This is a genomic window from Streptomyces sp. NPDC050704 (assembly GCF_040654355.1).
Lineage (GTDB): Bacteria > Actinomycetota > Actinomycetes > Streptomycetales > Streptomycetaceae > Streptomyces.
Genome location: NZ_JBFAHW010000033.1, coordinates 1 through 57,671, shown reverse-complemented (window position 1 = coordinate 57,671; position 57,671 = coordinate 1). Strand labels below are relative to the sequence as shown.

Here is a 57,671-nt window from a genome sequence, read left to right as displayed (position 1 = left end):
CAGGGCGCGCAGTTGCGCACGGCGATCGCGTCGGTGCACCGGATCTGTCCGGAGTTCGCTCCGGTGCAGGTGTTGCGCCGCAGCGGCCGTTCCGTGCTTCTGGTCGGTACGACAGGGCGCAGCACCGCCGTAGCGAAGTGTTTACTGGACCAGTCCCCTGTGTGGGCCGAGCGGATCCGCCATGAAATAGCGGCGTACCGCTCGTTCGTGCGGCACCGGCCCCCGGTGCGGGTGCCCCGCCTGATCGCGGCGGACCCGGACAACTGCACACTGGTGATCGAGCGGATGCCGGGGCGGGTGGCGGCGTTGCAGCGGCATCCGGCGGAGGCGCCACCGCGCGCGGACATCCGGGCAGCGCTCAGCGCGATCTGTCGGCTCAACGCGTGGCGGCCGCCGGCGGGCACGTTCGACGCTCCGCTGGACTACGCGGCGCGGATCTCCCGGTACCACGAGCTGGGACTGCTCACCGACCGGGACATGGGCGATCTGCAGAAGCTGGTGCACGGCATCGCGCACTCGGCGGGCCGCCAGGGTATGGGCCAGTTCTGCCACGGCGACGCTCTCCTGTCCAACATCCTCCTCTCACCGGCCGGTCCAGTGCTGGTGGACTGGGAGCACGCGGGCTGGTATCTGCCGGGGTACGACCTGGCGACGCTGTGGGCGGTCCTCGGAGACGCACCCGTCGCCCGGCGGCAGATCAGCCAGCTCGCGCAGTCGGCGGGTCCCGCGGCGCGCGATGCCTTCCTGGTGAACCTGATGCTCGTCCTGACCAGGGAGATCCGTACGTATGAAACAGCCGTGCAGCGTTCGATGCACGGCACGACCCCGGCGGCACCGGGACCGGCCCACCCAGGTGCTGCGCCGTCCGGCGAGGAACAGCGGCTGCTGCTGAGGCGGCTGCACGACGACTGCCAGTTGGCCCGACGGGCCGTTCGCGCGGCGGTCGGCACTCGCTGAGGGGGGCGAAGGTCCGCGGTACGCCTGGGACAGTGGCGCACCGCGGACCTTCGTCATGCCCGTACGCCCGCCTGCCCCGTACGGTGAGCCCCTGAGGCTCTGAGTCCGTGTGGCGTTCGCCGGGTGGCCGCGGGGTAGCGCGTCAGGCTCCCTTGGGCGGCTCGAACAGTCCGAAGGCGGAGCCCTGGTCGTCACGGCACAGTGTGAAACGGCCGAACCGGGCGGCTGACTCCTCGCTGTCGCCGTCCTCCTCGGCCAGGCCCTCCACCGTGCCACCCAGGTCGCGCACCTGAGCGGCCGCGGCGTCGAGGTCGTCGACCCGGAAGAAGAGGTAGGGGGAAGTTCCGGCGTCGTCGCCGTGCATGCCGCCCGGCATTCCGTCGGTGGTGATGGCGAAGCCTCCCCCCTCGGACGGGCCGGGTTCGAAGGTCCAGCCGAAGAGGGTTCCGTAGAAGGCGCGGCCCCGCTCGGGGTCCGCCACGCCGATTTCGAAGAAGGCCGGTTCGCCCGTCATCGCGCGACTCCCGTCGTGAGACATGTGCAGTCCGCTTGAGACCACCGTACGCGGGGCGGAACCTGGGCGCCGCCGTACGGTCGTGCGGCGCGGCTCAGCCTGCGCGGCATGCGCGCGGCTCAGTCCTCGATTCGGCGTAGCCGTTCCGCGTCGCAGGTGCGCGGACACGTGCTGCATGCCTCGGCCGGGCGGATCGTGTAATAGAGGCAGCAGCCCGTGCGGGTGCGGGTCGTGTGCTGTCGGCCGTCACTGCCGGTGAGGTCACGGAAGTCGGCACCACCGGGGAACGGCGGGACCGCGGAGGGCAGGAGCGCACCGGCGGCCCGTACGGCGTCGGGCTCCTGACCGAGCACGCGGCCGAGGTACCAGATCCCCGAGACGAGGTCGTCGGCGACCATGCCCCACAGAGCGCGCGGTCCGCGCCGGATGTGCGGGGCGATCGCGGACAGCAGCGGGCCCATGTGGTCGGCGACCGCCACCCTCAACTCCGCGCGCAGAGCCTCCTCGTGGGGGACCGTGAGCACGCCTGGGCGGGTGGCGACCGGGTCGTCGAAGAGACAGGCGAGGTCCGGTCCGGGCGTGATCTCGAATACACCGGAGTCCAGGTCGAGTCGTACGTCCTCGGGCCGGATCCGCGGCACCCTCCCGGTGAGGTGCCAGACGCCGCTCATCAGCAGACCGACCGACCACAGGTAGTCGTGGAGGGCGCGTGAGGCGGCGACGTCCCGGCGTGGAGTGTGGTCGTAGCGATCCTCGATACGGACGGCCTCGGCCTCGACGAAGGCGGCGAGGGCCTCCTGATTCTTCGTCAGTTCCGCACCGCTGACGCCCGTTCGGGTGGTGTCCGATTCCGGTTCGGCGACCCTCACCGTCAACGCGTCGCACACCTCGCCCAGTTGTCGGTACGAGGCGGCGAGCAGGCCGGACACGGACGGGGTGGCGCCGGTCGGCAGGGTCTCCAGGGCCACGGTCATCGGTACTCCTGTGCATGAAGGCGGTGCGAGATGAGAAGGTAAGCCTTACCTTAGTGCAAAGATCGAAGACGGCGGCGCGTGACGGCGCTTCAGAGGCGACGATCAAGGGAGGCACACGTCACAGCGCCTTCCTGGCCGATTGAGACGTAAAGCATGCCTACCCTAAGCTCACGTATCGTGACTGCGATCGAACGGGCCGCACCCGCGGGTGTGCCTCTCCGCACCCTCCGGCACATCCCCCCGCACCTCGGCGCCCAAGCGGCCGAGCAGACGCTCGCCGACGTGGCCGAGGCCACCGGCACGGAGCTCCCGAAACAGTGACTCCCGCCGCAGGGGCAGGCCTCCATCACGGGCAGCCACCCCGTCAACCTCCCACCCGCTAGGGGAAGTTGTCCCATCCCATGCACATGTATCTGCTCGCTCTCAATCCGACCGACTCCGTGACCGAAGGGTTCCTGCCCGCCGCGGCGCGGCTCGGCCTGGAGGTCACGGTCCTCACCGACCAGCCGGACGCCCACCGGCGCACGTATCCGGTTAGCGAGATCCTGGAGTGCGACGTACGCGACTTCCGGGCCGTCGTCACCCGGATCTCCACCCACCGCAGACCCGACGCGGTCTTCACCAACAGCGACCACCTGCAGACCACGGCCGCCCTGGCCGCCGACTACTTCGGCCTGCCGGGCAAGGACTGGTGGGTCGCCCTGCGGACCAAGGACAAGGGCGAGATGCGGCGCCATCTCGCCTCCGCCGGTGCCACCGATGCCGTCGGTGACGGTGCCGGTGCCGTGTGGTCGACGGAGGTCACCGGCCCCGCCGATCTCGCGGACCTGGCCGCCCTTGACGTGCCGTATCCGTGTGTCGTCAAGCCGCGCGAGGGCGTGGCCAGCGAGGACGTCGTGCTGGTCGACGACGCCGGGCAACTGGTGGCGCGCTGCGAGGAGATCATGGACCGTCGCCCCAGTGCCGCCCTGGTCGTCGAGGAGTACCTGCCCGGAGAGCTCTACACCTTGGAGACGCTCGGCGACGGTCGCGTACGCCATGTCCTGGGAGGTTTCCACACCGAAGTGTCGGCGCCGCCGTACTTCGTCGAGGAACGGCTGACGTTCGTCCCGGCCCACCCCGAGCCGGTGGTCGCTCAGATCCTGGCCCAACTCGACACCCTCGGCGTCGGGTTCGGCGCCTGCCACACCGAATTCGTGGTGCACGAGGGCCGGGCACGGATCATCGAGGTCAACTACCGGGCCATCGGCGACCAGTGCGACCTCCTCCTGGCCCGACTGCTGGAGATCCCGCTCTTCGAGCACATCCTCCGTACGCACTTGGGGGAACCCCTGCCTGCGGACCTGGGCGCGCGGCGTGACGGCGCGGCCCGTCTGGAGTACCCGTACGCCGAGCGCGCCGGGACGCTCACCGCGGCCCCCGCCGCCACGGAACTGGCGTTGAACGGTGTGCAGTTGACGTACCGTCCGCTCCGGGACGTCGGTGAGACGCACGAGCTCTATCGCACCAACCGCGACTACCTCGGTGTCCTGCGGGCCATGGGTACCGATCAGGAAGCCGTGGACAAGGCAGTGGGCGAGTTCCTGGCCGGGCAGCGCTGGGAGATCCAGCCGTGACGGCCACGCCCACCACGGACGGTTCCGCCGAGACGATGGACGCCGGCGAGGCCGAACTGGTGACCAGGGTACTCAGCGCGCTGCTGCGCGAGGACGTGGTCGGCCTGCGCACGCGAAGCACGCTTGTGCACCGGCCGGACGGCCTCTGGTTACGACGAGCCGATGGGCCCGGGCAGGCCTTGCTGCTGCCCGTCTCCGAGGACGGGTTCCAGTGCGAGTACGTGGCGCGACTGCCGTTGCTGGTGCGTGAATCCGACGACTCGGCGCAACTCTCGTACGGGACAGGCGAGACGGGTGGGAGGGGTAGGACGGGCGGGACGAGCGAGATCAGCAGCGAGATCAACCCTGCGTCATGCGAGACCTACGAGACATGCGGCGCCGTCCTCGCCGCACTGCGCCCTCTCGCCGAGCCGGCGGACCGGGCCGGATTCGACGCCTTCGACGAAGAGTGCCGTCAGACGCTGGCCACCATGCGCCTGCACGCCTCGGCCCGCGCGGAAGTGACCGATCGCCTGACGGACCGTCATGGTCCCGACCCGGCCGAGTGGACCGGTTTGAGCGGCGGGTCGGCGTACGACACCCTCGCCGCCCACCTCGACCATCCGGTCTACCCGACCGCACGCGGGCGATCCGGGCTAGTGGCGGAGCAACTACGGGCGTACGCACCGGAGTTCCACCCGCGTTTCAGGCTGCGCTGGCTCGCCGTACCCGTGGAGGCGGTCACGGGGACGTTTCCGGACCGCTGGCCCGCGCCCGCCGTGCTCGGTCTGGCGGAGCTCAACCGCACTCATGTCGCGCTGCCGGTACACCCGTTGACCGTCGGTGCCCCGCTGGAGGGAGCGCTGCGTGCCGCCGGTCTTGCGGGCCGTGCCGTGCTTGCCGACCCGGCCTTCCTCGAAGTCGTACCGACCCTGTCGATGCGTACCGTGGCTCTGTCCGCGGACCCGTCCCTGCACATCAAACTGCCCCTGGCCACCGCCACGTTGGGCCTGCGCAACCGGCGCACCATCAAGCCGGGCACGCTCGTCGACGGCGCGGCGGGACAGCGTCTGATCGAGGCGGTGATCGCCCGCGAGCCCCGCTTCCAGGGAACGGTCCTGCACGCCGACGAGACCGTCCACGCACACGCCGGGCACGAGCTGCTCGCCGTGCTGTTCCGGCGTTGCCCCACCGGTCTCGACGACTCGGTCGTCGTCCCCATGGCCGCGCTGCTCGCCGAAGCCCTCGACGGACAGCTGGTCGTCGACCACCTTGCCGACCGCTTCTACGGCGGCGCCCCGCTCGCTCTGCTGGACGCCTGTCTGAGCCTGCTCTTCGACTGGCAGACCACGCTGTTCGGCTACGGGATCGCGCTGGAGTCGCACCAGCAGAACATCTCTCTGGTCCTCGACCGGGAAGCGGACGGCCGTACACGACTGCGGCTGCTGTTGAAGGACAACGACGGGCCGCGCATCAACCTGCCGCGACTGCGTGAGCGGTTGGGCGAGCGGATGGGCGACCGACCGGACGGCGATGTTCCCGGGCCCCGGGACTTCGACGACGCCCGGATCTTCGGCGACAGCGACCAGCCGGTCGTCGACCTCTTCACCACCGTCACCGTCCATCTGTGCGCCGGGGCCTATGCGTTCGGACTGGCCCGGCACGGCCGCGCGCCGCTTCCGGTGCTGCTACGGCTCGTACGCGACCGGCTCGCCGAGGCGGTCGAACGGCTCGGGACCGGAGCTGGCGAGCCCGGTGCCGTACTGCGTGCGCGGGTCCTGGACGCGCCGAGGCTGCCGGTCAAGGCGATGGTCACCGCGGGAACCCTGCTCACCAAGGAGCGTTCGGGCGCGGCGGACATCAACAAGCACTACACCAGCGGCCCCAACTACCTGCTGCGGGACGGAGATCCGGCATGACCGCCGAAGTCCTGCGGATGCCCCCTCCCGTATGCGTGACCGTCCTCCGCTCTCTTTGCACCCGCTGGAGCCACACATGCCCTCGCTGACCGAGACGCTCGGTAGCGTCCCCGCACCCACCGTCCCCGTACGCGCCGCGGTCGCATCCACCGCCGCCGCGCCGGCCCGGCTTCCCTCCCCCGGCGAGGCCGTGGCGCATACGCTGCTCAACTGCCTGCTGCGCGAGGTGTCGGGCCCGGAACGCCAGACCGCCTTCACCGGCGGCCATCTGCTGCTGCGGTTCCCCCGTCGTGGCGTACTGCTCCGCGTCGCCGTGCGCCGTGCCTCGCTGCTCGGCGCGCACCGCTTCACCGGACCGGTGAGCGAGCGGACCGAGAGCGGCTGGCGCGAGATCGGCTGGCGGCGGCTGGCCGAGTACACACAGGACGAGCTGTCCCTCCGTACCGGGGTGCGCAACGAGGAGTTCCTGGCGCAGATCGACTCCAGCCATCGGGCCGTCGCCGCCTCGCTCCCCGTACAGGCCGGGGCCCGTCACCGTCCGCGGACCGTCGACGACCGCGCCACCGCCTACCTCGTCTCGGAGCAGTCGCTGCTGTTCGGGCACCGGTTCCACCCGACGCCCAAGGCGCGCACGGGGGACGCGGACTCGTGGCTGGCGTACGCGCCCGAGGCCGAGGCGTCCTTCCCGCTGCGGTACCTCGCCGTACGCGAGCACCTGATCGCCGAGGAGGCCGCGGAGCCCGGCGCCCTGGACGCGCTCGACCGGCGAGACCGGCCGAACCAGCCGACCCGGGCGGTGCGGCAGGACCAGCCGGGCGGCGAGCGCGGTGACATCCCCGACGGCTATCGGCTGCTGCCGGCGCATCCGTGGCAGTACGCGATGCTCCGCGAGCACCCGGCGCTGCGCGCGGCCCTCGCCCGCGGGGACGTCCTCGATCTCGGCCGGGGCGGCAGGCCCTTCGCCGCCACCGCATCCGTACGGACGCTGTACGACGGCGAGTCGTTCCTGAAGTTCAGCCTGAACGTCCGCATCACCAACTGCCTGCGCAAGAACGCCAGTTACGAACTGTCCGGTGCCGTCGCCCTCACCCGTGTCCTGGGCCCGGCGCTGGCCGACCTGGCCGAGCGCTTCCCCGGCAGTGCGGTGCTCCGCGAGCCCGCGTACCGCAGCCTGGCCCTCCCGGGGCCCGACGGAACACCGGACCGCGAGCTGCTCGAAGGCTTCGGTGTCATCGTCCGCGAGGGCCTGTCCCGGCGGCAGCTGCCCGGCACCACCGCGCTGCTGGCGGCGGCTGTCGCGGACGAGTACCCGACCGGTCCCGCGCACATCTCCCGCCTCCTCGACAGCGCCGGACCACAGGCCGCGCTCGGCTGGTGGGCGGCCTATCTCAGGCTGCTCGTGCCGCCCGTCCTGGCCGCCTACTTCGACCACGGTCTGGTGCTGGAGCCGCATCTGCAGAACGTGCTGATCTGCGTGGACGGCGACGACATGCCCGCTCAGGTCCTCTTCCGTGATCTGGAGGGCACCAAGCTCGTGCCCGAGCACCACGCCGAGAGCCTCGCCGCGCTGCCGCCCGAGGTCGCGGGACCGATGACGTACGACGCGCAGCGCGGCTGGGACCGGGTCGTCTACTGCCTGCTGGTCAACCACGTCGCCGAGTTGCTCGCCGCCCTCGCCGACCTGCACCCGCACACCGAGGCCGCGCTCTGGGCGGAGGTCCGCGCCACCCTCCAGGCGTACGCGGACCGGCACGGCTGCCCGCCACCGCTGGCCGCGCTACTCGCCGGTGTCCCCCTGCCCGCCAAGGCGAACCTCCTCACCCGTTGGGAGCGCAAGGCCGACCGCGAGGCCGGATACATCCGGCTGTCCTCACCGCTCGGCGAGGACATCCTGCGCCACACCACCCGGAGTGCCCGATGACCGCCCCCACCGCTGCCGTACGGGACCGCGCCCGGTCCCTGCCGGCCGCCGAACTCCCCGCCTACATCTACGACTTGGCGGCGTTGCGTGAACACGCCGCGTCCGTACGGGCCGCCCTGCCCGAGCGCGTCGAGGTCTACTACGCGGCCAAGGCCAACCCGGAGCCGGAGATCCTCGCCGCACTCGGCCCGTACGTCGACGGCTACGAGGTCGCGTCCGGCGGCGAACTCGCCCATGTCGCCAAGGCCGTGCCGGGCCGTCCGCTGGCCTTCGGCGGCCCGGGCAAGACACCCGCCGAGATCACCGCCGCGCTGGAGCGGGGCGTGGAGCGCTTCCACGTGGAGAGCGAGCACGAGCTGCACATGCTGGCCGAGCTGGCCCGGCAGGTCGCACCCGGCACCCGGCCGGCCGTCCTGCCGCGCTTCAACCTCCCCATGGCGGCGGGCTCATTGGCGACGAGTTCCCTTGCGATGGGCGGTCGTCCCACCCCCTTCGGCCTCGACCCGTCGCAGGCGGACGCGGTCGTGCGCCTGCTCACCGACGGTACGTATCCGCATCTCGAACTCCGCGGTGTTCACGCCCACTTGGCCAGTGGACTGCGGGCCCCCGAACAGCTCGCGGTGGCCGAGTCCGTCGTGCGCTGGGCCGTGGGCCTGGCCGGGCGGCACGGGGTGCGGCTCGCCGAGGTGAACGTCGGCGGCGGCATGACGGTCGACTACGCCGAGCCCGAGAAACGCTTCGACTGGACCGCGTACGGCGAAGGTCTCGCCCGCCTCACCTCCCAGTATCCCGAGCTGACGCTGCGCATCGAGCCCGGGCGGGCCCTGACGGCGTACTGCGGCTGGTACGCGACCGAGGTGCTGGATGTGAAGCAGAGCCACGGGGAGGAGTTCGCCGTCGTAAGGGGTGGCACGCATCATCTGCGTACGCCGGCGACCAAGGGGCACGATCAGCCCTGTTCGGTACTGGCGGTGGACGCCTGGCCGCACCCCTGGCCACGTCCGGTGGCACGGGGCGAACTGGTCACGCTTGCCGGGCAGTTGTGCACCCCGAAGGACGTCCTGGCCCGGCAGGTCCCGGCAACGGGACTGCGGGCGGGGGACCGTGTGGCGTTCGGGCTCGCGGGGGCCTATGCGTGGAACATCTCCCACCACGACTTCCTGATGCACCCGCGGCCCGGGTTCCACTTCCTGGGTGGCGTGGATCGGGCCGCGAGCCAAGGGGTCACCGGGGCCATCGGGGCCACCGGCCGGGAAGACCTCTAGGAGTCCTGTTCCCAGACGTACCGTCGCCCGGCGATCGCCTTGAACGTGGTCCCGCCGTCCGGCAGCAGGTCGCTGCGGACGGTGAGGCGCCGGGTCCGGGAGGCGGTCAGCGCGATGCGGGTCGCGCCGCCGTCGGCCCAGTCGATGTCGACGGTGGCGCCGCCGCGGGCGCGCAGGCCGTGGACCGAGCCGTCCGGCCAGGCGGCCGGCAGGGCGGGGAGCACCTCGATCGCGTCGTACTGGCTCTGCAGCAGCATCTCGATGATGCCGGAGGTCGCGCCGAAGTTGCCGTCGATCTGGAACGGCGGGTGGGTGTCCCAGAGGTTCGGCAGGGTCGAGGCCCTGAGCTGTTCGCCGAGCATCTTGTGGGCGTGGTCGCCGTCGCGGAGCCTCGCCCAGAAGTTGACCTTCCAGGCCTTGGACCAGCCGGTGCCGCCGTCACCGCGTGCTGTGAGCGAGACCTTCGCGGCTTCGGCCCACTCGCTGCCGGGTTCGACCTGGCGTCCGGGGTGCAGGGCGAAGAGGTGCGAGACATGGCGGTGCTCGTCGTCCGGGTCGTCCAAGTCCGCCTTCCATTCCTGGAGTTGCCCCCAGGATCCGATGCGCAGGCCGGGGTCGAGGTCGGTGAGGGTCTGCTCCAGTTCCCGGCGGAAGGCGGGCGAGTCGCCCAGAACGCGGGCCGCTTCAAGGGTGTTGGTCAGCAGGTCGTGCACGATCTGCTGGGACATGGCGGCGCCGGCGGTGAAGTCGCCGTGCTCGGGCGAGTAACTGGGGGTGACGACGAGCGTGCCGTCGCGCGGATCGGTGCGCAGGTTGTCGAGCCAGAATTCAGCGGCCTCCTTCATCACCGGATACGCGGTGGAGCGCAGATAGGCCACGGAGCCACCGAACCGGTAGTGCTCGTACAGCTGTTGGGTGAGCCACGCGGCTGCTTCGGGGAACCAGAAGGCCGTCGCCCAGTCGTGCACGCCGGTGAAGCCGTACGGATTGGTCTCGTTGTGCACCACCCACCCTCGCGAGCCGAACATCTCCTTCGCCGTGCGGCGGCCGGGTGCGCGCAGCGCCTCGACGAAGCGGTCGTACGGGGTTGTCGTCTCGGCGAGGTTGGCGGCCTCGGCGAGCCAGTAGTTCATCTGCAGGTTGATGTTGACGTGGTAGTCGGCCGACCACGGTGGGGTGGTGCTGTTGTTCCAGACGCCCTGGAGGTTGGCGGGCAGCGAGCCGGGGCGCGAGGAGGCGATGAGGAGGTAGCGGCCGTACTGGAAGAAGAGGGCCTCCAGGGCACGGTCCGTGGCGGTGGTCCCGCCTGTGTAGCTCGCGAGCAGCTCGTCCGTGGGGACGTCGGGGACCTGTGCGTGGATGTCGAGCGTCACGCGGTCGAACAGGGCGCGATGGTCCCGGACGTGACGGGCGATCAGTGACTCGTAGCGCTCGCCGGCCTTGTCGATGGTGCGGGTGACGGCGGCGTGCGGGTCCTCGCCGCGGTAGTCGGGGTACGTGTCGGCGTAGTCCGTGCCGGCGGCCAGGACGAACCAGGCGCTGTCGGCGCCGGTCACGGTGATCGTGCCGTCGGGGTTCGAGGTGACGGTGCCGCCCTTGCTCCGGACCCGGACCTGCGCCTCGAAGCGCAGCCCGTTGTCCGCCAGCGTGCCGCGTACCGTGAGCCTCCCGTCGGCCGCGGTGGCGGTGAAGTCGTCACGGGGCGAGGTGTGGCGGAGGGTGAAGGTGACGCTGCCGGGGCGGTCCGCGCTCAACCGTCCCGCGATCACCCCGTCGGGGTACGAGGCGAAGAAGTCCCTTTGGTGGCGCACCTGTTGGTGGGTGTAGACGACCGTCGCGATGGCGTTGGCGATGTCGAGTTCACGGCGGTACGTGTCCGGGGGCGTCGCCGGTGCGTCCGGAATGTCGAGGTGGAGGTCGCCGAACGTCTGGTGGGCGCCGTATCCGACGCGCGGCTGGCCCAGTTTCGCGGCGACGGATTCGGGGTCGAGGCGGGTTTCGGCGTCGAGCTCGTCCTGTACGGCGGTGACCGCCCCCGGTCGGGCCTCGCGCCAGTTGCCGAAGTCGTAGCCCTGGACGGATCCGGGGCCGCCGGTCCACAGGGTCTTCTCGTTGAACTGGAGCCGCTCGGAGGCGAGCGTGCCGAACACCATGGCGCCGAGTGCGCCGTTGCCGATGGGGAGGGCTTCACGCTCCCAGTCGGCGGCCGGGGTGGCGTACCAGAGCGTTGAAGGGGCCCTCGACGGGTCCTGCAGGTCTTGCAGGTCCTGCGATACATCGGAGGAATCGGCCGCCGCGCTGCCAGAGAAGGCGAGGGCTCCCCCGCCCGACGAGAGGGCGACCGCTCCGCCAACTGCCGTTCTCAGTGTGGTTCTTCGGGATATCTCAGGTGACTCGTGCGGCTCATGCGACATGACCCCTGACGCTAAGGGTCCGATCACCCGAGCGGCAAGGGTCATGACACAGTGTGCGGAAAACGGGGATTCAGCCCTGCTGGAAGAGCTCCGCGGGCAGGGGCTTCAGGAGCGCGTACAGATCGTCGGTGATGGGTCGGTCCCAGGCGGCGATCGTCACCAGGACGTTGTCACTGCGGTCGAACTGCACGCAGGAGATACGCGACTCGGAGAGCTTGAGGCGGCGCACGATGAGGAGGTTGTCGCCCTGCATCACCGGCATGTCCTCGGAACCGACGACCGTGACCTCCTCCTCGTTCTCCAGCGCCATCAGCAGATGGGCCACCTCGAACGGAACCTCTCCCTCGGCGACCTCCCGGGCCGGCGACCCCTCCGGCAGATTGCCGATGATCATCGCGGGGCCGCGGCCGCCGAAGAGGTCGTAGCGCAGGAACACCCCCTGACAGCTGCCGTCGGGTGCGGGCAGCAGGCCCGCGCCGAGATTGCCAGGCCAGTCGCCCGGGTCCATGGCCAGAACGTCGAATTCGGGCCCGGCGGGTGTGGCGCTGCGGCGGCGGAGGAAGGACATGCCGCAATGGTACGTGCCCCAGCGGGTGCACGGGCCTGGGGTCGACGGCTGTTGGCCTTCGAGCGGCGGCCGCGGGACGTCTCCGTCACCGACGGTTCGCCGACGTTCGTCGCTTCCCGTCGGGCATACGCCACCCGACAGATTGCCAACACCTGTTGGCCCACGGCCGTTGACCTACACCTGTTGACCTACGTTTGTGGGCCTACACGTGTTGGCCTTCGTCCGTCAGGCCCACGCCCATCAGCCCACGCCCGTCGGCTAAGCTCCCGGCCCCGCTCCCTCCCCCAGTGCCGCCCCCAGACCGGCCCGGTCCGTCCCCACCTTTCGGTACACCGCCGACAGGAGGCGCACCACCGTCACCTCGTCGGTGCGCAGTTCCTCGGCGATCTCCAGCGTGGTGCGGCCGCGCACGGAAAGTGCCGCGACCGTGCGTTCGCGGGCGGTGAGCGTATCCGTCTCGGTGCTGTGGAGGCGGCGCGGCCGCAGCCCGGCGGCGGCCAGTTCGTCGCGGGCGGCCTCGACCAGGCCGTCGGCACCGCACTGCACCGCCGCGTCGAGCCCCCGGTAGAGGTGCTCGGCGGCTTCCTGCGGGCGGCCGGTGCGGCGCAGCTCGGCGCCGAGAGCGACCAGGGCGCACGCGAGTTCGCTTGCGGCCGGAGAGCGTTCCAGATGACCGACGGACTCTTCCAGGAGTTTGAGGCGGGTCGAACCGGAGGAGACGTCGGCCGCGGCACGCAGTGCCTGGCCGATCGCCGACGGCGCGCCGAACTGCCGGGCCCGGCTCACGGCTTCGAGCGCCGTGCCGACGGCCCGCTCCGGGGCGTCATGGCTCTCGGCGCGAGCGAGATGGAGTTGCCACGGACACCAGGAGGGGTTGCGCATGCCCCGCGGGTCGAGGCGGCGTCCGGCGGCGGCGAGCTCGGCCGCCGCGTCCTTCGCCAGCCCCTTGGCCAGCAGCAACTCGCCGTGCACGGTCTGGGCGTCGGGAAAGACGACGGCGGCGGGGAAGGGTTCCCCGAAGGCGTAGTCCTCGGCGGTCTGCGCGGCCTCGGTGAGCCGGCCGCGGGCGAGCAGGACCTCGATGAGGATGCCGACCGCGTACCAGTGGGCGGGCGTGCCCGGTCCGACGCGCTCGGCGAGCCGGAGCCCGGCCCGCACGAAGTCCTCAGCCTCGGCGAGACGGCCACGGCGGAAGCGTACGTACGCGAGGAGGGTGTAGGCGAAGGACAGGTGCGCCCCGTGCCAGCCCTGCCGCTCGAAGTCGGAGATCCCGGCGGCGAACAGCTCTTCCGTGCGTCCGGGCCGGTCCGCGTACATGAAGGTGAGGGCGACCAGGACGGGCACCTCGAAGCCGCGGTCGGCCTCAGCCCAGCAGAGGCCGCCGGCCAGGGCGCGTTCGGCATGCCCGACCACGACGTGGGCGGGTTCCCCGCGCAGGGTAGCGTCCCAGGCGCGCAGGCCGATCACATAGCGTTCGGTGAGGTCGCGGCCGGTGAGCCGGTCGGCGAGCCGGGTCAGGCGGCGTGAGCGGGCCGGCGAGTCGGGTTCGTCGGCCCGGAAGGCGTCCCACATGAACTGCTCGGACTGCATGCGCAGCCGCACGCGCACGTCACCGGTCATCCTGATCTCGCGGGCGAGCGTGTCGGAGGCCTCGCCGAGGCGGTCGGTGTGGGCGAGGACCTGGGAGAGCCGGTACACGATGTTGTGCCGCAACTCGGGGTCGGCGATGGGCTCTTCGAGGGCGGCCCGCAGATGGTTGACGGTGGTCGCCGGTTCCGTGAGCAGGGAGGCGGAGCCGAGTTCGTACAGGACGGCGGCCCGGTCCTCGAAGGGCGGGGGTTCGCGCAGGGCGCGGGCGAGGTAGCGGCGGGCCGCGTCGGGGGCTCCGGCCCTGAGGGTCTCGCGGGCGGCGGCGCGCAGTTGCTGGACGACCCAGGTGTCGCCGTCGGGGTGGGTCTCCAGCAGGTGTCGGGCGGCGGCGGACGGGCCGAGGCCCTCGTTGACGACGCACCAGGCGGCCTGGCCGTGCAGGGCTACGCGTACGCCGCCGGGGATGGCCCGGTAGACGGCGGTGGCGATGAGCGGGTGGACGAATTCCAGGGCGTCGGCGCCGGTGAGGATGCGGGCGCCGCGTAGTTTGTCCGCGGCGTCGACGGCCTCCTCGTGGCCCAGTCCGGCGACGGAGGCGGCGAGCAGCGGTGGGATCTCGGTGCCGAGGACGGCGCAGGCCCAGGCGAAGCGGACGGTGGAGGTGCCCAGGCGTTCGAGGCGGGCGACGAGTCCGCTGCCCTTGACCGCGGCGGCCAGGTCGCGCAGCAGATGCGCGCCGGCCTCGGTCGGGACCAGACCGCGGTCGCGTACCTTCGCGGTGAGTTCGACCGCCTCGAACGGGTTGCCCGCGGTGACGGCCCAGCATTCGCGGCAGAACGCGTCGTCGGCCTGGGTGCCGAGCGATTCGCGCACCAGCCGGGCGACGGCGGTGGCGCTCAACGGCTCCAGGGCGATGGGGCGCCCGCCTGCCCGGCCGGGCAGGCTCCTGAACGACTCGGCGTGGTCCGGGAGTTCGTCGGGACGGTAGGCGACGACGAGCAGCAGCGGCAGTTCCTCGGCGCGGGGTGCGAACGCGGCGAGCCAGCGCAGTGACTCGGGATCGGCCCAGTGCGCGTCGTCGAGGACGAGGACCATCGGGGCGCGCTGCACCGCGAGGTGCGTGAGCACCCAGTCGAGGCCGTCGCGCAGGCCCTGTTGGTCGGGTGGCGCGCCTTCGGCGATGGCGCACAGGCCGAGTGCGGGTCCGACGATGTCGTACCAACTGCCCAGCGTGGTACGGAGTTCGGCCTCGGGGACACCGGCGAGCTGGGGCTGCAGAAGCTGGCGTGCGACATGGAAGGCGACGCCCTGCTCCTGGTCGCCGCCGCGCGCGGACAGGACGGTGCAGCCTTTGGCGGCGGCGCGTCGGCGTATCTCGGCGAGGAGACCGGTCTTGCCGATTCCGGCGTGTCCGGCGAAGGCGAGAAGGGCGCCGCGCGGCCGGTCGGGTGGCCCGGAGCCGTCCTTGCGGAGTCCGGTGACATCGCTCAACGCCTCGTCCGCAGCGGCGAGTTCACTCTCGCGTTCGAAGAGTGTCCGTCGGCTCCGTGCGCTGCCCTGCCTCATGGTGCACCCCCTGCCACGGTGGTGCGGCCGGCGCGGGGAGCGGGTGCGCACCGTGACCTACAGGCAGCTCAGCGTACGCCCGGAGCGAGCGCCGCGGACCCGTCCGACCGCTACTGCCCGGCGCGGTCGGCCAGTTGTTCCAGCACGGCCACGGCCTCGGCGGCCCGTTCGTGCGGCACGAAGAGGTGGTCGTGGTGGAAGCCCGCGACGACGTTGCAGCTCAGGCCTGCTTCGGCGAGCGCCCGTGCGACGGCGGCGGTGAGGCCGACGGCGTCCAGCGCCGAGTGGATGCGCAGGGTGATCCAGCCCGCCACGTAGTCGTACGTCAGGCGTGCGGCGTCGGCGTCCTCCTGCTGCACGACGAGTGTGAGGCCCTCGTCCTCGACGACCGTGACGACCGGTGCGAGTCCGGGCGGCGCCGTGCTGCCGGGGACGGTGACGAAGACGAAGCGGCCGGGGTGCAGGGCCGGTTGCATGCCGTTCAACAGTCGACCGAGGTCGCGTTCCGCGCTTGCGCTCATAGGCGGAGGTTATGCCGTTTTCTTGTGCCGTTCGTGGTGGCGGGCGACACGGGCGCGGTTGCCGCACGAGGGTTTGCACCATTCCTGGCGCGGGTGGTCCTTGAGGAAGTAGCGCACACAGCGCGGCGCGTGGCAGGCGCGCAACCGCTGCCGGTCGGGGCTCGCGAGGAAGGCGATGGCGGCGCGGGCGAGGGTCGCGGTGAGTTCGGCTCCGCCCTGCACGGGTTCCTGGCGTACGACGGGGTCGGCGCCCTCGGCCCACGACAGTACGGGGACGGTCGGGGCCAGCGCCGCCCGGATGTTGAGCCGCTCGACGGCATCCGGTACGGGCATCAGCCCGGCCGCGTCGGCCGGGCTCGGCTCACCGGGGCGCACGGCTCGGGCGAACAGGGCGCGGACGGCGGTACGTACGTCGCGTACCGCGGCCAGCTCGGTGTCGTCGGCCTCGAACCCGTCGGCGCCGGTTACCGGATGCTCGCGCACCCACGCGGTGAGGCCCGCCGGAGTGGTGAGGTCGTCCGCGACTCCGCCGTGGCCGTCGTGGCGGATGGTCAGGGCGAGGTCCAGGGCGAGCCGTGCGTCCGAATCGATCGAGGCGTTCACGAGCTAATGATACGGCCGATCGTATCCATTAATGCAGGAGCATATTGGCGAGCGTGTTCAGGAACGCGTGGACGGAGAGTGTCCGTGGCGGGTCTGAGTCACCTGCCGCGACGGCCGCGCGGGCGCGCCGGTCGGCTCCCCTCACCACTGGGCCCGGCTTTCCCCGTTGTCGACCGTCGCCGAGCGCTGCGAGCTCAGCGTTCCTCGCCGTCGGGCGGCACCACCGCGACGGGGCTCGCCGCGTGCAGCAGTACCGCCTGGGTGACCGAGCCCATCATGCGGGCGGGCGCGAGCAGCCGTCGGCGGTGGCGGCCGACCACGACGAGCTCGGCGCCCTCGGAGGCCGCGACGAGATGACCGGCCGCGTCGCCGGGCAGCACGTACAGCTCGACGCGGGTCCCGGGATGCCGCTCGGTGTGCGGGGCGACAAAGCCGTCGGCCAGCGTTCTGGTCTCGGCCTCGATGGCGTCCTGGTCGACGACCGGGGCCGGGACGAAGTCGCCGGCCTGTACGGGCCAGGGGTATGCCGCGGCGACCTGGACACGCGCGTCGCGCCGGGCGGCCTCGGCGAACGCGAAGGCCAGGGCGTCCTCGTTCGGGCTGTCCGTGTGCAGGCCGACGACCACGCGCGGGCCGGGTCCGACGAGTTCGGAGTCGTGCACCTCGCGTCCGGGCCGGGGCACCACGACGACAGGACACTCCGCGTCGCGTGCGGCGGCCAGTCCGTTCGAGCCGAGCAGCAGGCTCGCGAAACCGCCGCGGCCACGGGATCCGAACACCATCAGCTGAGCGTCGGAGCCGAGACCGGAGAGCACGGCGGTGGGCGCGCCGTCCAGTGCGGCGTACTCCGTCACCGGCAGGTCGGCCCGGCCCTCCAGCCGACCGCACACCTGTGCGAGCACCTGGTCCGGCTCCGGTCGCACCGCGGCGAGGATCTCGGGACGCGCCCAAGCCGCGTACTCCCGCACATGGACCACCCGCAGTGGCGCCTCGCGCCTACGAGCCGCGTCGAGGGCCCACTCCAGGGCGCGCAGGCTGTCGTCCGATCCGTCGACCGCCGAGATGACCGGCAGGGTACTCATGGAATCCTCGCCTCCGGAACGCTGTCTTCTCTTTCCTGGGGCCAGCCTCGCTCAGGCGTGGCCCCAGGAACGGATCGAAGATCGCGTGTCCGGAAAAAGGAAAGGAAAACACCCCTGTTGTCGGCTCAGGGTTCCCCAGGCCCTTTCATGTGAGGTCGAACTCCCCCTCCCGCGCCCCTGACACGAACGCGCCCCACTCCGCGGGCGTGAAGATCAAGGAGGGGCTTTCCGGGCGGCCACTGTTGCGCATCGCGATGAAGCCCTCGACAAAGGCGATCTGGACATCCCCAAGCCCTCGACTGCTGGAGTGCCAGTCGGCAGTGCTGAGGTCAAGCTCCGGTTTGTCCCAGCCCGCGAGCGGGTGCTGCTGGATGGTGCTCTCGGCCACGTCCGTGCTCCTCCCGGTTCGTCGTCCGCGGCCAGCCTAGCTTTCGGTCACTGCCCCGCACAGGCCACGTGAGGGGGACAGCTTCAGGAGGCCGGCGGCACCGCTCCGACCAGCCACATCGAGAAAAACTGGGACCCGCCGCCATAAGCGTGCCCAAGGACCCGGCGGGCGCCGTCGACCTGGTGCTCTCCGGCCTGTCCACGCACCTGAAGTGCGGCTTCGGCGAACCGGATCATGCCGGAGGCCCCGATCGGGTTGGTGGACAGCACCCCGCCCGACATGTTCACCGGAAGATCACCGTCCAGCTCCGTGACCCCGGCCTCGGTGAGTTTCCAGCCCTCGCCCTCGTCGGCGAAGCCCAGGTTCTCCAGCCACATGGGCTCGTACCAGGAGAACGGAACGTACATCTCCACCGCGTCGATCTCGCGGCGCGGATCCGCGATGCCCGCCTGTCGGTACACGTCGGCCGCGCAGTCCTTTCCGGCCTGCGGCGACACGCAGTCCTTGCCCGCGAACATGGTCGGCTCGGAGCGCATCGCGCCGCCGTGCATCCAGGCGGGCGGCCGCGGTGAACGGGCCGCTCCCGCACGGTCGGTGAGGATCATCGCGCACGCGCCGTCCGAGGAGGGGCAGGTCTCCGAGTAGCGGATGGGGTCCCAGAGCATGGGTGACGCCTGGACCTTCTCCAGGGTGATGTCGTGCTCGTGCAGGTGCGCGTACGGGTTCTTGAGCGCGTTGCGGCGGTCCTTGTACGCGACCAGGGAGCCGACCGTGTCGGGGGCGCCGGTGCGCCGCATGTACGCGCGCACATGCGGGGCGAAGAAGCCGCCCGCCCCGGCCAGCAGGGGCTGCTGGAAGGGGATCGGCAGGGACAGGCCCCACATGGCGTTCGACTCGGACTGCTTCTCGTACGCGAGGGTCAGGACGGTGCCGTGGACACGGCCCGCGATCAGGTTCGAGGCGACGAGGGCGGTGGAACCGCCGACGGAGCCCGCGGTGTGCACGCGCAGCATCGGTTTGCCGACCGCGCCGAGCGCGTCGGCGAGGTACAGCTCGGGCATCATGACGCCCTCGAAGAAGTCGGGCGCCTTGCCGATGACGACGGCGTCGATGTCCGCCCACGTCAACTCGGCGTCCGCGAGCGCGCGTTGAGCGGCCTCCCGGACGAGTCCCGCGATCGATACGTCCCTTCGCGCCGCGACGTGCTTGGTCTGGCCGATGCCGACGACGGCCACGGGCTCCTTGCTCATCGTGGTACTCATCGCGGGTCTCCCTCCAGTACGGCGACCAGGTTCTGTTGCAGACAGGGACCCGACGTGGCGTGCGCGAGCGCGCGGTCGGACTCGCCGCGCCCGATCCGGGCGGCCGCCTCGCCGATACGGATGAGGCCCGCGGCCATCATGGGATTGGCGGCGAGCGGTCCGCCCGAGGGGTTGACGTCGACCTTGCCGTCCAGCCGCAGGGCCTTGCGCAGAACGACCTCCTGGGAGGTGAACGGGGCGTGCAACTCGGCGGTGTCCACGGGCCGTTCGAAAGCTCCGGCGTTCTCCGCTGCCAGCCGTGTGGACGGCGAGTCGGTCAGGTCCCGCACGCCCAGGCTGTGTGCCTCGATGCGGTGGTCGATGCCCCGGATCCAGGCGGGCCGCTCGCACAGTTCGCGGGCCCGCTCCCCCGCCGCCAGGATCACGGCGGCCGCCCCGTCGCCGATGGGCGGGCAGTCACCGGTACGGAGGGGTTGTACGGCGTAGTCGCCGCGCGGCACCGAACCCCTGAGCTGGGCATGGGAGTTGGCCGTCGCCGACTCACGGCTGCGGGCCGCGACGGCGGCCAGGGCCGGCTCGTCCGTGTCGCCCGCGTCGATCAGCGCCTGCGCCTGAAGAGCGGCCAGGGCTACGGAATCCGGCCACAGGGGCGCCACGTAGTACGGGTCGAGCTGCCGGGTCAGCACGTCACGCAGGGAACCGGGCGAGGACTTGCCGAACCCGTACACGAGCGCGGTGTCGGCCTCGCCGGTCAGCAGCTTCGTCCACGCCTCGTACAGGGCCCACGCCCCGTCCATCTCCACGTGCGACTCGGAGATCGGCGGCCAGGCCCCGACCCCGTCGAGCGCCATCGTGAAGGAGAAGGCGCGGCCCGCGAGATAGTCGGTGGAGCCGGAGCAGGTGAAGCCGATGTCGCTGGTCTTCAGGCCGGTACTCGCCAGGACCTCGTGCAGGACGGGCATGAGCATCTCCACCTCGGAGAGCTCGTCGGTGGTGCGCAGATGGTCGGTCTGCGCGAAGGCGACGACGGCGATGTCCCTCAGCGGCCGCGGCGCGGGCATCTACACCAGCTCCTTGTACGTGTCGTAGTCCGCGTCGGGTTCGCCGGTGGGCCGGTAGTGGTCGGGGTAGCGGCCCCCGTCCGTCCACACCGGCTCCACGCGCAGACCCATCCGCACCTGGTCGTAGGGGATGCCGGCGATGCGGCCGTGCAGGGCGAGGTCGGCGCCGTCCAGGGCGATGTGCCCGTAGACGTAGGGCACTTCGATGTCGAGGTTCTTCGCCTTGATGTTGACGATGCAGTACGTGGTGAGGGTGCCGCGGGGTCCCACCTCGACCTGTTCCGACGTGGCCACACCGCAGGTGGGGCAGGCGCCCCTCGGCGGGACGTACACCTTGCGGCAGGACGGGCAGCGCTCACCGACGGCCCGCCGCTCGGCGAGGGCGTTGATGTATCCGGACGCGGCCCGGCCGGGCGAGTAGGTGTAGTCGAGCCGGGCGGGGGCGACGATGCCCGTCACGGGTTCCTCGAACTGGCCGTCGTGGCCGGTGAGTTCGGGGGCTTCGGGGATACCGCCCTCGTACGGTTCAAAGCAGGCGATGTCCGTGATGGCGCCCGAGCGTTCCCCGGCCCAGCGGATACGGACCCGCATCCCGGTGTGCACGGCGTCGGGCCCGGAGGCGTCGAGAGCGTGCAGGAGTGCGGTGTCGGCACCGTCCAGCTTCACCAGAACCCAGGCGAATGGTGTATCCAAGGGCTGCCCCCGACGGGGTTCGTGATTCCACGCCCAGGTGGTGACAGTCCCGGTGGAGGCGACTTCCACAAGGTCACGAAGATCTTCGGAGGTGACGGGGTCGTACTCGACGGGCGGCACGAGCGTCCGCCCGTCAACGGTCTTGACTCCAAGCACGACACGCTCGCGCAGCCCGGTGAGGAACGCACTCTGCACGGGACCGAGAGAACGAGTGAAGGGAAACTCGACGACTAGGGGTGCTTTGAGGACTTCAGGCACGGGATCTCCTCGCAGGACAGGTGGCCGCGCCCCGAGAGGGCGCGGGACTGTGAAACATGCGGCTGCGACCGGCGCCCCCTAAGGGGCGCGGGGCTGTGACATATGCGGCTCCGCCGCGTGGGCGCGACCAGCCACAACGGACCCGCAGCTACGAACCGGTCCAGCGGAGCTCACTCCCGCCGATACACAGGCGGGCGCTTCTCCGCAAAGGCCCTCGAGCCCTCCTTGGCGTCAGCCGTATCGAAGATCGGCCACCCCCGCTTCAGCTCGGCGGCAAGCCCATCGGCCTCGGTCATCTCAGCGGTCTCGTACACGGACGCCTTGACCGCCTCAACAGCCAGCGGCCCACACGCATTGATCTGCTCGGCGATCGCGAGAGCCTTCTCCAGAGCCGTCCCGTCGGGCACGACATGCCCGACCAGCCCGATACCGGCGGCCTCCCGCGCCGAGTACGGACGCCCGGTGAGCAGCATTTCCAACGCATGCGTACGCGGAATCTGCCGCTGAAGCCGCACCGTCGAACCACCGATCGGAAACAGCCCCCGCTTCACCTCGAAGAGCCCGAACGTGGCGGACTCCCCCGCGACCCGGATATCGGTCCCCTGGAGGATCTCGGTACCGCCGGCCACACAGTGGCCTTCGACCGCGGCGAGCACGGGTTTGCGCGGCCGGTGATGGCGCAACATCGCCTTCCAGTGCAGATCGGGGTCGGCCGTGAGGCGGTCCCGGTACTGCTGGCCCTCCATCCCCTTGCCCGCCAGGGCCTTGAGGTCCATGCCCGCACAGAACGCGCCGCCCGCGCCGGTCAGGACGATCGAGCGGATGGTGTCGTCCTCGTCGGCCTCGACCCAGCCGTCGTACAGACCGACCAGCATCGGCAGCGAGAGCGCGTTCTTGGCCTCGGGCCTGTTGAGCGTGAGCACCAGTGTGGCGCCTTCGCGCTGCACGGTGAGGTGTTCCGTCCCACCCATTGCCGTCCTCCCGTCTCAGGAACGAGAACAGGTTGCAGGAGGCGCGGAAGCAGTTCAAGGGTTTTCTGACAGTCAGTCAGATTTCTTCTGCGCGGACCCTTCACAGTTGTGGCGGGCTTTGCTCTGATGACCGGCGAAGCGATGGACACGCACGTGCCGAAGCGATGGACGCACGTCTCTCTGTCGAGGGTTGCCGGGGTCAGGAGGAGCGGTGGAGTACAACCTTGCCGACCTGTTCGAGTCGGTCGTCGACGTGGTCCCCGACCGCGAGGCACTCGTGTACATCGACCACCCCGGCACGGGCGCGGAACGCCGCCTCACGTACGCGGAACTGGACGCGGCGGCCAACCGCGTCGCCCACCACCTGATCGACAGCGGCATCCGCCCCGGCGAGCATCTCGGGCTGCACCTCTACAACGGCATCGAGTACCTGCAGACCGTGCTGGGGTGCATCAAGGCGCGGATCGTGCCGGTCAACGTCAACTACCGCTATGTGGAAGAGGAGTTGATCTACCTCTACCGGGACGCGGACCTGGTGGCGCTGGTCTTCGACGCGGAGTTCACCGAGCGGGTGGCGGCCGCGCTGCCGCGGGCCTCGGCGCTGCGGCATCTCGTACGCGTGGGGGCGCCGGCACCCGACGCGCCCGCGCTGCCGGTGGTGGCCTTCACTGATGCCGAGGCCTCCGGATCACCCGAGCGTGGTTTTCCGCCGCGCTCGGCCGACGACCAGTTCATCATCTACACCGGCGGCACGACCGGCATGCCCAAGGGCGTGATGTGGCGTCAGGAGGACCTGTTCTTCTCCGGGTTGGGTGGTGGCGCCCCGACCGGTGAGCCGGTGAAGAAGCCGGAGGAGCTCGCCGAGCGGGTCGCGGCGGGCGGCGACGGGATCACCTTCTTCCCCACGCCTCCGCTGATGCACGGCACCTCCACGCTGACCTCGTTCATCGGCTTCAACTTCGGCCAACGCGTCGTGATCCACCGCAAGTTCGTGCCCGAAGAGGTCCTGCGGACGATCGAGAAGGAGAAGGTCACCAGCGTGTCGTTGGTCGGCGACGCGATGCTGCGCCCGCTGATCGACGCGCTCAACGGGCCCATGAAGGACATCGACCGCTCTTCCCTGTTCAGCGTCTCGTCGTCCGGCGCGATCATGTCGGAGACGGTGCGTGAGCAGTTCCAGGCACTCGTGCCGAACGTGATGCTGCTCAACAACTTCGGCTCCTCGGAGTCGGGCTTCAACGGCACGGCGACGGCGGACTCGGGTCCCGGCCGCGGCTTCCGGATCTCCGTCAACTCCCGTACGCAGGTGGTGGACCCCGCGACGTACGAGCCGGTCGCCGTAGGTGAGCCGGGCCGCGTCGCCCAGCGCGGCCACGTGCCGCTGGGCTACTACAACGACCCGAAAAAGACCGCCGAGACCTTCTTCCAGAAGGACGGCGAGCGGTGGGTACTGCTCGGCGACATGGCGACCGTCGACGAGGAGGGCATCGTCACCGTCCTCGGCCGCGGCTCGCAGTGCATCAACACCGGTGGCGAGAAGGTCTATCCGGAAGAGGTCGAGCAGGCGCTGAAGTCCCATCCGGACGTGTACGACGCGCTGGTGGCCGGGGTGCCCGACGAGAAGTGGGGCAACCATGTAGCGGCCGTGGTGCAGCTGCGCGAAGGGGCGGGCCGGCCGTCCCTGGACGACATCCAGACCCACTGCCGCACACATCTCGCCGGGTACAAGATCCCGCGCCAGCTGGTGATCACGGACACCATCCAGCGGTCACCGAGCGGCAAGGCGGACTACCGGTGGGCGCGCTCGGTGGCGGCGGACGCCGCGCGCTAGCTCCGTACTTCGCGGGTGGCTGAGTCGGGTGGAGTCGCTGCCTGGCCGTGTCCGGTCCTGGGCTGGTCGTGTTGACCGGGCGTGACGAAGTCTTCCCGGTCCCCGCGGCTGCGGACGGTGTGCCCGCGCATGGAATGTGTGGTCACCTCCGTGGTGGAAAGCGTCCGGGCGCTCTGCAGTCACCCACCTTTGATGGCCGACTCGGCGCCTGCCGTCTGGATTCGACTTCGCCATCACCGGCGACCGCGGTTGGCCCGCCTACGACGCCCGGCGGGGTGGCGGGGCGTCGTCTCAGGTGGGGAGTGGGCGCGCCTCGACGATCTGTTTCATGACGATGGTGGAGGTCAGTTTCTGTACACCTGGCAGCCTGGTCAGTTGCCCTTCGTAGAGCTTCCGGTAGTCGGCGAGATCGACGGCCACGACGTGCAGAAGGCAATCGGGATCGCCGAAAAGGCGTTGTGCCTGCAGAACGTTGGGAATTGCGGCGACGGCCTCGTCGAAGGCCGCCAGCGTCGACTGATCCTCCCGCTGCAGCGTCACGAAGACCAGCGCTTCGAAGCCGAGTCCCATCGCCTCCGGATCCAGCACTGCCTTGTATCCGCGAATCACGCCTGCGCGCTCGAGCTCGCGCAGCCGCCGCTGGCAACGCGAGATGCTCAGCCGGACCTTCTCCGACAGTTCCGTGATCGTCTGGCGACCGTCCTTCTGCAGCTCCGCAAGAATTTCGCGATCCACCCGGTCAATGGGCAACTCTCTCCCCAATCTGCCTGGCTGCCAGCAAAGATGGCAAAAATATAGCGGCCGATCCCGCCTAACCTCGTCTTAGAGAGTCAGCGCGGTCGACTGCTCCTTCAGGGGCGAAGTGTGCGCCGCGCCGCGACACATTTCTCAGTCCTGAGTGGCGATCCGATGGCTGCGGCCATCGCTCACCCCTGACCGCCCACGCCAATCGGAGGAACCAGTACTGATGTCCGTAGTCAACGAGATCGACGTAAAGGCTCTGCAGGAGACCATCGACGCCGTTCGGGCCACTCCCGAGCTCGGCCAGGTCACCTTCGCTGTCGACGGTACGTGGCAGGGCGGTTTCCGGATCAAGGCACAGACCGGCGCCCTGACGCAGGGCGGTGAGCGCGACGAGCAGCGTGTGGCGAAGTACACGATGACCAGCGACGAGCCGACCGCGCTGCTGGGCACCGACACCGCGGTCTCGCCCGCGGAGTACGTTCTGCAGGCGCTGGCAGGCTGCTACACCGTCACACTCACCGCCAACGCCGCCTCGCGCGGCATCGAGCTCAAGAGCTTCCGGCTGGAGCTCGAAGGCGACATCGACCTGCGCGGGTTCCTCGGTATCGACACCGCGATCCGTCCGGGCGTGCAGCATCTGCGCGCTCGCGTCCACATCGAGGCCCCTGATGCCACCCGCGAGCAGCTCGAAGAGCTGATCTCCCTCGTCGAGAGCCGTTCGCCGATCCGCGACACCCTCGTCAACCCGGTCGACGTCGTCACCACGCTTGTCTGAGCACGCGCCAGCCCGGACGCCCGAACTGTAAAGGACCCCCCGCCTGGATGGGGCCCCCTCCTGGGGCATCGGGGAGCTCGTCAGTGAGACCAAGAGTGGCCGAAGGCGGATCGCATGGGCCGGCCCACCCATCACGTCGTTTTCGAGTCGGCGGGCTCACAGTACGGAGGCCATCCTGCGGACCCCTTCGGTCAGGATTTCCGGGGAGGTGGCCAGGTTCATACGGACAAACCCCGCTCCGCCCGGCCCGAAGGCCGTCCCGGAGTTGAGGGCGATCCGGCCTCGTTCCAGGAAGACGGCCGCCGGGTCGTTGCCAAGGGCCAGTTTCCGGCAGTCCAGCCAGGCCAGGTAGGTGGCCTGGCCTGGGCGGCAGCGCACGGCGGGCAGGTGGGTGGACAGTAGATCGCCGAGCAGATGACGGTTTTCGTCCAGTCCGGCCAGCAGGCTGTCGAGCCAGGCACCGCCCTCCCGTAGGGCCGCGGTGTGGGCGATGACGCCGACGTGGCTGGGGCCGTGACTGACTTCCTCGGGGAGGCGGGCCAGGTCGTCGGCGGCCTCGGGGCCGGCGATGGCGAGGGCGGCTTTGAGACCGGCCAGGTTCCATGCCTTGGAGGCGGACATCACCGACAGGCCGTTCTCCGCGCCCGGCACGCTCAGGTAAGGAACGAAGGAGGTTCCGGCAGCCATGATGGGAGCGTGGATCTCGTCCGCCACGACGCGCACGGCGTACCTGCGCGCAAGCTCGGCAACATCGCTCAGTTCAGTGGCGGTGTGTACGGTGCCGGTCGGATTGTGCGGACTGCACAGCAGATACACCGGCCGCCCGCCGCGACCGGTGGCTTTCTGGAATGCGACCTCCAGGGTGGTCAGGTCGATCCGCCCTTCCTCGGTCAGCGGCGCCTCGACAACCGGCCGGCCGTCGTTGCGGATGAACTGGTAGAAGGGCGGATACACAGGGCAGTTGACCACGACGGGGTCCCCGCGGCCGGAGACCAACTTGAGCATCTCGACGATGCCCAGCATCACGTCGGGGACGATCGCCGTCCGTTCAACAGCCAGGTCGTCCCAGTCCCAACGTCGCACGGCGAAGTCCGCGAACGCCTCGGCATAGGCGGTTCCGGCCGGATACCCGGTATCTCCGCGCTCCACCGCACTGTGGATGGCTCGTGCTACGGGCTCGGCGACCGGCACGTCCATCTCCGCCACCCACAGTGGCAATACGTCGTCCTGGTACGTCGTCCACTTCATACTCGTGCGCTGCCGCAGCTGCTCCAGAGACAGCTGCCGCAGTGGGTTCACGCCGCGAGTTCCGGTGAGGTCCTTCAATGAGTCATCCATGAAGCGAAAATAGACCGCATGTCGCGCGCATTGTTTGCCTATCTTGTGCTATCCGCCTTCGGAGCGGCAAAGAGTCACCGGTGTGGATTGCGAATCAGCAAGAAAGTTGCGCCCGCCGGTTGCGGCTCTCGCTCTGGGTCTCCCGCTCGACGCAGTGATCCTCCCGAGCATGGGCTGTCTCGATGCCGCCGTCCTCCATCGCCCGCTCCCCGGCCCAGCGATCCACCGCGCGGTCAGACGCTTCTCCACCACGGAGGTGACCGCACATTCCCTGCGCGGGCGCACCGTGGGCTGCACGGTGTCCTACGGACTGGGCTTCGAGCCGTACGCGGTCAGGAAGCGGTCGCGGAAGGAGTCCATCCGCCAGACCGGGGCCGTCGGGTCGGGCTTGAGGCCGTCCGTCCAGTTCCAGTCGTCGATCTTGTCCAGTACGGACTTGTCGTGGGCGACGATCGAGACCGGCACGTCCCGGCTGGCGTTGTTGCCGCTGACCTTGGCCATGGGCTGGTGATCGCCGAGGAAGACGAGCACGGTGTCCTTGTTGCCGTACTTCACCAGGTAGTCGATGAGGCTGGTCACCGAGTACTGGATGGACTTTCCGTACTCCTCCTTCGCCTTGTCGGAGTTGTAGAAGACGTCGGAGGGGTCCTTGCCCGCCTTCTCGATGTCCTTGTAGAGCGAGCCGTTGCCGACCTGGTCCCAGGGGACCGTCTCGGGCAGCGGCGCCCAGGGCTGGTGGCTGGAGGTCAGGATGATCTGCGACATCAGCGGCTTGTCCTGCTTCTTGCCGTGCTCCAGCCGCTCGAAGGCCGACAGGGCGTACTGGTCGGGCATGGTGGACCAGCTGAACTTGGGGCCCTGGTAGCCGAGTTCCCGGGAGTCGTAGACCTCGTCGAAGCCGTAGAAATTGCCCTCCGGCCAGTTCTTCTGGACGCCCGGCATGATGCCCACCGTCCGCCAGGCGCCGGTGCGCTTGAAGGCGCCGGGGAGGGTCAGGTGCTCGCCCGCGGTGACGGTGCGGTAGCGGTTCTGGTTGTTGATCCACAGGCCCGACAGGAAGGTGGAGTGGCCGAGCCAGCTGCTGCCGCCGTACGTCGCCGAGGTGAGCCAGCCGCTCTTCGCGGCGAACCCGGCCTTGACCAGCTCCTCGTTCTTGGCCGTGAGCGTCGCGTCGACGCCCGGCGCGATGTCCTCGTCCTCGACCGCGCTGCGCCCGTAACTCTCGATGAAGGTGAAGATGACGTCCTTGCCGCGCAGGTCCGTGAGCAGTTCGTCGCCCGGGGTGTTGCCGAAGGTGTCCTTCTTGGCCTCCTTGGCGAACGCCGCCTCGTCCTTGATCGTGGCCTGCACCCGGTGCAGGCGGTCCTCGACGAGGGCGAACGTGCTCCTGGCCGCGATCGGCGAGCCGGTGCCGAGCTGCAGGCCCAGCGCCGCGCAGGTCACCCAGACGGTCCCGGCCACCAGCGTGACACGGCTCGCCACGTCCCGGTTCCGGACCATGACGTTGCTCACCCGGAGCACCGCCAGGGTCATCAGGGCGAGCACGAGGAGAACGAGGACGACGACCCCGATCACGGCGCCGATCGCGGCGCCGTTGCCCATCGAGTCCTTCATGTACGCCTGGGCGTCGTCGAAGAGGACCCAGTCGAGGACCACGTTGAATCCCCGGCCGAGGAACATGTTGAACCCGATGTCGAGGAGAGTCAGGAGCGTCAGCAGGCCGAGCCCCAGGCCGGCGAGGCACGCCATCACCAACCGCGGTCGGCGCGGCAGGACGAACAGGACAGCGGCGCCGAGCACCGCCTCCACCGGGATGCGTACGAACAGGCCGGGCCGGAACTTCTCGAGCGAGGTCGGCATGAGCAGCGCGAAGCACACGAGCGCGAGGGACAGGGCCGTGACCGCCCACCCCACGTTCCGTACCGCGACCGGGTGCCGGTCCCGCCACTTGCGGGCGGCGGCGGAAGTGTCGGGTTCGTCGAGGGCCGGGGCCGGGGCCTCGGCCGAGCCGTCACTCTCGGAGGCGTTCTTCTCTGACACCACCTCTTCGGAACCGGTGATCTCCTCAGCCGCGGGGCTGCCCTCGGAGGGTGTGCTGCCCTCGCCCGCGAGAGCCTCGGGAGCCTCATCGGACGCGGTGCTGTCCTCGGCCGCAGGAGCCTTCGGCGACCCTGCGTCCGCCTCGGCAGCAGGGCTTTCGTCAGGGGCCGCGCCCGCCTCCACAGCGGGGCTTTCGTCGGACGTGGCCGTCGGAGGGGCCTCCGGCGTCGCGTTCTCCTCCGGGGTTGTCCGGTCCGTGTCCGGCAGGTGGTGAGAGCTCGTGGTGCGCGACAACCCGAAGGTCCTTCCTTGCGAAACCCGGTGGCGACACGGCGGACCGGGCTCGGGACAGACCGAGCCGCCGTTATCTGCCCTCTGTACGGCTCACCGGCGGTTTTCGTTCAATCGCCGGGATTTCCCTCATCGGGGCTTCCTGCATCCGAGCTTCCCTCATCGGGGCCGCCCGCACGAGAACTCTCCCCGAACCGGTCCCTCAGTTCCCGCTTGAGGATCTTCCCACTGGCGTTGCGCGGCAACTCGTCCACGAACAGCACCCGTTTCGGCGCCTTGAAGTGGGCGAGCTTCTCGCGGGCGTGGGCGACGAGCTCGTCCTCGCCGACCTCACCGCGGGGGACGACGACCGCGGTCACCGCCTCGATCCACCGCTCGTCGGGGAGCCCGATCACCGCGACCTCCGCCACCTCGGCATGTGTGTAGAGCGCGTCCTCGACCTGCCGAGAGGCGACCAGCACGCCTCCGGAGTTGATGACGTCCTTCACCCGGTCGACGACGGTGAAGTACCCCTCGGCGTCCCGCACCACGAGATCACCGGAGTGGAACCAGCCGTCCCGGAAGGCGTCGGCCGTCTCCTCCGGCTTGTCCCAGTAGCCCTCGCACAGCTGCGGCGAACGGTAGACGACTTCGCCCGGCGTCCCGTCGGGCACGTCCTTGCCGTCCTCGTCGACCACCCGCGCGTCCACGAACAGCACCGGGCGCCCGCAGGAGTCCAGCCGCTTCTTCCGGTGCTCGCGGGGCGCGAGGACCATGGACAGGGGGCCGATCTCGCTCTGGCCGAAACAGTTGTAGAAGGCCAGCTTCGGGAGCCTTTCGCGCAGCCGCTCCAGCACGGGCACCGGCATGATCGACGCCCCGTAGTACGCCTTGCGCAGCCCGCTCAGGTCACGGGTCGCGAAGTCGGGGCGGTTCGACAGACCGATCCACACGGTGGGCGGCGCGAAGAAGCTGTCCGCCCGGCCGGCCTCGATCAGGTCGAAGAGCTGCTCGGCGTCGGGCGCGTCGAGGATCGTGTTGCGGGCGCCGACCGCGAGATACGGCAGCAGGAAGACGTGCATCTGGGCCGAGTGGTAGAGCGGCAGCGAGTGCACGGGCAGGTCACCCGCGCTCAGGTCCAGGGCGGTGATCGCGCTCAGGTACTCGTGCACCAGCGCGCGGTGCGTCATCATCGCGCCCTTGGGCAGGGCCGTCGTACCCGAGGTGTACAGCAGCTGCACCAGGTCCTCGGTGCGCGGCTCGGGTCCGTCGTACGCGGGCGTCGAGGCCAGCCGCGCGAGCAGCGAGTCGTCGGCGTCCCGCAGCGGCACCACCCGTACGCCGTCGGGGAGCTGACCGGCGAGGTCCGGGTCGGCCAGGACCAGGGTGCTGCCGGACTGGCCGACGATGTACGCGAGGTCGTCGCCGGTCAGGTTCTGGTTGACCGGCACGTGCACGAGTCCGGCCCGGGCGCAGGCCAGGAAGCCGATGAGGTACGCGTCCGAGTTGTGGCCGTAGGCGCCGACTCGGTCACCGGGGGCCAGGCCCGAGGAGCTCAGCACCTGGGCCGCGCGGGACACGGCCTCGTCGAGTTCGGCGTACGTCCAGGAGCGCTCGCGGTAGGTGACCGCGACGCGTGCGGGGGTGCGCCGGGCGCTGCGCCGCAGCACCCCGTCAACCGTGCTGCCGTGTCCAGGCGTCATGACACGTGATCCTCGTTCCGACCCGCGAGCGCGGTCAAGTCGCACGCAGGACGGACGAGGAGGCCAGGACCGAGGCACCGCCATGGTGCATACCGATTGGTACGCTCAACTGCTCCTTCCCTCAATGACGTTGGGAGGCACGATGCGCATCCGCCTGAGACAGCTCGTCGTCACGGCCGTCGCTCTGGCCACCGCCGCGGCCACGCTGCCCGCGGCCGCGGCTCAGGGCCAGCACCGGCAGCAACAGCAGGAACGTCCCTCGCACGGCGGTCTGTCCGCTGTTGTCCGCTATACCGAGTACGGCATTCCGCACATCGTCGCGAAGGGCTACGCGAACCTCGGCTTCGGTACCGGCTGGGCGCAGGCCGCCGACCAGGTGTGCACGCTCGCCGACGGCTTCGTGACCGTACGCGGCGAACGTTCCCGCTTCTTCGGCCCCGACGCGGCGCCCGACTTCTCGCTCTCGTCGGCCGCCAAGAACCTCTCCAGCGACCTGTACTTCCGCGGTGTGCGGGAGGCCGGCACCGTGGAGAAGCTCCTCGCCCAGCCCGCGCCCCAGGGGCCGAGCCGTCAGGCGAAGGAGCTGATGCGCGGCTGGGCGGCCGGCTACAACGCCTGGCTGCGGCAGAAGAAGATCACCGATCCGGCGTGCAAGGGTGCCGCCTGGGTGCGTCCGGTGACCCCGCTCGACGTGGCGGCGCGCGGTTTCGCCCTGGCCGTGCTGGGCGGCCAGGGCCGCGGTGTGGACGGCATCACGGGCGCGCAGCCGCCGACGGGCGCTGCCTCCACGGCCGCTACGGCTTCCACGGCCTCTCCGGCGCCGGACGCCCAGGACACCGCACGGGCCGCACGCGAGCTCCTCGCGTCGAACTCCTCCGACATGGGTTCCAACGCGGTCGCCTTCAACGGCGACACGACGGCCAACGGACGCGGTCTGCTCCTGGGCAACCCGCACTACCCGTGGCAGGGCGGCCGCCGCTTCTGGCAGTCCCAGCAGACGATCCCCGGTGAACTCAACGTCTCCGGCGGCTCGTTGCTCGGTACGGCCACGATATCCATCGGCCACAACGCCCGGGTGGCGTGGAGTCACACCGTCGCCACGGGCGTCCCTCTCAACCTCCACCAGCTGACGCTCGATCCGGCCGACCCCACCACCTACCTGGTGGACGGCAAGCCGGAGCGCATGACGAAGCGGACCGTGACGGTCGCCGTGAAGGACGGCACACCCGTGACCCGGACGCAGTGGTGGACGCGGTACGGCCCGGTCGTCACATCCCTCGGCGCCCAGCTCCCGCTGCCCTGGACCACGACCACGGCGTACGCGCTCAACGACCCCAACTCCCGCAACCTGCGCGCCTCCGACACCGCGCTCGGCTTCAGCAGGGCGCGTGGCACCGGCGACGTCCTCAGGTCCCTGGAGCGGACACAGGGTCTGCCGTGGGTCAACACGGTCGCCGCCGACTCCGGCGGGCACTCGCTGTTCACCCAGTCTCAGGTACTCCCCCGGATCACCGACGAGTTGGCCCAGCGCTGCTCGACGGCGCTCGGCAAGGTCACGCACCCGTCGTCCGGTCTCGCGATCCTGGACGGTTCGAAGGGCTCCTGCGCGCTGGGCAGGGACGACGACGCCCTGCAACCGGGCATCTTCGGCCCGTCGAAGATGCCGACCCTGAAGGACGCGCCGTACGCGGAGAACTCCAACGACAGCGCCTGGCTGGCCAACGCCGACCGGCCGCTGACGGGCTACGAGCGCGTCTTCGGCTCGATCGGCACGCAGCGCTCCCTGCGCACCCGGGGCGCGATCGAGGACGTGGCCGCCATGGCCGAGCGCGGCGATCTGACCGTGCGGGACCTCCAGCGGCAGCAGTTCGCGAACCGGGTGCCGGCCGGCGATCTCGCGGCCGACGACGCGGCCCGCGCCTGTGCCGCGCTCCCGGGAGGCACGGCAACGGGCAGTGACGGCACCGCAGTTGATGTCACCGAGGCCTGCGGTGCGCTCAAGGCCTGGGACCACTCCATGGACACCGACAGCCGGGGCGCGCTGCTCTTCGACCGCTTCTGGCGGAAGCTGATCACCGCGGTGCCGGCGGCCCAGCTGTGGAAGGTGCCGTTCTCGGCGGCGGACCCGGTGCGCACCCCGAACACGCTGAACACGGACGCGCCCGGTTTCGCGAGGGCTCTCGCCGACACCGTCACCGAACTGCGCGCGGCCGGGATCGCCCCGGACGCGAAGCTCGGCGCGAACCAGTTCGTCGTACGCGGCGGTCAGCGCATCCCCGTCTCGGGCGGTACGGAGTCGCTCGGGGTGTGGAACAAGATCGAGCCGGTCTGGAACGCGGCGGCCGGCGGCTACCCGGAGGTCACCACCGGGTCGAGCTACCTCCAGGCCGTCGGCTGGGACGGCAGTCGCTGCCCGGTGGCCCGTACGCTCCTCACGTACTCCCAGTCGTCGAATCCGAACTCGGCCCACTTCGCCGACCAGACGCGGCTGTTCTCGGCCGAGAAGTGGGTGACGTCCCGCTTCTGCGAGAAGGACATCCTCTCCTCACCGGCGCTGAAGGTGGTGCGGGTGCACGAGTGAGCGCGTGAGCGGGCAAGTCCTTGCGGTCCCGCCCCACATAGGGCGGGACCACATTGCCGTGGCTCCGGCGACGAGTGCAGGGGACGGGACACACGCGGGCGCTCTCACACGGGGCGGGTGCGGCCCTCCCAGTACGGGTCCCGCAGCCGCCGCTTGTACAGCTTCCCGTTGGGATCGCGCGGCATCGTCTCGATGAAGTCGACGCTCTTGGGCCGCTTGTAGCCGGCCAGCTGCCGCTCGCAGTGGTCGAGGATCTCGGCGGCCAGGGCCTCGCCCGGTTCGAATCCGGGGGCGGGTTCGACGACGGCCTTGACCGCCTCGCCCCAGTCGTCGTGCGGAATCCCGAAGGCGGCGGCGTCCGCGACGGCGGGGTGGGTGAGCAGCGCGGCCTCGATCTCGGCGGGGTAGATGTTGACCCCGCCCGAGATGATCATGTCGATCTTGCGGTCGCGGAGGAAGAGGTAGCCGTCCTCGTCGAGATACCCCAGGTCACCGACGGTGAAGAAGTCGCCGATGCGGTTCTTCTTCGTCTTGGTCTCATCCTTGTGGTACGAGAATCCGCCCGTGTTCATCTTCATGTAGACGGTGCCCAGCTCACCGGCCGGCAGCTTGTTCCCGTCGTCGTCGAAGACGGCGAGCTCGCTGATGGGCCAGGCCTTGCCGACCGTGCCGGGCTTCTTCAGCCAATCCCCCGCCGTGGCGAAGGCGCCACCGCCCTCGCTGGCCGCGTAGTACTCTTCGACGCTGTCACCCCACCACTCGATCATGGCCCGTTTCACGTGGTCGGGGCAGGGCGCGGCGCCGTGGATGGCGTGCCGCATCGACGACACGTCGTACGCCGCCCTCGTCGCCTCCGGCAGTGCGAGCAGGCGGTGGAACTGGGTCGGGACCATGTGCGTGTGCGTGCACTTGTGGGTGTCGATGAGGCGGAGCATCTCCTCGGGCGTCCACTTGTCCATCAGCACCAGCCGGTGGCCGATGTGCAGGGACGCGCCCGCGAACTGGAGGACCGCCGTGTGGTAGAGCGGCGAGCAGACGAGATGCACGTTGTCGTCGAACGGCTTGATGCCGAAGATGCCGAGGAAGCCGCCGAGGTACGCCTCCTCGGGAGGCTTGCCGGGCAGGGGGCGCCGGATGCCGCGCGGGCGGCCCGTGGTGCCCGAGGTGTAGTTCATGACCCAGCCGAGGGTGCGGTCCTCGGGCGCCGACCCGGGCTGCCCGTCGAGGAGTTCGGCGTACGGCCGGAAGCCCTCGACCGCACCGACCGCGTACCGCCGCTCGCCCGGCAGCTTTGCCTCGTCGGCCGCGTGGCGTGCCGCGTCGGCGAACCGCTCGTGTGCGATGAGCACCTTGGCACCCGAGTCGGAGACGATCCAGGCGATCTCGGGGCCGACCAGGTGATGGTTGACGGGCACGAGGTAGAAGCCGGCCTGTGAGGCGGCGAGGTAGGCGGTGAGGAACTCGACGCTGTTGGGCAGCACGACGGCGAAGGCGTCACCGCGTTCGAGCCCGGCGGCGCGCAGCCCGTGCACCAGCCGGTTGGCCTCGGCGTGCAGCCGGCCGGCGGTCCACTCCTCGCCGTCGGGTGCGATGAGGACCCCGCGCTCGGGGTCGGCGGTGGCCTGGGCCCAGAATCCGATGGGGGGCTGAGTCACTCCTGGCTCCTTCCGGCGATCCGGTTGACGCGGTCGACGGCCTCCTCGAAACCGCGTGTGAGGTCGTCGAAGACCTCCTGGACGCTGCGTTCGCTGTTCATCCGGCCGACGATCTGCCCGACGGGCGTGCCGAGCAGCGGTTCCACCTCGTACTTCTGGATCCGTGAGACCGCCTCGGCGACCAGCAGCCCCTGCAGGGGCATGGGGAGCGTGCCGGGTCCGTTCGGGTCGTCCCAGGCGTCGGTCCATTCGGTACGCAACTGCCGTGCGGGTTTGCCGGTCAGCGCGCGCGAGCGGACCGTGTCGCCGGATTCGGCCGCCAGGAGCTTCCGGGTCAGGGCGCGTGAGTGCATGTCGGCCTCGGTGGTGGTCAGCCAGAGGGAGCCGAGCCAGACGCCTTGGGCGCCGAGGGCGAGCGCGGCGGCGATCTGCCGTCCGCTGCCGATGCCGCCGGCCGCGAGCACCGGCAGCGGGCCGACGGCGTCGACGACTTCGGGCGTGAGCACCATCGAGGCGATCTCACCGGTGTGGCCGCCCGCCTCGTAGCCCTGCGCGACGACGATGTCGATGCCCGCCTCCGCGTGCTTGCGGGCGTGCCGGGCGCTGCCGGCGAGCGCGGCGACGAGCACGTCCTGCTCGTGGGCGCGCTTGATGACGTCGGCGGGCGGTGAGCCGAGCGCGTTGGCGAGCAGCTTGATCGGGTAGTCGAAGGCGACGTCCAGTTGGTTGCGGGCGACCTGCTCCATCCAGCCGGTGATGCGCCAGCCGGAGGCCTCGCCCTCGGCGAGGTCGGGCACGCCGTACTTGGCGAGGGTGTCCGTGACGTACCGGCGGTGCGCCTCCGGGATCATCGCCTCCACGTCCGCCTCGGTCACCCCCTCGACCTTCTTGGCGGGCATCACGACGTCCAGCCCGTACGGCCTGCCGTCGACGTTCGCCTCGATCCAGTCGAGGTCGCGTTTGAGGTCGTCGGGGGCGGTGTAGCGGACCGCACCGAGCACACCGAATCCACCGGCGCGGCTGATGGCAGCGGCCACGGCGGGGAACGGCGTGAAGCCGAAGAGGGCGTGCTCGACTCCCAGTTTCTTGCTCAGTTCCGTCTGCATGGGCGCAGAATGCCGCAGTCCTCCGGACGAGGGAAGACCTTTTCTGATGCTCCGTCAGATTTCTCGGGTGTCGACGCCGAGTCCCGCGCCGCACGCCGGCCACCCCTTGCGCATGCTTGACACACTCAGCGACTGACACGAAAGTTTCACTCCGCACGGTGAAACCGGAAAGATACTTTCAGACGGCGCGGCGGGAGGCTCCTCGGTGAACGAAGACGCAGCGGGCAGAGAGACCGGCGGACTGACCCGCCGTCAAGTGGGCGGCCGTCTGCTGGCCTTGGGCGGCGGCCTCGCCCTCGTCCCCTTCCCCGCGGGACCTGCGGCGGCACAGGGCACCGGCGCGGCGCGCCCCACCCTGCGCCGCGGCTCCGCCGAACGGGCCGGACTGCTCGCCGGGCATCTGCGCCAACTGGTGGCCGACGCCGAGACGTTCCTCGGCCCCTCCCCCAAGTACCCCTGGTACGCGGGTGCCGTGCTGCTCGCCGGACGCGGCGGCACGGTCGCCCTGCACCAGCCGATCGGCAAGGCGGTGCGCTACTCCGCGTACGACGAGAAGACCGACACCGGTGTGGAGTTCGCCGCCGACCAGCAGATCCCGATGGCCGAGGACACGGTCTTCGACCTCGCCTCCGTCTCGAAGCTGTTCACCTCGATCCTCGCCGTGCAGCAGATCGAGCGGGGCGCGCTGGCGCTGGAGGCGAAGGTCTCCTCGTATCTTCCGGACTTCGGCCGCGCGGGCAAGCAGGACATCACGATCCGTCAGCTCCTCACCCACACCTCTGGGTTCCGCGCCTGGATCCCGCTCTACAACGCGCCGACCCACGAGGAGAAGCTCCAACTCATCTGGAACGAGGCGCCGCTCAACCCGCCGGGCACCACGTACCTCTACTCGGACCTCAACCTGATCTCGCTCCAGCTCGTCCTGGAAGAGATCACCGGGCATCCGCTGGACGTCCTGCTCCGGACCGAGATCACCGCGCCCCTCGGTATGCGCCGCACCCGGTTCAACCCGCCCGCCTCCTGGAAGCCGAAGATCGCCGCCACCGAGGACGCCCGCAAGCCCTGGTCCGGGATCGACCGGGGCCTGGTGTGGGGCGAGGTGCACGACGAGAACGCGTACAGCCTGGGCGGCGTCGCGGGGCACGCCGGGGTCTTCTCCACCGCCTGGGACCTCGCGATCCTCGGCCGCACGCTGCTCAACGGCGGTGTGTACGGCAAAGCCCGCATCCTGTCGCCCGAGTCGGTGGAGCTGATGTTCACCGACTTCAACACCGCCTTCCCCGGCGACGAGCACGGTCTCGGCTTCGAGCTCTACCAGCACTGGTACATGGGCGCGATGGCCACGCCGCGCACCGCCGGCCACACCGGCTTCACGGGTACCTCCCTGGTACTCGACCCGACAACCGACTCCTTCCTGATTGTGCTGGGCAACTCCGTTCACCCTGTGCGCAGTTGGCGTTCCGGTTCCGCTCCCCGGGTCGCCGCCGCGAACAACCTCGCGCGGGCCGTGCCGGTCCGGCCCGCGCACGGACGTACGGCCTGGTTCTCCGGCATGGCGAACACCACGACCGCGACACTGACGCTGCCCGCGCTCGGCCTCGGCGCCGGAGGCCGCCTGCGCTGCGCCCTGTGGTGGGACACGGAACCACAGGCGGACGCCCTGTTCCTGGAGTCCTCGGCGGACGGCGGAACGACGTGGCAGCCGGTGCCCTTCACGACCGCGCGCCACGGCGAGGATCCGCGGGAGCACCCGGCCGGCTCGGTCACCGGCTGGTCGGGCCGGTTGTGGCGGCGGCTCACCGCGGACCTTCCGGCGGGCGGACAGCTCACGCTGCGCTGGCGGTACGCGACCGACGGGCGGTACGTGGGCCGCGGTTCGTACGTCGACAGCCTGCGGGTGGAAGCCGGTGACGACGTGCTCTTCGACGCGTCACGGCCGGCGGAGGCCGCTCGGATCGAGGCGGTGGGCTGGGCTCCCTCGGCGGACTGAGCTTGATCCTTAACGTCCGGACTGATCTCGCTCGTGCAGACTGCTGGGGCGTTTGACGGCTTTGCCGACGTCGTGGCGGGTGGCGGGTGCAGGTTCTCGGAGCCGGGTGGGCGTCCGGGGCCGGGGCGGCTGGGTTTGGGCACGCGGGCCGAGCGGGCGACACGAAGCCGCTGATCAGCGGATGGAGGGCTCACTGCTTGCCCTGCCGAGACCGTAGGCCCTGTGCTGATGGCCTCCGCGCGGATTTCACGCACGTCCGGTCGACAGATTTCGAGTTCCGACCCGGCAGCGTGTTGTCACAAGGACTGTCGGCCCCTGTCAGCGGTCAGGCGGTGAGTGCCGTGCGCAGGGTGGTGGCCATCAGATCGATGGCTTCCTTCCCGGCCGGTGCCGGGCCGATGTGGGTGAAGTAGTGGTCGACACCCTCGAAGCAACGGTGGGTGACCGGAACGCCGGCAGCTTCCAGGGCCTTGGCGTACGCATCGCCCTCGTCGCGCAGGCGGTCGTTCTCCGCGGTGATGACCAGGGCGGGCGGCAGCCCGGCGAGGTCGTCGGCCAGTCCGGGCGACACCAGCGGATGGGCGAGGTCAGCGGGATCAGGGACGTAGGCGGCGGTGAAGACCCGCATGAGCTGAGGGGTGAGCAGGGGCTTGACGATGGGTGACTGCTTGGCGGCCGGATCGGCGAGCTGGTCGAGCGGTGCCGAGTCGATGATCTGGAGGCGGGGCATGAAGGTGCCGCGGTCCCGAGCGGTGCGGCAGACCGCGGCGGTCAGGTTGGCCCCGGCGCTGTGTCCGCCCACGGCGAGTCGTGAACCGTCCCAGTTGTTGGCGGTGCCGTTCTCGGCCACCCAGGCGGTGACGTCGTACGCCTGGGTGACGGGTGCGGGGTACGGCCGCTGCGGGGCGACGGCGTAGTCCACGTTGATCACCACACAGCCGGCCGTGGCGGCTATGTAGCGGCAGATGTGGTCGTCCTGCTGAGGGCGGGCGATCACGAACCCGCCGCCGTGGAAGTTGACGTACACGGGGGCAGGGGCCGCGGCGGTGGCCGACGGGCGGTAGACGGTGCACGTCACCGGTCCGGCGCCGGTCTCCACCCGGATGGATTCCGTGTGCTTCGGGATGTCGGTGAAGCGCAGATCCTCGTGCACGCGGCTCATCATTCGGCCGAGCAGCAGCTGAACCCCTCGGGCCTGGATTCTGGGCCTGAATGGCATGACTGGACCTCCCTCGCTACAACATTAAAATAACAGGATTCCTGATGATGGAGGCTCGTCGCTGATCACGCAAGGGGCAACCACGAGCCGACTGCCGAAGGGGGATGGAGGCTCCAGCCGTAGTGCCCCGCCTGTTCGCCTCTCCTGGGTGCGCAGCAGAACGGTGCCAACCATGGCGGCAACCATGGCGCGCAGCTGGACGGACTCTCGATCTTCGGTACCGGCGCGGCTGTGGGGCAGCAGAGAAGGTTGATCGCTCTCGGTGCAGGGAAGCGTGACTCCCTACACACAGCATCTGACAGCAGACGCACCCTCACGGCCTTCGTCTTGGTCCCGTGCACCTTGGTTCGGTGGCCGGCCCGAAGCCGCTGTCAAGTTCGAGCCTCTTGCCGTAGCAGCTGTTCATGTTCTTCTGCAGGGCTCTGACCCCGGCACCGGTGTGCCCGTACTGCAGGTAGCAGTAACTCGTGTGGTTCACGACGTTGATCGGCAACACGACGTGCAGGCCCGACCCGTTCTGTACCGTTACGGATCCGGTGCACACCGGAATACGGGCAAGGGCGGCGGCCGGGACCGCTTCTGGTTTACCGCCGCGGCCTTGTTGAGCTCAACTGCCGCTACCGCGGGGACCACGAGAAGCCGCCCTGCCGCTGGACGCTGACGTTACCGATCTTCTCCGCACTGGGCACCGTGCCCACCCCCTGCCAGGCCGGAGCGCGGCCCGGGAGTGGGGATGGAAGCGACCGTCAGCTTTCGTGGGCACGGTGGCGGGGTTGAAGACTGCTCCTGTGCCGTCTGTGGCGGCGGTGTCGCTGCAGACGGCTTATCCGTGGCGGACGTTCCGCTGGTACAGGGATCAGAAGCACTATTCGGGCAACTACTGGTCGGCCACGGTCCGGGTTCATGTGATCTACGCATCGCGTCTGGAGCTCGCTCGACTACTGTTTGCCGAATTTGGGCCCTCGGTACACAGCATGGTGGCCCAGCCGCTCCTGCTGCCGTACACGCTGCGTCATGACGATTGCGGGGATACCGAGCGCCAGCAGCATCGGGATCGCGGCGACGATCCCGAACCAGAGGAAGAGCGCGAGATAGCCGTAGGCGGCGTTGTCCACGTCCGCGTCCGCCTTCACCAGTAAGACGATGCTGGCCACGAACGCGACCATCATGAGAGCCGCGACGGCGATCGCGAGCCAGAGCAGGACGCCGGCCCGACGCCGGTACCCGGCACCGACCTCATGGAACCGTGGCGGCCCGTAGTACCCGCCGGGCGGACCGGGCAAGGGCCTTGGCGCCGGGCGTTGGGCCGGCCACTGATCAGACATGAGGCCCAGTTCTACGGTGCGCGGCCCCGGAACACCAACTTCCGCCGCCACAGCACGCACCGCGCCGGAGCGTCGTCCCCCGGGTCACTTCTTCACCGAGTCCCATGCGCCGGCGTTGAAGCTGCGCAGGAGGGCGATCAGCGCGGCCCCGAGCCGCCAGTCCACACCGGGGGCGTGTACGTGCAGTTTGTCGCCCTTGGACCTGAACTCCAGCGGGACCTGCCCGTTCGCGCGCCACCGGATGCGCCGGGGTGCGCGTGCGAAGCCGCCCTCGTTGTTAGGGACGCTGTCGAAGACGCTCATCACGAGGACCACCGTCATCAAGGGCAGCAGGAACCACCACATCCACCACCATACGATCCTCCCCTTGAAGCCGACCGCGTCGGAGCCGCCGGGCTGGTGCACGGTCCAGCGGGTGCGCAGGCCCCTGCCGCGGAGCGCCTTCTCGCGCATGAGCGTGCCGATGACCTCGCCGTGCGCGCCGAGCACCTGAAACCTCGCGACGCCGCCGCCGGCCGACAGGGTCACCACGGTGGCCACCCGCTCCCGGCGTTGATCGTCGGCCCACAGGGCGAAGGAACGGGCCCCGCCGCCCCGGGCCGCAAGGTACGCGGACGTGCCTCCCGGCGGCAGTTCGCGCTCCACGTACACGACCGACGACGCCGGCCCCGACCCGTCGGAGAAGCTGACCATGTCCGCCACCTTCGCCTGGCCCTGGCCGTCGACTCGTCTCGGCCCGCCGCCCATGGTCAGTACGTTGCTGCTCATCCGACGTGCTCCAAGTGGTAGTCGCGTGCCAGGCCGACCCAGTCTGTCTCACCCGTCACGCGGCCCCGCACCCGGAGGCCCTTCGGGGCCCATCCGCAGATCAACTGCATGTCCCCCGTAGCCAGTTCGAGGATTCGGACATGACCGTGAGACAGACCGACTACGAAACTGCGTGAGACAGCGCATGGTTTCCGCAGGTCACAGTGGAGCCGTAGGACCCGAACCGCGAGAACCTGCACCGTGGCTGTCATCCATCTCGGTCGAGCGCAGTCGATCGCCTTGGCCAACTGTTCGGCGTGGGTGTCGAGCAGCGGCTTGAGCGCGCGGTAGTAGGGGTGGTCGTCCGCGTTTTTGAGCCAGTGGCAGACGTTGTGCCGCTGTCGGCTCCAGACCTCGCGGAGTTCGGGACCGTGTGCGATGTGCGCCGGGCAGGGCGCGAACTCGAGCTCGCCTTCGGCGACTCGGGTCCAGATGCAGACGCTGACGGCGAGGTGCTTTCGGTCGTCAGCCCGGTGCTCGAGTGATGTAGACCATCGGCTGCTCGTGGCTGAGCAGGAGGCCGATGAGCAAAGCGGCACCGCCGTGGTTGATGTCCACCGCCCACAGGGCGTCCTCGCAGAGCGCGAGTACGTCTGCGATCAGCTCCAGCAGTGCCGGTTCGTCGTTGAAGACCCGGCGCGAAAGAAGGCGCTCGCCGATCTTACGAAGGACCAGCTCAAACCCACGCTTGGAAGGTAGGGCCAGCTCAGTTCAAGAGGGCATGGGACGGCCGAAGAGCAGGTCGTAGCCGGGCGGGAGCTGGAGGAGGATCCGGTCCAGCAGGTCGTCGTCCCCCGCGAGGTCCGCGATGACGCTGAGGAGGGCGCTGACGTCCCAGGTCGCGGTCCGTTCCGTGGCGCCCTCGATCCAGGCCGCCGAGGCCCGGACGAACCGCTCGGGCGAGAGCGGCTCATGCGCGGGGAGCGGGTTGAGCAGGACGAGGGCGCACGTCTCGGGAAGACGGTCGGCCAGCTCGGCCCGCACGTCACCCACCAGATGGGCGCCCAGCAGGGCCAGGACCACGCGGGCGGTTCGTTCGGCTTCTTCGGGTGAGGAGTACTCGCCGCGCTCCTGGATCTCCTTCAGGAACGCTTCCCAGCGCATGCGCATGACGCCTCCTCCGGCCGGCCCACGGCCCCGCGCCCGCGTCCTGGCGTCCTGTCTGCGCAACGGGGCCCGCTTGCTGATTCCCGTCCCCTGTCGGGGTACCCCCTCGGGCCGCGACGCATGCAGCACGGTCGGCGCCTCAGGGCCGACGTCACTCCAGTCCCAGGGCTTTGAGATCTTGGAGCACCGCCATGGCCGCGTTGTGACCGGGCACCCCGCTCACCCCGCCGCCGCGTACCGCGCCCGCACCGCAGAGCAGCACGTTCGGGTGCCGGGTCTCCACGCCCCAGCGGCCGGTGCCCTCCTGTGCGTAGGGGAAGGCGAGGTCGCGGTGGAAGATGTTGCCGCCGGGCAGCCGCAGGTCGCGCTCCAGGTCGAGGGGGGTCTTCGCCTCGATGCAGGGGCGGCCGTCCGCATCGGTGGCGAGGCAGTCGGCGAGCGGTTCGGCGAGGTGTGCGTCCAGCTGACCGAGGGTCGACTTGAGGAGTTCCTCGCGTACGCCGTCGTTGTCCCGGGCGAAGAGCCGCGCGGGGGTGTGCAGGCCGAAGAGCGTGAGTGTGTGGTAGCCCTGCTGCACCAGGTCCGGGCCGAGGATCGTCGAGTCGGTGAGCGAGTGGCAGTAGATCTCGGAGGGCGGGGCCTCGGGCAGCGTCCCGGACGCGGCCTGTGCGTGCGCCGTCGCCAGCTGCTCGTACCCCTCGGCGATGTGGAACGTCCCGGAGAAGGCCTCGCGCGGATCGACGGACGTGTCGCGCAGCCGGGGCAGCCGCCTCAGCAGCATGTTCACCTTGAGCTGGGCGCCCTCGGCGGGTGCGGGCGGCTCGTCGCCGGTGAGCCGGGCGAGCTCCTGCGGGGAGGCGTTGACGAGGACGTGCCGGGCCGCGACGGTGCCTTCCCCGTCCTCGGTCCGGTACGTGATCTCGGCGGCGCGGCCGTCGGTCTCCACCCGGACCGCCTCGTGCCCGGTCGCGATGACCGCGCCCGCGCCGCGCGCCGCCCCGGCCAGCGCGTCGGTGAGCGCACCCATACCGCCTACCGGTACGTCCCAGGCGCCCGTTCCCCCGCCGATGACGTGGTAGAGGAAGCACCGGTTCTGTCGCAGGGACGGGTCGTGGGCGTCCGCGAAGGTGCCGATGAGTGCGTCGGTGAGCACGATGCCGCGTACGAGGTCGTCGGCGAAGGTGTCCTCGACGGCGGTTCCCAGCGGTTCCTCGAAGAGGAGCCGCCAGGCCTGCTCGTCGTCGATACGGCGGCGCAGTTCGTCCCGCGTGGGCAGCGGTTCGGTGAGTGTGGGGAACACCTGCCGGGCGACCCTGCCGGTCATTGCGTAGAAGCTCTGCCAGGCCCGGTACTCGCGGTCCGAGCCGGTCAGCCGGGCGAAGGCCTCCCGGGTGCGCCGTTCGCCGCCACCGACGAGCAGTCCGGTGTGCCGGCCTTCGCGCTCGACGGGGGTGTACGAGGACACGGTGCGGCCGCGGACCCGGAAGTCGAGGTTCAGGTCCCGCACGATCTTCCGCGGCAGCAGGCTGACCAGGTACGAGTACCGCGACAGGCGGGCGTCGATCCCGGCGAACGGCCGGGTGGACACGGCGGCGCCGCCGGTGGTCCCCAGCCGCTCCAGGATCAGGACGGACCTCCCGGCGCGGGCCAGGTAGGCGGCGGCGACCAGACCGTTGTGGCCTCCGCCGACGATGACGACGTCGTATCCCCGGTGTCCCTCATGTACAGGCATGTCTCTTGGTAGCACGCGATGATCTAGGTCGGCCAGAGATGCGCGGCAGGCGGCGGGCGGCCGACCGGACGCACCGGACGAGCGGCGGGAGAGGCGCCGCGTCAGTGGGCTCCGGATGCCCGCTGCTGCCGCAGCGCCGCCACCCTCCGGTACAGCTCGACCGCCTCCGCGCCGCGGCCGAGCTGTTCCAGGCAGTGGGCCTCGTCGTTGCGGCTGGCGAGGGCGTCGGGGTGGTCGGTACCGAGGACGCGTTCGCGGGCGGTGGCGACGTGGCGGTACTCGGCGAGGGCGTCGGCCCAGCGGCCGAGCCAGCCGAGGCCGACGGCGACCTCGCGGCGGCTGACCAGGGTGTCCGGGTGGTCGGGGCCGAGCACCCGCTCGCGGATCGCGCACACGTCACGGGACTCGGCGAGGGCCTCCTCCCAGCGGCCGAGCCGGCCGAGGTTGACGCCCAGGCCGTGCCGGGCGCGCAGGGTCTCGGGGTGGCCGGGACCGTGGACACGGGTGCGGTCGTCGATCAGGGCCCGGTACAGCTCCAGGGCCTGGGCGCTGCGGCCGAGCCGGCCGAGGCTGATGCCGACCTCGTAGCGCGCGGCGAGTGTGTCGGGGTGGTCAGGGCCGAGTGCCTGCGCCCGCGCCTCGGCGACCTCCTGATAGGTCTGGAGCGCCTCCGGCCAGCGGCCCAACTGGCCCAGTGCGTACGCGACTTCGTAGCGGGTGACGAGGGTGTCGGGATGGTTCCTGCCGAGCACCCGGGCGCGGGCCGCGGCCACTTCGCTCGCCATCCGGTACGAGTCCTCCAGTCGTCCGAGCCGGCTCAGGTTGAAGGCGAGGTTGTGGCGGCAGCGCAGGGTGTCGGGGTGGTCGGGCCCCATGGCGCGCTCCCGTGCGGCGAGCACGGACGTGTACACCTGATGCGCCTCGAAGTGGCGGCCCAACTGCCCCAGCACGTACGCCATTTCCTGCCGGGCGGCCAGCGTGTCGGGGTGATCGGTGCCGAGCACGTGCTCCCTGGCCTGGGCCACGTGGGTGTATTCGCGCAGGGCGTCGGCCGGGCGGCCGGTGCGGCTGAGGGTGAAGCCCACTTCGTAGCGGCTGGCGAGTGTGTCGGGGTGGTCGGGCCCGAGCGCGTGCTCCCGTTCGGCGGCGACCGCGCGGTGCACCTCGCCGGCCTCGGCCCAGCGGCCGAGCCGCCCCAGGCTCAGTCCCGCGTTGTGCCGTCCGGTGAGAGTGGTGATCAACTCGGGTGACGGAGTGGGCCGTTCGGCCGGAACCGGCTGCTGGGTGCCGCGGGTGTCGGTCCGGGCGATCCAGTCGCCGGTGAGGCCCGCGGCGGAGTCGGGCGGTGTGATGCGCAGGCCGCCCGCGCCGGTCGCCTTGTGACCGGTGGTCATACCGCGGGTCCAGGAGGGCAGGCGCGTGCCGCGCGCGGCCGGCTGCTGCGTCGCTGGGTGCCGCACGGGAGAGGACACCACGGTCGGCACGTACGCCGGGGTGCTGCGGCCCTCGCTGATCCGTCGGCCCAACTCACGGGCGTCGTGCGGCCGTTGCCCCGGCTCTTTGGCCAGCAGGTCCAGGATGATCCGCTCCAGGTACTCCGGGAGTTCGGCGCGGTGGGTGCGCGGCGGCTCGGGAGTCGTGTCCCGGTGCCCGACGAGGACCGCCCACGCGTCGTCGAGGTCGAACGGCGGGGCCCCGGTGGCGATCTCGTACAGCACGCAGCCGAAGGAGTAGAGGTCGCTGCGTTGATCGACGTTGGTGCCGCCGATCTGTTCCGGCGACATGTAGTGCGGGGTGCCCATCGCGATGCCGGTCCCGGTGAGGCGTCCGGTGAGGCCGATGTCGTGGCCGAGGCGGGCGATGCCGAAGTCGCAGATCTTCACCGTGCCGTCGTCGAGACGCATGATGTTCGCGGGCTTCAAGTCTCGGTGCACGATGCCCTGTTGATGGGTGTACGCGAGGGCGGCTGCCACCTGCTCGGCGACGTCCACGACATCGGCGACCGGCAACGGATGGTTCTTGTTGTCCTCCATCAACTGGCCGAGGTTTCGCCCCTCCAGCAGCTCCATCACCAGATACAGCACGCCGTCGGACTCGCCGAAGTCGTGGACCACGGTCACCCCGCGGTGCTGCAGGGCCGCGGCCACCCGGGCCTCGCGGCGAAACCGTTCCCGCAGCACATCGGTGAAGGAGTGGTCGTGGTGCTGTCCCAGCGGCTTGAGGCACTTCACGGCCACCTGTCTGCCCAGCGACTCGTCGCGGGCACGCCACACCTCCCCCATCCCCCCTCGACCGATCAGGTCGAGCAACCGGTACCGGCTCTGGATCAGCCTGGTCTCCCCCATCTCCTGCGATCGCCCCCGTCGTTCGGCCATGCCCTCCCCTGGCTCGTCCAGTATGGCGAGCTATCGTCCGAGTTTGTACGGGGCCGGGCGTGAGCCGGGGCCGAGCCGTGACATGGCGCGGATAATGTGTTTGGGCGGCAGTTGCCAGCGCAGACGTGCGGGAACGCCGCGCAACACGGTTCCGGTGAGGCGGAGTTGGCGGGTCACCGTTTCGGGCGGCGGTACGGATCTGCCGTACAACTCGTGGGCGAACGGCGGCAGCGACGCGTACGCGACCTGCGCCACGTGCCGCCACAGCAGTGCGCGTGCCGGGACGAGCAGCGGGTGGGCGGGCGGCCTGCGCAGGAAGGCGTCGACGTCCCGCGCCTCCGGTCCCGCGGCCAGCTCGGGCCGTATCTTCTCGAAGTACGCCGCGAGTTGTGCCTGGTCAGCGGGTACGTCGTCGGGGTCGAGGCCCACCAGCCGGGCACTGAGGCGGTGTTCGCCGATGTAGCGGTCGGCCTGCTCGTCGGTGAGGCGGAACCCCGAACGCCGCCCGACATGGAGGTAGGAGTCGATCTCGGCACAGTGCACCCAGAGCAGCAGCTCGGGTTCGTCGATCCGGTAGCGCTCCCCGGTGTCGGGGTCGGTCGCCGTGAGCATCGTGTGAATCTTCCGCACTCTGGCCCCGGCCTTCTCAGCTGCCTCCTTCGTCCCGTACGTGGTCGTGCCGACGAAGTTGGCGGTGCGCAGCAGCCTGCCCCAGGCGTCCTTGCGGAAGTCCGAGTTCTGCGTGACACCGCGTACCGCGCGCGGGTGCAGGGCCTGGAGGTAGAGCGCGCGGATGCCGGCGACCCACATCATCGGGTCGCCGTGCATCTGCCAGGTCACGGATTCTGGACCGAAGAGTCCCGGGTCACCTGTGTGAGAAGCGTCCACATCAGCAGGTGTGCCCAGCTTTTCTCCTCGGCACTCAGCGCAAACCCTTGAGCCACTCGTGCACGGTCCTCGCGGTCGTCTCCCCGTGTTCCTCGATCATGGAATGGTGGTCGCCGGGGACGTCCACCACGTCCAGTGGTACGGGCCACCTGGTCTGCCAGGTGTCGGGGACGTTCCTCGGGTGGTCGGGGTCGGCCGGAATCAGTTCCGAGGCCCGGACCAGGAGGGCGGGTGTGGTCAGGGGGCGCGGCTGCCACGTCTCGAAGAGGGAGAAGTACGAGGCCATCGCGGTGAGCCGCATACCGGTCATGCGGCCGAACTCGGCCTCGCGTTCGAGGGAGCGTTCCTCCATGACATGGACGATGTAGTCGGTCTGCGGGGTACCGGCCAGGTAGGTGTCCAGCATGACCACTCCGACGGCGGGCGTGCCGAGTTCCTCCAGGCGGGTGGCCACCGCGTACGCGAGTGAGCCCCCGGAGGACCGGCCGGCCAGGGCGAACGGCGTGCCGTCCATGCCGCGGGCGATCGTGTGGGCCGCGTGGTCGACGGCCGCCTCGACGCTGCCCGCGACGAGTTCGTCGGCGGTGAACCCCGGCATCATCAGGGAGTACGTGCTGCGCAGGCCGCGCAACGGCCGGGCGAGGCTGACGAATTCCTGGTCGCTGGCCCAGACGGAGGTGGACGGCAGGCCGACGAGGGCCGGGAGGCGGTCGCCGTCGCCGTCGCCGAGTTTGACCAGGCCCGGCGCCCTGCCGACCTGGTCGGCCGAGGTGAAGGCGGGGCGCAGGCCCGCCGAGTTCATCAGGACCTTGCCCGCCTGGTCGTACCGGCCGACGGTGACGGCGTGCCGGTAGAGCGCTTCGACGGCGCCCGCGACGGCGGTGGTCGGGTCGGTCGGGACGGCGGCCCGCGTGGGCTCGGCCGCGGGTGCGGCGAACTGCCGGTTCAGGGCCGTGGCCAGTGCCGCGCAGGTCGGATGGTCGAAGACGAGCGTGGGCTGCAGCCGCAGACCGGTGGCGGCGGCCAGCCGGTTGCGCAGTTCGACGGAGGTCAGCGAGTCGAATCCCAGCTCGCCGAAGGCCCGGTCGGCGTCGATGCCGTGGTCGGCGCCGTGTCCGAGCACCCGGGAGGTCTCGGTGCACACGAGTTCCAGCAGCGCGGCCTCGCGCGCGGCGGTGTCGAGTCCCGCCAGGCCCGCGGCTCCCGGCCGGTCGCCGCCGCGCACGGCGGTCCGGCGGGTGGTGGGGCCGCGGACCAGGCCGCGCAGAACGGCCGGAATCCGTTCCGTGGGTATCGGTTCGGAGGTCCTCAGAGCGAGGCGGAGCGGGACGATCAGGGGTTCGTCCGGCACGGCCATGGCCCGGTCGAGGGCGTCCAGTCCCGACTCGGCGGCGAAGGGCAGCAGTCCGCTGCCCGACAGTCGGGCTCGTTCGGTCGCCTCCAGTGCGTCGGCCATGCCGCCGGTCCCCTGCCACGGGCCCCAGGCGAGGGAGAGCGCGGGCAGGCCCTGGGCCCGGCGGTACTGCGCCAGGGCGTCGAGGAACGCGTTGGCGGCGGCGTAGTTGGCCTGGCCCGCGCTGCCCAGTACCCCTGCCGCGGAGGAGAACAGGACGAAGGCGGTCAGTCCCAAGTCGGCGGTCAGGTCGTGCAGTTGCCAGGCGGCGTCGGCTTTGGGAAGCAGGACCGTGTCGACCCGCTCCGGGGTGAGATCGGTGACGAGGCCGTCGTCCACGACGCCGGCCAGATGGACCACACCGGTGAGGGGGTGCTCGGCGGGGATGCCTGCCAGCAGCCGTACGAGTGCTGCGCGATCGGCGACGTCGCACGCGGCGAACGTGACCCGGGCGCCGGCCTCGGTGAGGTCGGCGGCCAGTGCCTCCGCGCCGGGGGCGGCCGGCCCGCGCCGCCCCGCCAGCAGCAGGTGCCGTACGCCGTGCCGGGTCACGAGGTGGCGCGCCACCAGGGTGCCCAGGGCTCCGGTGGCGCCGGTGACCAGGACGGTGCCGTTCGCGTCGAACCGCGCGGACGGGGTGCCTGCGGTCGCGGCCGCCTCGCGCTCGGCCGGTGGGGTGCCGTCCGCGGCCGGGGCGTCGGCGGTCGCGGCCGGGGCGTCGGCGGTCGCGGCCGGGGCCGTGGTGATCTCCGGCATCCGGGTGAGCCGGGGTGTGTGGGCGGTGCCGGAGCGCAGCGCGAGCTGGGGTTCGCCGGTGGCCAGGGCGCTCGGCAGGGCGGCGAGTGAGGTGTCCGCGTCGTCCAGGTCGACCAGGACCACCCGGCCCGGATGCTCGGCCTGGGCCGCTCGGGTCAGGCCCCACACGGCGGCGGAGGCCGGGTCCGGCCCACGGTCGTCCGGGCCGACGGCGACGGCGCCGTGCGTGACGAGGATCAGCCGGATGTCGGCGAGCCGGTCGTCGGCGAGCCAGAGCCCGAGGGCGGCGAGCGCCTGATGGGTGACCCGGCGTGCCGCCGTGCCGGGATCGTCGTCGTCGGGCGCCTCGCAGAAGACGACGACGGCGGTGGGCGCGGGCGCACCACTGTCGATCGTCTCGGTGAGGGACCGCGGGTCGAGGTACGGGACGACGCTCAGGCCGGTGGCGGCGGCCAGCCGGGGCCGCAGTTCTCGCGGGTCGAGGCCGAGCATGCCCCACTCCCCCGGTGCCTGCCCGGGCGCGGCGGCGGGGAGTGGCACGGCCGGCCACTCCATTCGGTACAGGGACTCGCTCCGCGACGGGCCGGTGCGGGCCGGGACGGCGGCGGGCGCGCGCAGGGTCAGGGCGTCGACGGTCAGGACGGGCTCGCCGTCGGGGGTGGTGAGCCGTACCGAGACCGCGCCGTCTCCCGTGGGGGCGAGTCGGACGTACAGCTCGGTCGCTCCGGTCGCGTGCAGCCGGACGCCGGACCAGGCGAAGGGCAGTCCCGCGGGAACGGCGGTGCCCTCGGGCCCGTCCGTGCCCAGGATGCCGAGGGCGAGTGGCTGGAGGGCCGCGTCGAGCAGCGCCGGGTGGACGGCGTAGCCGTCGGTGCCGTCGTGCGGGACGTCGTCCGGGCCGGAGCGAGCGGCGCTGTCGACGTCGGTGCCCGGGTCGGTGCCTGTGCCGGCGGGCAGGGCGACCCGGGCGTGCAGTTCTCCGTCCACCTGCCACAGATCGGTCAGTCCCCGGAAGGCCGGGCCGTAGTCGAGGCCCGCCGCGGCGGTCCCGGCGTAGAAGTCGTCCAGTGGCACCCGGTGGCCGTCGGACGGCGGCCGGGCGTGGGTGGGGTCGGCGGCCGGTACGGCGGTGAGGGCGGCCGGGGTGAGGACGCCGGTGGCGTGCCGGGTCCACGGCCCCTCGGGCGGCTCCTCGGGCCTGGCGTGGACGGTGAAGGGGCGTCGGCCGCTGTCGTCCTCGGCGTCGACCGACAGCTGGAGGGCGATGCCGCCGCGTTCGGTCAGCGGCAGCGGTGCGTGGATGACCAGTTCGTCGAGCCGGTCGCAGCCCACGTGGTCGCCGGCGTGCAGGGCCAGTTCCACGAACGCGGTGCCGGGCAGCAGTGGCGTGCCGCCCAGCGCGTGGTCCGCCAGCCAGGGGTGGTCGCCGAGGTCGAGGCGGCCGGTGAGCAGCAGTCCGCCGGAGGCGGGCAGCGTGGTGACGGCGCCGAGCATCGGATGGCCCGCCGTGGTCAGGCCGATGGACGAGGCGTCCTTGCCGCCGCTCCCGCCCAGTACGCGCAGCCAGAAGCGGCGGTGCTGGAAGGCGTAGGTGGGCAGCGGGACCGTACGGGCGCCGCTGCCCGCGAAGTACCCGTCCCAGTCGACGGCCCTGTTCTCGACGGCGAGCCGCGCGACGGCCGCGACCAGGGCGTCGGCCTCGCCGCGGTCACCGGACCGCAGGGCGGCCAGGCAGGTCACGGTGTCCTGCGTGTGGTCGACGGCGGTCTCCTCGGCCATCGTGGTCAGGGCACCGCCGGGGCCGGCTTCCAGGAAGGTGCGCACCCCGCGGTCGAGCAGGGCGCGCACCCCGTCGACGAACCGGACGGTGTCACGTACGTGCCGTACCCAGTAGCCGGGTGCGCACAGTTCGGCGGCGGAGGCGGGGGCTCCGGTGATGTTGGAGATGACGGTCAGCGTGGGCTCGTGGAATTCGACCTGGACCAGGACCGCGGCGAAGTCGGCGAGCATGGGCTCCACGAGCGGAGAGTGAAAGGCATGGCTGACCGCGAGTGTCCTGGTCCGGTGGCCGCGCCCCACGAACTCGGCCGCGACCTCCAGGACGGCGTTCTCCGGGCCGGAGATGACCACCGAGGAGGGTCCGTTGACGGCGGCGATGCCGACGCTGGGGTCCGAGTGGGCGGCGAGCACCCCCACCGCGTCGGTCTCGGCCACCTGTACGGCCAGCATGGCTCCGCCGGGCGGCAGCGCCTGCATGAGCCGGCCTCGGGCGGCCACCACCCGGCAGGCGTCGGTGAGTGACCAGACTCCGGCGACGTGGGCGGCGGCGAGTTCTCCGACGGAATGGCCGATCAGCACGTCGGGGCGGATGCCCCAGCTCTCCAGCAGCCGGTACAGCGCCACTTCCACGGCGAACAGAGCGGGCTGGGTGAACTCGGTCCGGTCCAGTTCCCGGTGCCGTCCGGGGTCCGCGGAGAAGACGACGTCGCGCAGCGGGCGGGGCAGCAGGCCGTCGAACTCGGCGCAGATCGCGTCGAAGGCGGCGGCGAAGACGGGGTGCCGCTCGTACAACTCGCTGCCCATGCCCGGCCGTTGGGAGCCCTGGCCGGGGAAGATCACGGCGAGCGGGGTCTCCCGTGCGGGGGCGCGGATCACACCGGTGGCCGGCGATGCGGCGGCGAGTGACTCGAGCCCCGAGAGCAGTGCGGGCAGGCTGTCGCCGACGACGGCCGCGCGGTGGGTGAGGGCGCTGCGGGTGGTGGCGAGCGAGTAGGCGATGTCCCGAGGGGCGGCACCGGGTCGTTCCCGCAGATCCGCGAGAAGGCGTGCGACCTGGTCTTGCAGGGCGTCTTCGGTGTGTCCCGAGATCAGCCAGGGCAGCGCACCGGAAGAGGCGGCGGCACGGGGCTCCGCGGCATCGGGCACCCGCGGGACGTGGGCTTCCCCGCCGGCGCTCACAGTTCCGGCGGCGCTCGCAGCTCCGGCGGCGCTCGCAGCTCCGGCAGCGGCCGCCTCCTGGCCGGCCGCGGCGCACCGCGCGGTGGCCTGGTCGGCGGCGACGGGCTCGTCGGCGGGCTCCTTCAACGCCCGCTCCCCGGCGGTGACTTCATCCGCCGGGCGCTCGGGCCTGTCGCCCGCGACGGCCTGGTCCGGGGCCTGTTCGAGGACGAGGTGGGCGTTGGTGCCGCTGATGCCGAACGACGACACGCCCGCCCGGCGCGGGCGGCCTGTCTCCGGCCATGGCTGACGCTCCGTCAGGAGCCGTACCGTGCCCGCCGACCAGTCCACCTGACTCGTCGGCTCGTTCACATGCAGGGTGCGGGGCAACACACCCTCCTGAAGTGCCATCACCGTCTTGATGACACCCCCGACCCCCGCGGCGTACTGGGTGTGGCCGATGTTGGACTTGACGGACCCGAGCCACAGGGGCCGGTCGACGGGCCGGTCGCGGCCGTACGTCGCCAGCAGGGCCTGCGCCTCGATCGGGTCGCCCAGCCGGGTCCCCGTCCCGTGCGCCTCGACCGCGTCCACCTCCGACGGCGAGAGTCCCGCGCTCGCCAACGCCGCCCGGATCACCCGCTGTTGGGACGGACCGTTCGGCGCGGTCAGACCGTTCGACGCACCGTCCTGGTTCACCGCCGAACCGCGCACGACCGCCAGCACCCGATGACCGTTGCGCCGCGCGTCCGACAACCGCTCCACCACCAGCACGCCGACGCCCTCTCCCCAGCCGGTGCCGTCGGCTGAGTCCGCGAACGCCTTGCACCGGCCGTCGGAGGACAGTCCGCCCTGGTTGGCGAACTCGGCGAAGGCCCCCGGAGTGGCCATGACGGTGACGCCGCCCGCGAGCGCGAGGTCGCACTCACCCGCCCGCAGGGCCTGCCCCGCCAGGTGCAGGGCGACCAGGGACGAGGAGCAGGCCGTGTCCACGGTGACCGCGGGTCCTTCGAGACCGAGCACATACGAGACACGGCCCGACATGACGCTGCCGGACGAGCTGGTCAGTGCGTAACCGCTCGCGAGGGACGCGGAGTTCATCAACAGGGCGCCGTACTCCTGCGGGGTTCCGCCGACGAACACGCCCGTGCGGCTGCCGCGCAGCGACAGCGGGTCGATGCCGGTCCGCTCGACCGCCTCCCACGACACTTCGAGCAGCAGTCGCTGCTGCGGGTCCATGGACAGCGCCTCACGCGGGGAGATGCCGAAGAACTCGGCGTCGAAGTCGCCGGCGTCGTAGAGAAAGGCGCCCTGTCCGGTGAGGGTGGTCTGCTGTCCGGGGTCGTAGAGGGAAAGGGCCTCCCAGCCGCGGTCGGTGGGGAAGTCCGCCATCTCGTCCCGGCCTTCGGCGACGAGTCGCCACAGGTCTTCCGGCCCGCGGACACCGCCGGGGTACCGGCAGGCCATGCCGACGACGGCGAGCAGGTCGTCGTCCGCCGGCCTGCGGTGGGCCGGCGGAGATCCGGGGTTCGCCGCTTCCGCGGCACCCAGGAGCTCGCCGCGCAGGAGGGTGGCGAGGGCGGTGGGGGTGGGGTGGTCGAAGACCAGGGTGGCGGGCAGCCGCAGGCCGGTGACCGTGTTCAGCCGGTTGCGCAGCTCCGTCGCCGTCAGCGAGTCGAACCCCAGGTCCTTGAACGGCCGGTTGGCCGCGACCTGGGCCGCGTCGCTGTGGCCGAGTACGGTCGCGGCCCGCGACCGCACCAAGTCCAGCAGTGCCGCGCGCTGTTCGGGCTCACTGAGCCCGGCGAGGGTGTCCCGCAGCAGGCCGCCCGCGGTGCCGTCGTCGCCGTCGGCCCGGTCGGCGTCGGCCCGGTCGCCCCGCAGCGCACGGGCCGCCTCGGGGATCTCCTCGATCAGCGGACGGCGCCGTGCCAGCGCGTAGACGGGGGCGAACCGCTCCCAGTCCATGTCGCTGACGGTCAGCGCGGTCTCGCCCTGTTCGACCGCCTCCCGCATGACCTCGATCGCCGACTCGGGCCGCATCTGCCGTACGCCCAGCCGCTCCAGCTGGTCGGCCAGCGCGCCGAAGCCCTCCAGCATGCCACCGCCCGCCCAGCCGCCCCACGCCAGCGACGTCGCCGTCAGGCCACGTGCCCGCCGCTCGAACGCGAGCCCGTCCAGGAACGCGTTCGCGGCGGCGTACGTACCGTTGCCCGCGCTGCCCCACACGGCCGCGCCCGACGAGAAAAGCACGAACGCGTCCAGGTCGAGACCGGCCGTCAGGACGTCCAGATGGCGGGCGCCCTCCGCCTTCGCCGCCATGCCGTCCGCCAGCTCCTGCGGCTCGACGGCGAGCGCCGGACCGTAACTGGTGGAGCCGGCGGCGTGCAGGACGGCGCTCAGGGGCCACCGCTCCGGTACGTTCGCGAACACGGCCGCCAGGGCGTCCCGGTCGGCCACGTCGCAGGCCGCGAGCGTCACTTCGGCTCCGAGCGCCCGCAGTTCCTCGGCGAGTGCGTCGGCTCCGGGTGCTTCGGCACCGCGACGGCTGACCAGGAGGAGGTGCTCCGCGCCCTCGGCGGCCAGCCACCGGGCCAGGTGGGCGGCTATGCCGCCGGTGCCGCCCGTGATCAGTACGGTGCCCCGCGGCTTCCACGGCCGTACGGGGCCGCGGTCGGCGAGCGGGGCGCGTACCAGTCGTCGTGCGTAGGCCGCGGGGCCGCGGATCGCCAACTGGTCCTCGCCCGCGGCGGCTCCGGACAGCAGGGCGGCCAGCAGGGTGGCGGCGCTCTCGCTCCAGTCGCGCGGCAGGTCGATGAGCCCGCCCCACCAGTCGGGGTGCTCAAGCCCGACCACCTGACCGAGCCCCCACAGCCGGGTCGCCTCCGACCGTACGGCGTCGCTGGTGGCCACGGCGGCGGCGCCCCGGGTCAGCCACCACAGCGGGGCGTTCACGTCCGCCGCGCGCAGGTCCCGCGTCAGGGCGAGGGCGTCGGCGGCCGTCTCCGGCAGAAGGACGACACCGGCGTACTCACCGGTGGCGGTGTCTGTTCGCGGTTCCGCGGAGACGGTCACCTCGGCACCGGCGGTGCGCAACGCCTCGGCGACCTCTTCCCCGTCGCCCCCGTCCGGCGCGACCACCAGCCACCGTCCCGACAGGAGAGTGCCCTCGGTTGCCCGGACGGAGGGGCTGACGCGCCGCCAGGCCACCCGGTAACGCCAGTTGTCGACCACCCTGCCGGTCGCGGCCCGGGCGCCCGCGGAGCTCGGCGCCTCCATCCAGTAGCGCTGGTGCTGGAAGGCGTAGGTGGGCAGATCCACCGGCCGGGCACCACTCCCGGCGAACCACTCCCGCCAGTCGACCGAGGCCCCGTGCACATACGCCTCGCCCAGCGACAACAACAGCCGCTCCGAACCGCCTTCCCCGCGCCGCAGCGTGCCGGTCACCGCCACCTCACGCCCCACCGCCTCCGCCGTCTCCTGCACCGCGGACGTCAACACCGGATGCGGACTGATCTCCACGAACAGGCCGTGCCCCTGCTCCAGCAGCACCCGCGTCACCCGTTCGAACTCCACCGGCTGCCGCAGATTCCGAAACCAGTACGCCCCGTTCAGCTCCGCGGTATCCAGCCGGTCCCCGGTCACCGCCGAATAGAACGCCACCCGTGACGGCACCGGCGTGACGTCACCCAGCAACCCGGCCAGTTCCTCCCGCACACTCTCCACGTGGAAGGAGTGCGAGGCGTAGTCCACCGCGATCCGCCGCGCCCGTACGCCCTCTTCCCCGGCCCCCGCCAGCAGTTCCTCCAGCGCGCCGGTCTCGCCCGCGACGACCACCGAGGCCGGGCCGTTGACCGCCGCCAGATCGATGCGGCCTTCCCAGCGCGCGAGCGCCTGCCGCACGTCGTCGGCGGGCAGTTGCACCGACGCCATCCCGCCGCGGCCGGAAAGCGCGAGGATCGCCTGCGAGCGGAGAGCGACCACCTTGGCGCCGTCCTCCAGCGTCAGCGCCCCGGCCACCACGGCTGCGGCGATCTCCCCCTGGGAGTGCCCGACCACGGCGGCCGGCTCCACCCCGTACGAGCGCCACACCTCGGCAAGAGACACCATCACCGCCCACAGCACCGGCTGGACCACGTCCACCCGGTCCAACTCCCCACCACCGCGCAGGACTTCGGTCAGTGACCAGTCCACGAATGGGGACAGGGCCTGCTCGCACTCGGCCATCCGCGCCGCGAACACCGGCGAGGACTCCAGCAACTCCACCCCCATCCCCACCCACTGCGACCCCTGACCGGGAAACACGAACACCGTCCTGGCCTTGGTGCCCGTCCCCGTGACCACGCCCGGCAGCTCCGCTTCCTCGGACAGGGCGCGCAGCCGGTCCAGGAAGCCGTCGCGGTCGTCGGCGAGGAGCACGGCCCGGTGTTCGAGGGCGGCGCGGGTGGTGGCGAGGGAGTACCCGATGTCGGTGGCTGTGGGCTCCGGGTGCTCGGTCAGATGGTCGTGGAGACGGCGGGCCTGGTCGCGCAGGGCGGTTTCGGTGGCGGCCGAGAGGGTCCAGGGGAGAGGTCCGGTGAGGCGTGCGGTCTTCTCCGGTTCCGCCTCGGGTTCGAGCTCGGCCTCGGTCTCGGTCGCGCCATCGGTCTCGGGCTGAGGCTGGTTCTGTGACTGGGGCTGGGTCTGGAGCTGGGGTTCTGGTGCCTGTTCGAGGATGAGGTGGACGTTGGTGCCGCTGATCCCGAACGACGACACACCCGCCCGCCGCGCACGCCCCACCTCCGGCCACTCCCGCGCCTCGGTCAGCAACTCCACCGCACCCGCAGACCAGTCCACCTCCCCCGACGGCGCATCCACATGCAACGTCCGCGGCAACACCCCATGCCGCAACGCCATCACCGTCTTGATCACACCAGCCACACCCGACACCGCCTGCGTATGCCCGATGTTCGACTTCAACGACCCCAGAAACAACGG

At 71.0% G+C, this 57,671-nt stretch carries 38 protein-coding genes and 1 pseudogene (1 of these 39 running past the window's edge); 11 read left to right on the top strand and 28 right to left on the bottom strand.

The window, feature by feature from the left end; genetic code table 11:
- A protein-coding gene (locus AB0I18_RS20755; RefSeq protein ID WP_363106999.1) for an aminoglycoside phosphotransferase family protein crosses the window boundary here: on the top strand, positions 1-957 show its 3' portion. It extends 183 nt beyond the left edge of the window; the window shows 957 of its 1,140 coding nt (coding positions 184-1,140); its start codon lies beyond the left edge, outside the window; the stop codon is at positions 955-957.
- 142 nt (positions 958-1,099) lie between these two features.
- On the opposite strand, the gene AB0I18_RS20750 is transcribed toward AB0I18_RS20755, so the two are convergent.
- Both AB0I18_RS20750 and AB0I18_RS20745 read right to left on the bottom strand, forming a co-directional pair.
- Positions 1,100-1,471, bottom strand: coding sequence for a VOC family protein (locus tag AB0I18_RS20750; protein WP_363106998.1), 372 nt, complete (start codon positions 1,469-1,471; stop codon positions 1,100-1,102).
- 119 nt (positions 1,472-1,590) lie between these two features.
- A complete protein-coding gene (locus AB0I18_RS20745; protein ID WP_363106997.1) occupies positions 1,591-2,445 on the bottom strand; it encodes a (2Fe-2S)-binding protein in 855 nt (284 codons plus the stop codon).
- Positions 2,446-2,622: 177 nt separating this feature from the next.
- Between AB0I18_RS20745 and AB0I18_RS20740 the strand changes: the two genes are divergently transcribed.
- The 5 genes from AB0I18_RS20740 (at position 2,623) to AB0I18_RS20720 (ending at position 9,145) form a co-directional block, all read left to right on the top strand.
- The gene (locus tag AB0I18_RS20740) at positions 2,623-2,766 is read left to right on the top strand and encodes a hypothetical protein (RefSeq protein WP_363106996.1); all 144 of its coding nucleotides are present in this window, start codon (positions 2,623-2,625) and stop codon (positions 2,764-2,766) included.
- An 80-nt stretch (positions 2,767-2,846) separates the two neighbouring features.
- On the top strand, positions 2,847-4,061 hold the full coding sequence (locus AB0I18_RS20735; protein WP_363106995.1) for an ATP-grasp domain-containing protein: 1,215 nt from the start codon (positions 2,847-2,849) through the stop codon (positions 4,059-4,061).
- Positions 4,062-4,096: 35 nt separating this feature from the next.
- Positions 4,097-5,959 (top strand): IucA/IucC family protein, encoded by a 1,863-nt coding sequence (locus AB0I18_RS20730; RefSeq protein ID WP_363107040.1) that lies wholly within the window; start codon positions 4,097-4,099, stop codon positions 5,957-5,959.
- 76 nt (positions 5,960-6,035) lie between these two features.
- A complete protein-coding gene (locus AB0I18_RS20725) occupies positions 6,036-7,880 on the top strand; it encodes an IucA/IucC family protein (protein ID WP_363106994.1) in 1,845 nt (614 codons plus the stop codon).
- Positions 7,877-9,145 (top strand): type III PLP-dependent enzyme, encoded by a 1,269-nt coding sequence (locus AB0I18_RS20720; RefSeq protein ID WP_363106993.1) that lies wholly within the window; start codon positions 7,877-7,879, stop codon positions 9,143-9,145. Before AB0I18_RS20725 ends, AB0I18_RS20720 begins: the two co-directional genes overlap by 4 nt.
- Here the strand turns inward: AB0I18_RS20720 and AB0I18_RS20715 are convergent.
- From AB0I18_RS20715 to AB0I18_RS20665, 11 genes are all read right to left on the bottom strand, one after another.
- The gene (locus tag AB0I18_RS20715; RefSeq protein ID WP_363106992.1) at positions 9,142-11,559 is read right to left on the bottom strand and encodes a glycoside hydrolase N-terminal domain-containing protein; all 2,418 of its coding nucleotides are present in this window, start codon (positions 11,557-11,559) and stop codon (positions 9,142-9,144) included. The two genes, AB0I18_RS20720 and AB0I18_RS20715, sit on opposite strands and share 4 nt — an antisense overlap.
- A gap of 70 nt (positions 11,560-11,629) precedes the next feature.
- Positions 11,630-12,127, bottom strand: a complete 498-nt coding sequence (locus tag AB0I18_RS20710; RefSeq protein ID WP_363106991.1) for a hypothetical protein — start codon at positions 12,125-12,127, stop codon at positions 11,630-11,632.
- A gap of 258 nt (positions 12,128-12,385) precedes the next feature.
- The gene (locus AB0I18_RS20705) at positions 12,386-15,283 is read right to left on the bottom strand and encodes an AAA family ATPase (protein ID WP_363106990.1); all 2,898 of its coding nucleotides are present in this window, start codon (positions 15,281-15,283) and stop codon (positions 12,386-12,388) included.
- A 110-nt stretch (positions 15,284-15,393) separates the two neighbouring features.
- On the bottom strand, positions 15,394-15,804 hold the full coding sequence (locus AB0I18_RS20700; protein WP_363106989.1) for an ACT domain-containing protein: 411 nt from the start codon (positions 15,802-15,804) through the stop codon (positions 15,394-15,396).
- Positions 15,805-15,813: 9 nt separating this feature from the next.
- Positions 15,814-16,407 (bottom strand): CGNR zinc finger domain-containing protein, encoded by a 594-nt coding sequence (locus tag AB0I18_RS20695; protein WP_363106988.1) that lies wholly within the window; start codon positions 16,405-16,407, stop codon positions 15,814-15,816.
- A 194-nt stretch (positions 16,408-16,601) separates the two neighbouring features.
- Complete coding sequence (locus tag AB0I18_RS20690) at positions 16,602-17,489, bottom strand: universal stress protein (RefSeq protein WP_363106987.1); 888 nt, start codon at positions 17,487-17,489, stop codon at positions 16,602-16,604.
- Between the two features lie 145 nt (positions 17,490-17,634).
- A complete protein-coding gene (locus tag AB0I18_RS20685) occupies positions 17,635-17,877 on the bottom strand; it encodes a DUF397 domain-containing protein (protein WP_030927201.1) in 243 nt (80 codons plus the stop codon).
- Between the two features lie 83 nt (positions 17,878-17,960).
- Positions 17,961-19,127: a thiolase domain-containing protein gene (locus tag AB0I18_RS20680; protein ID WP_363107039.1), complete on the bottom strand. Its 1,167-nt coding sequence runs from the start codon at positions 19,125-19,127 to the stop codon at positions 17,961-17,963.
- An 8-nt stretch (positions 19,128-19,135) separates the two neighbouring features.
- Positions 19,136-20,200, bottom strand: coding sequence for a thiolase domain-containing protein (locus tag AB0I18_RS20675; RefSeq protein ID WP_363106986.1), 1,065 nt, complete (start codon positions 20,198-20,200; stop codon positions 19,136-19,138).
- Positions 20,201-21,151: an OB-fold domain-containing protein gene (locus AB0I18_RS20670; protein WP_363106985.1), complete on the bottom strand. Its 951-nt coding sequence runs from the start codon at positions 21,149-21,151 to the stop codon at positions 20,201-20,203. It lies immediately after the preceding gene.
- Positions 21,152-21,321: 170 nt separating this feature from the next.
- A complete protein-coding gene (locus AB0I18_RS20665) occupies positions 21,322-22,122 on the bottom strand; it encodes a crotonase/enoyl-CoA hydratase family protein (RefSeq protein WP_363106984.1) in 801 nt (266 codons plus the stop codon).
- A gap of 211 nt (positions 22,123-22,333) precedes the next feature.
- On the opposite strand from AB0I18_RS20665, the gene AB0I18_RS20660 reads away from it, so the two are divergent.
- Positions 22,334-23,953, top strand: coding sequence for an acyl-CoA synthetase (locus AB0I18_RS20660; protein ID WP_363106983.1), 1,620 nt, complete (start codon positions 22,334-22,336; stop codon positions 23,951-23,953).
- A gap of 291 nt (positions 23,954-24,244) precedes the next feature.
- On the opposite strand, the gene AB0I18_RS20655 is transcribed toward AB0I18_RS20660, so the two are convergent.
- The gene (locus AB0I18_RS20655) at positions 24,245-24,697 is read right to left on the bottom strand and encodes an Lrp/AsnC family transcriptional regulator (RefSeq protein ID WP_319263119.1); all 453 of its coding nucleotides are present in this window, start codon (positions 24,695-24,697) and stop codon (positions 24,245-24,247) included.
- 223 nt (positions 24,698-24,920) lie between these two features.
- Between AB0I18_RS20655 and AB0I18_RS20650 the strand changes: the two genes are divergently transcribed.
- Entirely contained in the window at positions 24,921-25,472 is a 552-nt protein-coding gene (locus tag AB0I18_RS20650) for an OsmC family protein (protein ID WP_363106982.1), read from the top strand.
- Between the two features lie 156 nt (positions 25,473-25,628).
- Here AB0I18_RS20650 and AB0I18_RS20645 read toward each other — a convergent pair whose 3' ends face one another.
- The 3 genes from AB0I18_RS20645 to AB0I18_RS20635 form a co-directional block, all read right to left on the bottom strand.
- Positions 25,629-26,810 carry a MalY/PatB family protein gene (locus AB0I18_RS20645; protein WP_363106981.1) on the bottom strand — a complete coding sequence of 394 codons (1,182 nt, stop codon included), beginning with the start codon at positions 26,808-26,810 and terminating at the stop codon, positions 25,629-25,631.
- A 303-nt stretch (positions 26,811-27,113) separates the two neighbouring features.
- The gene (locus AB0I18_RS20640; protein WP_363106980.1) at positions 27,114-29,144 is read right to left on the bottom strand and encodes a sulfatase-like hydrolase/transferase; all 2,031 of its coding nucleotides are present in this window, start codon (positions 29,142-29,144) and stop codon (positions 27,114-27,116) included.
- A gap of 107 nt (positions 29,145-29,251) precedes the next feature.
- On the bottom strand, positions 29,252-30,823 hold the full coding sequence (locus AB0I18_RS20635) for an acyl-CoA synthetase (protein ID WP_363106979.1): 1,572 nt from the start codon (positions 30,821-30,823) through the stop codon (positions 29,252-29,254).
- A gap of 142 nt (positions 30,824-30,965) precedes the next feature.
- On the opposite strand from AB0I18_RS20635, the gene AB0I18_RS20630 reads away from it, so the two are divergent.
- Positions 30,966-33,404 carry a penicillin acylase family protein gene (locus tag AB0I18_RS20630; RefSeq protein WP_363106978.1) on the top strand — a complete coding sequence of 813 codons (2,439 nt, stop codon included), beginning with the start codon at positions 30,966-30,968 and terminating at the stop codon, positions 33,402-33,404.
- A gap of 104 nt (positions 33,405-33,508) precedes the next feature.
- Here the strand turns inward: AB0I18_RS20630 and AB0I18_RS20625 are convergent, their stop codons facing one another.
- Together AB0I18_RS20625 and AB0I18_RS20620 are read right to left on the bottom strand one after the other, a co-directional pair.
- Positions 33,509-35,059, bottom strand: a complete 1,551-nt coding sequence (locus tag AB0I18_RS20625; protein WP_363106977.1) for an acyl-CoA synthetase — start codon at positions 35,057-35,059, stop codon at positions 33,509-33,511.
- Positions 35,056-36,165, bottom strand: a complete 1,110-nt coding sequence (locus tag AB0I18_RS20620) for a nitronate monooxygenase family protein (RefSeq protein WP_363106976.1) — start codon at positions 36,163-36,165, stop codon at positions 35,056-35,058. The genes AB0I18_RS20625 and AB0I18_RS20620 overlap by 4 nt, the downstream gene beginning before the upstream one ends.
- 205 nt (positions 36,166-36,370) lie before the next feature.
- On the opposite strand from AB0I18_RS20620, the gene AB0I18_RS20615 reads away from it, so the two are divergent.
- A complete protein-coding gene (locus AB0I18_RS20615; RefSeq protein ID WP_363106975.1) occupies positions 36,371-38,155 on the top strand; it encodes a serine hydrolase in 1,785 nt (594 codons plus the stop codon).
- A 325-nt stretch (positions 38,156-38,480) separates the two neighbouring features.
- Here the strand turns inward: AB0I18_RS20615 and AB0I18_RS20610 are convergent, their stop codons facing one another.
- The 3 genes from AB0I18_RS20610 to AB0I18_RS20600 form a co-directional block, all read right to left on the bottom strand.
- Positions 38,481-39,374, bottom strand: a complete 894-nt coding sequence (locus tag AB0I18_RS20610; protein WP_363106974.1) for an alpha/beta hydrolase — start codon at positions 39,372-39,374, stop codon at positions 38,481-38,483.
- A 938-nt stretch (positions 39,375-40,312) separates the two neighbouring features.
- Complete coding sequence (locus AB0I18_RS20605; RefSeq protein WP_363106973.1) at positions 40,313-40,699, bottom strand: hypothetical protein; 387 nt, start codon at positions 40,697-40,699, stop codon at positions 40,313-40,315.
- Between the two features lie 84 nt (positions 40,700-40,783).
- On the bottom strand, positions 40,784-41,467 hold the full coding sequence (locus AB0I18_RS20600; protein WP_363106972.1) for a hypothetical protein: 684 nt from the start codon (positions 41,465-41,467) through the stop codon (positions 40,784-40,786).
- Between the two features lie 296 nt (positions 41,468-41,763).
- Between AB0I18_RS20600 and AB0I18_RS20595 the strand changes: the two genes are divergently transcribed.
- Positions 41,764-41,991, top strand: coding sequence for a hypothetical protein (locus AB0I18_RS20595; protein WP_363106971.1), 228 nt, complete (start codon positions 41,764-41,766; stop codon positions 41,989-41,991).
- On the opposite strand, the pseudogene AB0I18_RS20590 reads toward AB0I18_RS20595, so the two are convergent.
- The 6 genes and pseudogenes from AB0I18_RS20590 to AB0I18_RS20565 all read right to left on the bottom strand — a co-directional run.
- Positions 41,987-42,211: pseudogene (locus AB0I18_RS20590) on the bottom strand (transposase); the annotation flags it as partial. The gene AB0I18_RS20595 and the pseudogene AB0I18_RS20590 overlap by 5 nt on opposite strands.
- Positions 42,212-42,217: 6 nt before the next feature.
- Positions 42,218-42,616 (bottom strand): DUF2267 domain-containing protein, encoded by a 399-nt coding sequence (locus tag AB0I18_RS20585; protein ID WP_363106970.1) that lies wholly within the window; start codon positions 42,614-42,616, stop codon positions 42,218-42,220.
- A gap of 148 nt (positions 42,617-42,764) precedes the next feature.
- Positions 42,765-44,345, bottom strand: coding sequence for an NAD(P)/FAD-dependent oxidoreductase (locus AB0I18_RS20580; RefSeq protein WP_363106969.1), 1,581 nt, complete (start codon positions 44,343-44,345; stop codon positions 42,765-42,767).
- Positions 44,346-44,446: 101 nt separating this feature from the next.
- Complete coding sequence (locus AB0I18_RS20575; protein WP_363106968.1) at positions 44,447-46,690, bottom strand: serine/threonine-protein kinase; 2,244 nt, start codon at positions 46,688-46,690, stop codon at positions 44,447-44,449.
- A gap of 60 nt (positions 46,691-46,750) precedes the next feature.
- Complete coding sequence (locus AB0I18_RS20570) at positions 46,751-47,608, bottom strand: oxygenase MpaB family protein (RefSeq protein WP_363106967.1); 858 nt, start codon at positions 47,606-47,608, stop codon at positions 46,751-46,753.
- Between the two features lie 34 nt (positions 47,609-47,642).
- Positions 47,643-57,668 (bottom strand): SDR family NAD(P)-dependent oxidoreductase, encoded by a 10,026-nt coding sequence (locus AB0I18_RS20565; protein WP_363107038.1) that lies wholly within the window; start codon positions 57,666-57,668, stop codon positions 47,643-47,645.
- Positions 57,669-57,671: the final 3 nt, after the last annotated feature.

Excerpts from the sequence above, each read along its gene's own strand:
- AB0I18_RS20750 (WP_363106998.1), bottom strand. The coding sequence starts at position 1,471 with ATGACGGGCGAACCGGCCTTCTTCGAAATCGGCGTGGCGGACCCCGAG.
- AB0I18_RS20745 (WP_363106997.1), bottom strand. The coding sequence starts at position 2,445 with ATGACCGTGGCCCTGGAGACCCTGCCGACCGGCGCCACCCCGTCCGTG.
- AB0I18_RS20735 (WP_363106995.1), top strand. The coding sequence starts at position 2,847 with ATGCACATGTATCTGCTCGCTCTCAATCCGACCGACTCCGTGACCGAA.
- AB0I18_RS20730 (WP_363107040.1), top strand. The coding sequence starts at position 4,097 with ATGGACGCCGGCGAGGCCGAACTGGTGACCAGGGTACTCAGCGCGCTG.
- AB0I18_RS20725 (WP_363106994.1), top strand. The coding sequence starts at position 6,036 with ATGCCCTCGCTGACCGAGACGCTCGGTAGCGTCCCCGCACCCACCGTC.
- AB0I18_RS20720 (WP_363106993.1), top strand. The coding sequence starts at position 7,877 with ATGACCGCCCCCACCGCTGCCGTACGGGACCGCGCCCGGTCCCTGCCG.
- AB0I18_RS20715 (WP_363106992.1), bottom strand. The coding sequence starts at position 11,559 with ATGTCGCATGAGCCGCACGAGTCACCTGAGATATCCCGAAGAACCACA.
- AB0I18_RS20710 (WP_363106991.1), bottom strand. The coding sequence starts at position 12,127 with ATGTCCTTCCTCCGCCGCCGCAGCGCCACACCCGCCGGGCCCGAATTC.
- AB0I18_RS20705 (WP_363106990.1), bottom strand. The coding sequence starts at position 15,283 with ATGAGGCAGGGCAGCGCACGGAGCCGACGGACACTCTTCGAACGCGAG.
- AB0I18_RS20700 (WP_363106989.1), bottom strand. The coding sequence starts at position 15,804 with ATGAGCGCAAGCGCGGAACGCGACCTCGGTCGACTGTTGAACGGCATG.
- AB0I18_RS20690 (WP_363106987.1), bottom strand. The coding sequence starts at position 17,489 with ATGAGTACCCTGCCGGTCATCTCGGCGGTCGACGGATCGGACGACAGC.
- AB0I18_RS20680 (WP_363107039.1), bottom strand. The coding sequence starts at position 19,127 with ATGAGCAAGGAGCCCGTGGCCGTCGTCGGCATCGGCCAGACCAAGCAC.
- AB0I18_RS20675 (WP_363106986.1), bottom strand. The coding sequence starts at position 20,200 with ATGCCCGCGCCGCGGCCGCTGAGGGACATCGCCGTCGTCGCCTTCGCG.
- AB0I18_RS20665 (WP_363106984.1), bottom strand. The coding sequence starts at position 22,122 with ATGGGTGGGACGGAACACCTCACCGTGCAGCGCGAAGGCGCCACACTG.
- AB0I18_RS20650 (WP_363106982.1), top strand. The coding sequence starts at position 24,921 with ATGTCCGTAGTCAACGAGATCGACGTAAAGGCTCTGCAGGAGACCATC.
- AB0I18_RS20645 (WP_363106981.1), bottom strand. The coding sequence starts at position 26,810 with ATGGATGACTCATTGAAGGACCTCACCGGAACTCGCGGCGTGAACCCA.
- AB0I18_RS20635 (WP_363106979.1), bottom strand. The coding sequence starts at position 30,823 with ATGACGCCTGGACACGGCAGCACGGTTGACGGGGTGCTGCGGCGCAGC.
- AB0I18_RS20630 (WP_363106978.1), top strand. The coding sequence starts at position 30,966 with ATGCGCATCCGCCTGAGACAGCTCGTCGTCACGGCCGTCGCTCTGGCC.
- AB0I18_RS20620 (WP_363106976.1), bottom strand. The coding sequence starts at position 36,165 with ATGCAGACGGAACTGAGCAAGAAACTGGGAGTCGAGCACGCCCTCTTC.
- AB0I18_RS20610 (WP_363106974.1), bottom strand. The coding sequence starts at position 39,374 with ATGCCATTCAGGCCCAGAATCCAGGCCCGAGGGGTTCAGCTGCTGCTC.
- AB0I18_RS20605 (WP_363106973.1), bottom strand. The coding sequence starts at position 40,699 with ATGTCTGATCAGTGGCCGGCCCAACGCCCGGCGCCAAGGCCCTTGCCC.
- AB0I18_RS20600 (WP_363106972.1), bottom strand. The coding sequence starts at position 41,467 with ATGAGCAGCAACGTACTGACCATGGGCGGCGGGCCGAGACGAGTCGAC.
- AB0I18_RS20585 (WP_363106970.1), bottom strand. The coding sequence starts at position 42,616 with ATGCGCATGCGCTGGGAAGCGTTCCTGAAGGAGATCCAGGAGCGCGGC.
- AB0I18_RS20580 (WP_363106969.1), bottom strand. The coding sequence starts at position 44,345 with ATGCCTGTACATGAGGGACACCGGGGATACGACGTCGTCATCGTCGGC.
- AB0I18_RS20575 (WP_363106968.1), bottom strand. The coding sequence starts at position 46,690 with ATGGGGGAGACCAGGCTGATCCAGAGCCGGTACCGGTTGCTCGACCTG.